The organism is Streptomyces olivochromogenes (assembly GCF_021538895.1).
Classification (GTDB): Bacteria; Actinomycetota; Actinomycetes; order Streptomycetales; family Streptomycetaceae; genus Streptomyces; species Streptomyces olivochromogenes_A.
Genome location: NZ_JADDRL010000016.1, coordinates 1 through 56,918 on the forward strand (window position 1 = coordinate 1; position 56,918 = coordinate 56,918).

The following is a 56,918-nucleotide window of genomic DNA, read 5'->3' on the forward strand; positions in this document are numbered from 1 at the left end:
GAGCAGTTCCGCGCGGCGGCGCAGTTCCTCCGCGGGCGCGGGGCGGTGTCGGGCGCGGGCGCGGTGGCAGGTCGGTGGGCGGCGGTGGCGGGTGCGGCCGTCGGAGGCGGGATCGCGGCCGGGGCCGCTGGTCGCGGGCGACATGCGTGAGCGTGATCGAAGTGCCATGGAACGAGGATCGGACAACTCGCCCCATCGCGATGATCTTGCTCAATTCCGGGGGACAGTCACCCAGTTGTGGACAACTCCGTCACCCACACGGGCCTCCTCGGCGGCCCGCGCTACCGGGGCGAAACAACCGCCCCCAACAACCCGGGCCCCGTGTGCGCCCCGATCACCGCCCCGACCTCGCTCACATGCAGCTCGGCGAGCCCCGGTACCCGGGCCCGCAACCGGTCGGCGAGGGCGGACGCCCGGTCGGGGGCGGCGAGATGGTGGACGGCGATGTCGACCTCGGCGGTGCCCGCCCGGTCGGCCGCGATCTCCTCGAGGCGGGCGATCGCCTTGGACGCCGTACGGACCTTCTCCAGGAGTTCGATGCGGCCGCCGTCCAGCTGCAGCAGCGGTTTCACGGCGAGCGCGGAGCCCAGCAGGGCCTGTGCGGCACCGATGCGGCCACCCCGGCGGAGGTAGTCGAGGGTGTCGACGTAGAAGTAGGCGGAGGTGCCCGCGGCCCGCTTCTCCGCCGCGGTCACGGCCTCGTCCACCGTGCCGCCCGACTCCGCAGCCTCGGCCGCGGCGAGTGCGCAGAAGCCGAGCGCCATGGCGACCATCCCGGTGTCCACCACCCGTACCGGCACCGGCGCCTCGCGCGACGCGACGACGGCGGCGTCGTAGGTGCCCGACAACTCGGCGGACAGGTGCAGTGAGACGATGCCGGTGGCCCCGGACTCGGCGACCCTGCGGTAGGTCTCCGCGAACTCCTGCGGGCTGGGCCGGGACGTCGTGACCGGGCGGCGCTTCTGCAGGGCCTGGGCGAGCGAACGGGTCGAGATCTCCGTGCCCTCTTCGAGCGCCTGGTCGCCGAGGACCACCGTCAGGGGCACCGCTGTGATGCCGTGGCGCTCCATCGTCCGCGGCGGCAGGTAGGCCGTTGAATCGGTGACGATCGCGACATGGCGGGACATGAGCTGGAGGTTACCTGCCGTAGCGCCCGGACGGCAGCCCGGCCCCTCTCACCAGGGCCGGGAGCGGCCGGATCAAGTCGTGCTCTCGGGGCGGGTCTTCTTCTGCCACGGGTAGGCGGGACGCGGGCCGGGCGGGGTGATGGCGGTCCGGGTCGGTTCGTCGGCGGTGCGCGAGCCCGGGGTCTCCGACCAGGTCTGCTGTCCGGCCGGCTCCTCGGTCTCGGCGGCCTCGGGCCACTGCGGGAACGCGTCCGGGGTGTCCGCGCGGGTCCAGTGCCGCAGCGCGCCGGTCTCCACGTCGATCTGTGCGCTCAGGGCGTCCAGGTCGTCCTCGGCGAAGCGGTGGGCCCGGTCGCGGGCGGCCCAGCGCAGGGAGTCCGCGGACTCGGTGATGCGCTCGGTGCGTCGACGCAGGTCCGGCAGGCGGGCGGCGAGGGTGGCGCGGTCCGGTTCGGACTCCAGGCGCTTGAGCTCGCCGTCCAGTTCGTGTCCGTGCGCGCTGAGGCGCTGGAAGAGGCCGAGGGACTCGCGCAGCGACTCGTCCTCGGTGACGCCGGCCCGCAGCGCTTCCTGGGTGGCGCGCATCGAGGTGCGCAGGGCGAGCCGGAGCTGGACGATCTCGGCCGCCGGTCCGGTCTGGGCGAAGGACTTGGCGCGCAGCGTGTGGTCCTCCACGGTGCGGCGGGCCTGCGTGATCGTGCGGTCCACGCCGCGCTTGGCGGCGCCGATCACCTTGACCGCGGCGACGGTGCCGAGGACCACGAACAGCAGGAAGAGCAGGGCGAACACGGTGATCACTGCTTCCACGACGCTCCTCCTCGGGACTGCCACGTCACGCCTCGCACGGCGTTTCGTGCTCCTCCACGGTAAACGCAACGGGCAGGCCCGGAGTTCCGGAAGAACCCCGAACCTGCCCGTAGGGGACTACCCCGAGGCAGTCGGCCGCGGGTGGCCCGGACACCTGCGCCGGGCCGCGTGACGCTTACGCCGGGACGATGTTCACCAGCTTCGGCGCCCGCACGATCACCTTGCGGATGCCCGCGCCGCCCAGCGCCCGTACGACGGCCTCGTCGGCCAGCGCCACCTTCTCCAGCTCCTCGTCGGAGATGGCCGGCGGGACCTCCAGGCGGGCCTTGACCTTGCCCTTGATCTGCACGACGCAGGTCACGGTCTCGTCGACGACGTAGGCCGGGTCGGCGACCGGGAAGTCCTGGTGGACGACCGTGTCGGTGTGGCCCAGCCTGCGCCACAGCTCCTCGGCGATGTGCGGGGCCAGCGGCGCGACCATCAGGACCAGCGGCTCGGCGACCGAGCGCGGCAGGGCTCCGCCCGCCTTGGTCAGGTGGTTGTTCAGCTCGGTGACCTTGGCGATGGCCGTGTTGAAGCGCAGGCCCTCCAGGTCCTGGCGCACGCCGTCGATCGCCTTGTGCAGGGCGCGCAGCGCGTCCTCGTCGGGCTCGGCGTCAAAGACGGTGACCTCGCCGGTCGCCTCGTCGACGATGTTGCGCCACAGCCGCTGCAGCAGCCGGAACTGGCCGACCACCGCGCGGGTGTCCCAGGGGCGGGAGACGTCCAGCGGGCCCATCGCCATCTCGTACAGGCGCAGCGTGTCGGCGCCGTACTCGGCGGCGATCTCGTCCGGAGTCACCGCGTTCTTCAGGGACTTGCCCATCTTGCCCAGCAGACGGGAGACCTTCTCGCCCTCGTAGTAGTAGGCGCCGTCGCGCTCCTCCACCTCGGCGGCGGGCACCGCGATGCCACGGCTGTCGCGGTAGACGTAGGCCTGGATCATGCCCTGGTTGAACAGCTTGTGGAACGGCTCCGCGGAGGAGACGTGCCCCAGGTCGTACAGGACCTTGGACCAGAAGCGGGCGTACAGCAGGTGCAGCACGGCGTGCTCGGCGCCGCCGACGTACAGGTCGACACCGCCGTGCGGCTGACCCGCGCGCGGGCCCATCCAGTACCGCTCGATCTCGGGGTCGACCAGCTTCTCGCCGTTGTGCGGGTCCAGGTAGCGCAGCTCGTACCAGCAGGAACCGGCCCAGTTGGGCATGGTGTTGGTCTCGCGGCGGTACTTCTTCGGTCCGTCGCCCAGGTCCAGGGTGACGTTGACCCACTCCTCGTTGCGCGACAGCGGGGTCTCGGGCCGGGTGTCGGCGTCGTCCGCGTCGAAGGTGCGCGGCGAGTAGTCCTCGACCTCGGGCAGCTCCAGGGGCAGCATCGACTCGGGCAGCGAGTGGGCGATGCCGTCCTCGTCGTAGACGATCGGGAAGGGCTCGCCCCAGTAGCGCTGGCGGCTGAACAGCCAGTCGCGCAGGCGGAAGTTGACCGTGCCCTGGCCGATGCCCTTGCGTTCCAGCCACTCGGTGATGCGCGCCTTGGCGTCGGCGACGCCCAGGCCGTCCAGCTTGATGTCGTCGTTGGAGGAGTTGATGATCTTCGCGTCGTACGACGAGAAGGCGTCCTCCCACGTGGAGGTGTCGGTGCCGCGGCCGTCGGTCGGCTCGACGATGCAGTGGATCGGCAGCTCGAAGGCGCGCGCGAACTCGAAGTCGCGCTGGTCGCCCGCCGGGACGGCCATGATCGCGCCGGTGCCGTAGCCCATCAGCACGTAGTCGGCGATGAAGACGGGGACCCGCTCGCCGTTGACCGGGTTGGTGGCGTACGCGCCGGTGAAGACGCCGGTCTTGTCCTTGGCCTCGGCCTGCCGCTCCACGTCGGACTTGGCGCCGGCCTGCGCGCGGTACGCGGCGACGGCCTCGGCCGGGGTCGCGTGGCCGCCGGTCCACACCGCGTGGGTGCCCTCGGGCCAGGCCTGCGGGGTGAACTTCTCGACCAGCGGGTGCTCGGGGGCCAGCACCATGTAGGTCGCGCCGAACAGGGTGTCCGGGCGGGTGGTGAAGACCGTGATGTGCTCGCCGTCGATCGGGAAGTCGACGCGGGCACCCTCGGAGCGGCCGATCCAGTTGCGCTGCTGCAGCTTGATGGCCTCGGGCCAGTCCAGCTCCGCCAGGTCCTCCAGCAGCCGGTCGGCGTAGGCCGTGATGCGCATGTTCCACTGGCGCAGCTTGGCCTTGAAGACGGGGAAGTTGCCGCGCTCGGAGCGGCCGTCGGCGGTGACCTCCTCGTTGGCCAGCACGGTGCCCAGGCCGGGGCACCAGTTGACGGGCGCGTCGGAGGCGTACGCCAGGCGGAACTCGCTCAGCACGTCGGCGCGCTCGGCGGCGCTCAGTTCGTTCCACGCGCGCGCGTGGCCCGGGACGCCACGCTCACCGGACTCGAACTGGGCGATCAGCTCGGCGATCGGCCGGGCCTTGTTCGCCTCGTCGTCGTACCAGGAGTTGAAGATCTGCAGGAAGATCCACTGGGTCCACTTGTAGTAGTCCGGGTCGATCGTGGCGAACGACCGGCGCTTGTCGTGGCCCAGGCCCAGCCGGCGCAGCTGGGACTTCATGTTGTTGATGGCCGCCTCGGTGGTGACGCGGGGGTGCTCGCCGGTCTGCACGGCGTGCTGCTCGGCCGGCAGGCCGAAGGCGTCGAAGCCCAGGGTGTGCAGGACGTTGTGGCCGGTCATCCGCTGGAAGCGGGCGAAGACGTCGGTGGCGATGTAGCCCAGGGGGTGACCGACGTGCAGACCCGCACCGGAGGGGTACGGGAACATGTCCATGATGAACTTCTTGGGCCTGGCGACCACCTCGGGGTCGCCGGCCAGGTCACCGCTGGGGTTCGGCGCCGCGTACGTGCCCTCGGCGTCCCAGAAGTCCTGCCAGCGTGCCTCGATCTCGGCCGCCATGGCGGCCGTGTAGCGGTGCGGCGCCGCCACCTCGGCGGTGGCGGCGGGGTTCGTCTCGCTCATGATCCTCAAAGCTCCATCGATCGTCTCTGCCGGCGGCTGCGATTCCCTGGAAACGAAAAATCCCCTCGCACAGGAGGGGACGCCGCGCCGATGCCGACCATCCGATTCACCCGGTGGTCGGGATTGATCAGCGCGGCTCGCTAAGCAGAAGGCGTACGGCACACATGGCGTCAGGGTACCGCAGCCCTTGAGCAAGCCGCGACGCGCTTCCGTATGTCTGGTTGACACAACCAGTACTGAACGAAAGTCAAAGGTTACTTCGCGTAACACCCAGTAAGGGACGCCACGGCGGCCACATTGTCCGTTGATAACAACGCAATAACTCAAAGCTCGTACTGATCGGTATGGCGCCACTTAGAGTTCGGCACCGGGACCGCCTTCCCGAACTGCTCGGAGTTGCCCCCATGAACCCTCGTAGTAACAGCTCGCTCCCCAAGCCCGGCCGCTCGGCCTATGGGGTGGCCTCGGCTGTCGTCCTGCTGCTCATACCCGTGGTGGTGCTGAACGGCGGCGGCTGGCTCCAGGACTTCCTGAACTTCGGTGCGGGAGTCCTGTGCCTGGTCAGCCTCACCTGCTCGGTGATCTGGGGCCTCGTCGCCCAGGACCGGCTCATCCTCAACACCCGCCAGCGGATCGTCGCCCAGGGCATCCACCGGGTGACCGCCGTCGCCTCGATCGCCTTCCTCCTGGTGCACATCACGATCAAGCTGGCACTCGACCACACGGTCCTGATCGCCGCGCTGATCCCCTTCAGCCTCGGCGTCAAGGGCAGCGCGGGGCTGATCGGCCTCGGCTCCCTGGCCGGCCTGCTCATGATCTTCGTGGGCGTCACGGGCGCGCTGCGCAACCAGTTCGCCTCCCCGGCGCCGGTGGCGGCGCGCTGGCGCGCGATGCACATGCTGGCCTACCCGGCCCTGTGCGCGGCCCTGATCCACGGCCTGTTCGCGGGCCGCCCCGCGAAGGCGTTCTTCATGGTGTCGTACGAGCTGTGCCTGGTCGGAGTCATGGCGGCGCTCGCGCTGCGGGCCGCGCCGCGCCCGTTCAAGCGCAAGGTCGCCGACCGGATCGTCGCGCTCATCGGCTCCGAGGAGCGGGTGGGCCGCGAGGACCTGGACGCCAGCCGGGCCAGGGTCGCGGAGGCCGGGTCCGCCTCGGCAGCTTCATCTGCGTTGCCGGGCTACGAGAACCAGCGCTCCGCGAGGTCCTCGTACACGGACACGGCGGCCTCCCCCGCGGCGGCCGGCTACGGAGCCGCCGCGGCCGCCGAGCCGGCGTCCGGCTTCGCGGCCGCCTACCGGGCGGTCCAGTCGCCGTCGCGGCCCCGCCAGCCCTACGCGGCCGACCAGACGGCGCGCATGGACCTGCCGATGGACATGCGGCCCACCGAGGCGATGCCGCGCATGGACGGCCCCTCCAGCACCTCCGGCAGCTGGCCGATCCCGTCCCCGCCGCCGGTCGGCGAGGCGCCCCCGTCGGCCTACGACCCCCTCCAGGACACCGGATACAACATCCCCGTCTACGGCAATCCGGGCAGTGGCGGGTACGGCGGAAGTGACATGTACGACACCGGTGAGACGAACAACCTCTACGGCACGTACAACACGAACGACACGTACAACAGCGGTCCCGCCAATGAACCATCCCCCGGTGCGCCCTACGACGCGCCGGGTTCGGGCGAACCTTGGAACACGCCTTCCGGAGGCTATAGGTGAACGAGGCCCTGCCCGACGTACCAGAAGTCCGCGTGGTCGGCCTTCCGCAGCTCACGTCGGGCTTCGACCTTGTCGAACGGCTCGATCTGCCCATGCACCTGAAGGTGCACGGGCCGCTCGAACCGATGGGTGGCGAGCAGCTCGCGCAGCTCGCCGAACGCATCAACCTGAAGGGCCGCGGCGGCGCGGGCTTCCCCTTCCACAAGAAGCTGCGCTCGGTCGCCGAAGCGGCGATCAAGCGCGGCGTCCGGCCGGTCGTCGTCGTCAACGGAAGCGAGGACGAGCCGGCCTGCCGCAAGGACACGGTGCTCATCAACCGTGCCCCGCATCTCATCCTGGACGGCGCGCTGCTGTGCGCGGAGGCCCTGGGTGCGCGCACGCTCGTGGTGGGCGTCACCCGTGAGTCGACCCAGCGCTCCATGGAGGCCGCGCTCTCCGAGCGCGGCCTGAGCAACAGCCGCCGGTCGGCGCTGCGCGCGAGCGTGCAGCGCAACCCGGTGCGGATGGTCACCGGCGCCGCCGCGTCGCTGGTCCGTTCCATCGACGGCGGCCCGGCGATCCCGCCCGGCCGCAAGATCAGCGCCTCGCAGAGCGGTGTGGGCGGGGCCCCCACGCTGCTGTCGAACGCCGAGACCTTCGCCCAGCTGGCGATCGCCGCCCGCATCGGCCCCGAGCGCTACGGCAACACCGGTCTGTACGACGAGCCGGGCACCGTCATGCTGACGGTCTCCGGCGCGGTCGCCCGCCCGATGGTGATCGAGGTCCCCACGGGCGTGCCGCTGCGCTACGTCCTGCAGCTGGCCGGCGCCCCGCCGGTCCCCCAGGGCGTCCTGACCGGCGGCTACCACGGCAAGTGGATCGACGCCGCGACCGTCAACGAGGCGATCGTCTCCCGCAACTCGCTGGACGCGGTGGGCGGCGCGCTCGGCGCCGGCGCCATTCTGCCGATCACTCAGGAGACCTGTCCGCTGGGCGAGTCGCTGCGGGTGGCCCAGTGGCTGGCCGAGGAGAGCGCGGGCCAGTGCGGCCCGTGCTACCTCGGGCTGCCCGCCGCCGCGCGCGGCATGGAGGACATCCTCAACGGCGGCGGACCGGCCGCCCTTGAGGCGCTCAAGCAGGTCGCGAAGAACGTGAAGCGGCGCGGCGCGTGCTCGCACCCGGACGGCTCGGCGATGTTCCTGGAGTCGACCATCAAGGCGTTCACCGACGACCTCGCCGCGCATGTCCTCGGAAACGGCTGCGGACGGCCCGTGGAGGGCGTTCTGCCGCTCTTCGAGGGCGGCAAGGGCCCGGCGGGCATCCCGGGCGGCGCGGAGCAGGAAGAGAGCGGCGGCAGCCGCCAGAAGATCTACGTCGACTGGACCCTGTGCCGGGGCCACGGCCTGTGCGCGGACATCCTCCCGGAGGTCTTCCAGCTCGGCGCCGACGGCTTCCCGACCGTCGCCCAGGCGAGGGTGCCGCAGTACGCGGAGGCGAAGGCGCTGCGCGCGGTGCGCCGCTGCCCGGCGCTGGCGCTGCGCATCGAGGAGGACACCCGCGCGCAGGCGCCGTCGCGCAACCTGCCGGTCCTCTCCCAGGGACGCGGCCGCCGCGCGCTCGGCCGCTGAGCACACACGTACGGCGGGTCACCCGGTTCGGGTGGCCCGCCGTCGTCGTACCGGGCGGCCGCCCCGTACACCGAAGCGGTCATCACACGCCGAAGGCGGACCATCCTTTCGGATGGTCCGCCTTCGATTTCTGTGGAGCTAAGGAGAATTGAACTCCTGACCTCCTGCATGCCATGCAGGCGCTCTACCAACTGAGCTATAGCCCCTTGTTTTGTTCCGCCCGGCTTGCTCGGCGGCGACGCCAACATTACACGGTCGAAGGGGTGCTGCACCAAACCGTTTCCGTTCTGTACGGATTCGGGCGCTAGTGTCGGCCTTCGTGACCGCGATCCCGTTCTCCGGAGCCCATCGTCGTGCCCCGGTCGCCCTGGGGGCGTGCCTCATCTCGTTCACGGCGTTCTGGATCGCGCAGCGGGCCGCGCACGTGTCGATGATCGACCTGATGGTGTACCGGGCCGAGGGGGCGACCGTCCGCGCGGGAGGCGACCTGTACGCGCTGCGGACGACCACGGCCCATCTGTCCACCACCTACCCGCCGTTCGCGGCCCTGCTGTTCACGCCGCTGACGCTGCTGGACACCACGCACCTGCGCACGCTGGCGGCGGCCGGCAACCTCGCCCTGCTGGTGGCCTTCGTGCGGCTGTCGCTGAAACTCGTGGGGCACGCGCGCGTGGAGAGCGTCTGGTGGGTCGCGGCGGCCGTCGTGTGGTGCGAACCGGTGTGGACGACGCTGCGCTACGGACAGGTCAATCTGCTGCTCGCCGTCCTGGTGCTGTGGGATCTGTCACGCCGTCCGCCGCACGGCCGGGCCGGCTGGGCCGGAGTCGGCGTCGGGCTCGCCGCGGCGGTCAAGCTGACGCCCGCGCTGTTCGCGGTGTTCCTGTTCGCCACGGGCGCGGTGGCGTGGCTCAGGGGGCGCGACGGAGGGCCGTGGCTGCGCCACGCGCGCGGGGCGGCCGTCGCCTTCGCCGGGGCGACGCTGTTCGCGGCCGTCGTCCTGCCGTACGACTCGTGGCGGTTCTGGACCGCGATGGTGTTCCGCGCGGACCGGGTCGGGCACACCGAGGAGACCGCGAATCAGGCCCTGCGCGGCGTTCTGGCGCGCTTACTCCACACACCCGAGCCGGGAGCCGTCTGGACCGCCGTGGCGGCCGTGGTGGCCGTCTCGGGGCTGTCGGTGGCGGTCGCGGCGGAACTGCGGGGCCGGCGGGCCCTGGCGGTGCTCGGCTGCGCGGTGACCGCGCTGCTGATCAGTCCGGTGTCCTGGTCGCACCACTGGCTGTGGTGCGTGCCCCTGGTCCTGCTCCTGTGGACGCGCGGCCGCCGGGCGGCGGCCCTGGGCACGCTGCTGGTGTTCTGCTCGTACGCCCTGTGGTGGGTGCCGCATCGGCCGGGCCGATGCGAACTGCACCAGAACGGCGTCGAGTTCACGCTGTCGGCCCTCTACGCGCTGACCGGCTGCCTCTTCCTGGCGTGCGCCGGGGCATCGTTGCCGGGGCCCGGCCGGCTTCGGACGATGAGGCGTCGGACCGTGACGCGCCAGGCCGCGACGCCTCAGGCCGTGACGAAGGAATAGAACCGCTTGAGGGTGCAGTGCTCCTCAAGGAGCCTGCCGTAGATCGGCTCACCCTCCAGTTCGCGGTACGTCTCGATCGGGTCGCCTTTTATGATCAGCGCCCGTGCGCATTCCTCGCACCAGTACTGGTAGTCGGGATTGATCGGTTCCATGTCACGGACGATCGGCGTTCCACTGCCGCACCAGTCGCACTTTCGCCTGTGTGCACCCATCGATCAGCTCCAGCTGTGGCCGCAGGCCGTGCACACGTAGGAGATTCCGCCGTTGTCGCCGAGAACCTGGGCGACATGGGCCGAACCGCAGGAAGGGCAGCTGAGGCGGGTGGCCGTGTCCCGTATCAACGCCGCATCGAGGAGGTGAACGCCCTCCTCCAGGATGCTCGCAGGCATCGCTAATCCCTCCTGTCGGGCCGCGCCCCCTTCCGGCCGTTTGATTCTGCCACGGCCGGACCAATACGGTCAGCGACGCCTCAGTACCAGTCCGGACACGGCAGCCACCGTGGCCGTCCCGACCGGCGCCGACCTGCGCGCCGAGAGCGCCTCCGAAGAGGTATACGCCAGGGAGGCCCGACTGACTCAAGCCCGATCGGCACCAGTGTGCCGAAGAGCACGCTCCCCGCGTGGGGAGATCCTCGGACGTTCCGTCACAAGACCGACGGAATACAGAAGATCCCGCCCCCTTGCCGGGGACGGGATCTTCGTCACGATCTTTGACAACTCCTGAGAGTGTCGATCCGTGGAGCTAAGGAGAATTGAACTCCTGACCTCCTGCATGCCATGCAGGCGCTCTACCAACTGAGCTATAGCCCCTTGCGTTCTTCCCGCTCGGCGGGGCGAACAAGAAGAACTTTAGCCTGCGACCTGCCGGAAAGTGAAATCCGGGGTGCGGGGGCCCGCCGACGCTCAGTCGTCGTCGCCGAGGACGGGCTCCGGGAGGGTGCCCGCGTTGTGCTCCAGCAGCCGCCAGCCGCGCGCGCCTTCGCCCAGGACGGACCAGCAGCAGTTGGAGAGCCCGCCGAGGCTCTCCCAATGGCCGGCCTCCAGACCGAGCAGGCGCCCGATGGTGGTGCGGATGGTGCCGCCGTGGCTGACCACCACGAGGGTGCCGTCCTCGGGCAGCTTCTCGGCGTGCCGCAGCACGACGGGAGCGGCCCGGTCGGCCACCTCGGTCTCCAGTTCGCCACCGCCGCGGCGGACCGGCTCGCCGCGCTTCCACGCGGCGTACTCGGTGCCGTACCGGCCGATGATCTCCTCGTGCGTCAGGCCCTGCCAGACGCCCGCGTAGGTCTCGCGCAGGCCCTCGTCGCGGGTGATGTGCAGGCCGGTGAGGGTGGCGAGCTCGGCGGCCGTGTGCGCGGCCCGCCGCAGGTCCGAGGAGACGATCGCGTCGGGCTTCAGGGAGGCGAGCAGCCGGGCGGCCCGGCGGGCCTGGCCGACGCCGGTCTCGGTGAGCTCGACGTCGGTGGAGCCCTGGAAGCGGCGCTCCACGTTCCAGGAGGTCTGGCCGTGCCGCCACAGGATGATGCGGCGGCCCCGTCCCTTCCGGTCGGTCACCTCACCGGTGGGGCTCATCGCCATTCACCGTCCAGCTCGGCGGCGTCCTCCGCGGCCTGCAGCCGGGAGTGCTCCTCGGCCTTGCCGCGCGTGGCCTTGGCGTCGGCGGGCAGCTCGATCTCGGGGCAGTCCTTCCACAGCCGCTCCAGGGCGTAGAAGACGCGCTCCTCGCTGTGCTGGACGTGGACGACGATGTCGACGTAGTCGAGCAGGATCCAGCGGGACTCACGGTCGCCCTCGCGGCGCACCGGCTTGACGCCGAGCTCCTTGAGGAGCCGCTCCTCGATCTCGTCGACGATCGACTTGACCTGGCGGTCGTTGGGTGCGGAGGCCAGCAGGAAGGCATCCGTGATCGACAGGACGTCGCTGACGTCGTAGGCGATGACGTCGTGGGCGAGCTTGTCGGCGGCCGCCTGGGCGGCGGTGTTGATGAGCTCGATGGAACGGTCGGTGGCGGTCACTACATGGCTTTCCGTCGGCGGTCACTTGACCTCAAGGGTCTCACGGACCGCCGAGGGCACCTCATATGATTAACCGGGCACCCCGCGTGCCACGAGGGTCACGCGGGGTGCGCCTGCCGTCGTCAGGACGAGGACGGGTCGTAGTTCTGGCCGAGGATCACCGAGACGTCGGCGTTGGAGCCGACCGAGCCCTTCGTCACGGCGCCGGCGGGCAGCCCCAGGGTCTTGGCGACCTCGGTGGCGTTCTCCTTGTCGGCGGCGTCCCGGTAGATCACCTTGGACTGCGCCTGGGCGCTGGACGCCGTGCCGGCCTCCAGGAAGGTGAAGCCGCCGTTGAGGAGCACCACGCGGGCCTTGTCGGTGCGGTCCTTGATGCCGGTGGCGTTCTGGACGGAGACCCTGACGGCCGAGCCCGCCTCGGGGCTCTTGGCGGTGCCGCCGAGGATGTCCTTGACGACGCTGGCGCTGGTCTGGGCGCTCAGGGTGCCGTCGTTCTGGACGGGCAGCAGGGCCGTCTTGTAGTCGCCGCCCTTGGCGAGGTCGGCGAGCTTGGCGAGGAAGACACCGAGGTTCTTGTCGGACAGGGGCGGCTCGATGATCTGCCCCAGCGTCTGCACGGTGACGGTGGCGCCCTGCGCGTCGGACGACAGCTTGCGCAGCACCCCCTGCATGACCTGGCCGAACCGCTCAAGCTGGGCGTTGTCGGCCTCGCCGGAGGCCCGGTAGGTGGCGTAGGCGACGGCCATCTTGCCGCTCAGGGTCTGGTCCTTGCCCTTGTGGACGAGGGGCCCGGTGCCCTTCTTCTTCGCGCTCGGGTCGGGGACGTCGGCGTTGGTGTCGATGTCGATGTTGCCGACGAGCTCGACGAGGTTCTGCAGGTAGGGGGTGTCCAGCCGCCAGGTGCCCTCGATGTTGGTGCCGAGGACGGTGTCGAGCTGGTCGCGGGTCCCGGAGGAGCCGTCGTCGTCGACCGACTTGGCCAGGGTCGTGGTGGAGCCGTCGTCGCCGGACAGGGCGAGGGAGTTCGGCAGCAGGACGGTGCTGCCCTGCTTGGTCGTGGTGTTGTCCACGAGCAGCGCCGTGGAGGTGCCGCCCTTGCCGGTGTTGTGCAGGTGGACGACGATCACGTCGCGGTTCTGGGCACCCACGGCCGTCGCCGCGCCCTGCTTGGAGCCGGGCGAGGACAGGCCGGGGATCTTTCCGGCGTACCAGAGGTAGCCGACGCCGCCGGCCGCGACCAGGGCGAGGACCACGACCAGCGTGACGAGCCGGCTGCGGGCGCGGCGGCGGGCCTCCTCGCGGCGCTCGGTGCGGTTCTCGGTGAACTTCAGCCAGTCGATGACGTCTTCGGAGCTGTCCTCCGGCTCCTCGACGAAGGCGAACTGCCCGGTGTGGTAGTCCCGTTCGCGGGCGCCCAGATCCTCCGGGTCCTCGGCGGGAGCGACCTGCTGCGGGATGTGCGCGGTCTGCTCGGTCACCCGGGGCTGCTGCCCACTGACCGCCGCCTGCCCGTAGGGGTCGTAGGCCGGTGCGGGGCCGCGCCCGCCGTACGGGTCGTAGGGGTCGTGGGTGGGCACCGTCGGCTGCTGTCCGGTGTCGTAGCCGTCGTACGGCTGCACGGGCTGCTGCCGGCCCGTCGCGTACGGGTCGTAGCCGTAGCCCTGCCCGCCGGCGTACGGGTCGTACGTCTGCCGTGGACCCTGCTGCGCCGGGACCTGGCGGTACACGGGCTGTCCGTACTCGTCGTAGCCGACGAGCTCGTACTGGTCGCCTGTGTACCCCGACCCCGGGTCGTATCGGTCGTTCACCGGTGCCCCTCTCGGCTCACTCGCCGCGGTACAGCTCGCGCTTGTCGATGTAGCGCACGACTCCGTCCGGCACCATGTACCAGATGGGATCGCCCTTGGCGACTCTCGCACGGCAGTCTGTGGAGGAGATGGCGAGCGCGGGAACCTCCACGAGCGAGACGCCACCCTCCGGGAGTCCGGCGTCGGTCAGATGGTGACCGGGCCGGGTGACGCCGATGAAGTGCGCCAGGGAGAACAGTTCCTCCGTGTCGCGCCAGGTCAGCAGCTGGGCGAGGGCGTCGGCGCCGGTGATGAAGAAGAGATCGGTGTCGGGATTGAGCGCGCGCAGGTCACGCAGGGTGTCCACGGTGTAGGTGGGCCCGCCGCGGTCGATGTCGATGCGGCTCACGGAGAACTGCGGGTTCTCGGCGGTCGCGATGACCGTCATCAGGTAGCGGTCCTCGGCCGGGGAGACGCTGCGGTGGGACTTCTGCCACGGCTGGCCGGTGGGGACGAAGACCACCTCGTCCAGCTGGAACTGCGCCGCGACCTCGCTGGCCGCCACCAGGTGGCCGTGGTGGATCGGGTCGAACGTTCCGCCCATCACGCCGAGGCGGCGCTTGCCCGTGTGCGCGGGGCCGCTGCCGGGCCTGTTCTCCGGGGCCTTCACCATGTTGCCGGGGCCTTCACCATGTCGTTCGCCGTGTCATTCGCCGGACCGGTAGGCATGTCCTGCTCTCCCATGCGTGCAGACCCTACCGGCCCGGCCTGTGGTCCCCGGCCGTGAGACCCCTCGGGAACGGGCCGCCCGGCTCAGCGGTCGCGGTTGAAGCGGGTGGTGATCCACAGCAGGAGCAGCAGGATGATGAATGCGCCGCCGCCGGTGACGAGCGGGTTCAGGCTCTCGTGGTTGCCGCCGTGCTCCTCGCCCTCGGCAGCAAGGGTGACCAACTGGGCAGCGGTGCTGTGGAAGCTCATCTTCGGCAGGACCTATCCGGTGTGGGCGGGATAAAGATGTCGGCTCATCGTAAGCGGGTGCCCCGGCGCCGATCACGCCGACTCCGCCGTTGGGGACGAGCGGGGGAACCTTCCTGGTGGCTCAGTCGTCCTTACGCTTGTACCCGCGGAGCAGGAACCACGCGGTCAGCACGCAGCCCAGGAACATCACGATCAGTACGACACGGAGCAGATTCCCCGTCCCGTGCTGCTGGACGGCGCTCGCGGCCTCGGGCAGCCAGGCGGCTGCGGGGTGGTGCTCCATGGCGTGGACTCCTTCGGCTGTACTGCCCGTCCACGGTATCTCCGCCTAGGCTGGGCGCTGCTTCGGGGGCACTTGGACACACTGACGCACACGTGGGGGAAGACATGTCCGACGACGGCCACGAGCACGAGGGGCACGAGCACGTCCCGAGCAGGCAGCGCAGGCGCTTTTCGGGGATCTCCTCGCGTGCGTACGAGCACCCGGCGGACCGCTCGGCGCTGGTGGCACTGCGCAAGCTGAGCGGCTTCGACACGGTGTTCAAGGCGCTCAGCGGCCTGCTGCCGGAGCGCAGCCTGCGGCTGCTGTTCCTGTCCGACTCGGTCCGGGTCTCGGACCAGCAGTTCTCGCACCTGAACGACATGCTGCGGGACGCCTGTTACATCCTGGACCTGGAGAAGGTCCCGCCGATGTACGTCACGCAGGACCCGCAGCCGAACGCGATGTGCATCGGCCTGGACGAGCCGATCATCGTGGTCACCACAGGGCTCGTCGAGCTGCTCGACGAGGAGGAGATGCGGGCGGTCGTGGGCCACGAGGTGGGCCACGCGCTGTCCGGGCACGCGGTGTACCGCACGATCCTGCTGTTCCTGACGAACCTGGCGCTGAAGGTGGCCTGGATCCCGCTGGGCAACCTCGCGATCCTGGCGATCGTCACGGCGCTGCGGGAGTGGTTCCGCAAGTCGGAGCTGTCCGCCGACCGGGCGGGGCTGCTCGTGGGTCAGGACCTGCGGGCCTCGATGCGCGGCCTGATGAAGATCGCGGGCGGCAACCACCTGCACGAGATGAACGTGGACGCGTTCCTGCAGCAGGCCGAGGAGTACGAGGCCGGGGGCGACCTGCGCGACTCCGTGCTGAAGATCCTGAACGTGCTGCCGCGTTCCCACCCCTTCACCACGGTCCGCGCGGCCGAGCTGAAGAAGTGGGCCGAGTCGCGCGACTACCAGCGGATCATGGACGGGCACTACCCGCGGCGCAGCGAGGACAAGGACACCTCGGTCAGCGACTCGTTCCGCGAGTCGGCTCAGCACTACGCCGACCACGTCAAGACGTCCAAGGACCCGCTGATGAAGCTGGTCACCGACATAGCGGGCGGGGCCGGGAACCTGGGCGGCCGGGTCCGCCGGGGCTTCGACGGCTTCGCCAGCGCGCCCCCGCCGAAGGACCAGGAGCCGACGGACACCCCGCCGCGCGACGAGGACTGACCTCCGCCCGGCGAGGGCCGATCGGGAGCGTCACGCCGTCGGCCGGGCCGGGCCGGAGGGTCATGCCTTGGGCTCGGCCCCGGTGGCCAGCGTCCCGCACAGGGCCGTGGCGCTCCCCGTCGCGTAGGGGTTCGTGCCGGCCGGGCCGCCCGTCCTGGCGGTCTGGCCGGCCAGCAGCGGGTGCAGGTGGTTGGTGGAGTCCTCGGCGCAGGACAGGGGGCCCGCCTGGACGTAGGCGACGATCAGCTGCGCCTGGTGGGTGCGCAGGTCCTCGCGGTCGAAGCGGAACGTCAGCTCGCGGCGGACGGTGAACAGGGAGACCGGGGCGCCGGCGGCGGCACGGGCCGGGTGGAGCGCGTAGACGAGCGTGTGGTCCGCGGTCACCTCAAGGGTGGCGGAGTCGGTCTCGGCGGCCTGCAGCGAGCCCTGGACCCGGATCTTGCGGTCCGCCAGCCGTGCCTGCGCGGGGTCGAAGCGCACCAGCCATCCGGTCGGCGCGTGCCGCCCGTCCGCGGTGGGGTGCGCGAAGCTCTGGTCGAACTGGTCGAGTTGGTCGGGGTCGACGAGGACGCGCGCGGGGTGGACGTCGCTGCCGCCGATCACCTCGGGGTAGAGCGCGGAGCGGACGATGTAGTCCTTCGCGGTGGACAGGGCGGACACGACGTCGCTGTCCGAGAAGTGCGCGGTGCGCCGGGAGGCGGGCAGCGGGATGCCTTCGGCCCCGACGCTGAACTGGGCGGCGGGGCTGTGCGCGTACAGGTACTCGGCGTCGGGCGCCCCGGGCACCTTGCCCTGCGGGGAGAGCGGGATGACGGTCATCCGCAGGGGTTCGACGGGCTGCCGTGCCTCCGGTGAGTCGTACGGGTGGCGTACGCCCATGTAGACCGCCGTGCTGAAGGCGAGGGCGATCAGCAGGAGGAGGATCAGCGCCTGCCGGGTCAGCCCGCGGTGCAGGGTCGGGCGGCGGCGTACGGCGGGCGCGTGGTCGGCCATGCGCTCCTGCGCGGAGAACTCCTGGAGGCGGGCAGCACGGACGAACGATTCGTCGAAGACGACGGATCGGTATTCGTCCTCACCACCAGCGGGAGCGCCTTCGGGTGTCCCCTCAGGTGGTTCTCCTGGCCCGCCCATACTTTCAGAGTAGGTCTCAGGGGGCTCAGGTAAACGCCCTGCTACACGACAAGTTCTGACAGGTTCTCACCAGGAAATGCACAGGGCGCTCAGGGGGAGCGCGGGAACGCCGAGACCGCCGGCGGGGTGGATTCGGCGGACGCCGAGGGAGCCGACTCGCGGCCCTGTTCCAGGCCGGTCGAGGCGGGCGTGGGCACCTGCTCGCGGCTGCCCGAGGAGGCCCCGCGGTAGACGGCGGCGAAGGCCAGCGCGACCATGCCGACGCCCATCACGAGGGCGAGCACCCAGGCGACCGGGCGGTGCCAGCGGACCTGTTTGCCGTACGTTCCCGAGGTGCCGTGGGGGTCGTCGAAGAGGTCCGGATCGTCCAGTTCGTCGAAGTCCCGGTCATGGCCGAAATCGGGGCCGTCGGGGCCGTACCCGTCGTCGTAGCGCTCGCCGCTGCCGCGTGCCCGGCGGCGCGCCTCGGCCTCCGAGGCCTCGGCTCTCGCCTGGGCGGCGGCCAGGAGGCGCTCGACGGCGGTGGGCTCGTGCACCACGGCCGCCCGTACGAAGGCCTCGTCGAAGACCACGGAGGCGAACTCGTCGTCCGACACCCCGTGGTCGTGGTCGTCGTCGGGCTCCCAGCCGTCCGGGAACGGCGTGCCCCCCACGTCCTCCGGCACGGATTCAGAGTAGACCTGGGGGGTCAATTTGGGCAGACGGTATGGAAATTCATCCGCCTGCTGAGACGGGTTTCGGTCCGTCCCGTGCGGTCGTTCCAGGTCGGGGTCTAGCGCCGTACGTGCCCGTCGCCGGTGACGATGTACTTCGTGCTGGTCAGCTCCGGCAGGCCCATCGGGCCGCGGGCGTGCAGCTTCTGCGTGGAGATGCCGATCTCCGCGCCGAAGCCGAACTGGCCGCCGTCGGTGAAGCGGGTGGAGGTGTTCACGGCGACGGTGGTGGAGTCGACCAGTTGGGTGAAGCGGCGGGCGGCCTGCTGGGAAGTGGTGACGATCGCCTCGGTGTGGCCGGAGGTCCACAGCCGGATGTGCTCGACGGCCTTGTCCAGCGAGTCCACCACCGCGGCGGCGATGTCGTAGGACAGGTACTCGGTCTCCCAGTCCTCCGGCGTCGCCTCGACCACGGTCGCCCGGGAGTCCTTGGCGTACGCCATGACCCGTTCGTCGGCGTGCACGGTCACCCCGGCCTCGGCCAGGGCGTCCAGGGCGCGCGGCAGGAACTCGGCGGCGATGTCCTGGTGGACCAGCAGGGTCTCGGCGGCGTTGCAGACGCTGACCCGCTGGGCCTTGGAGTTGATCAGGATCTCGACGGCCATGTCGAGGTCGGCCCGGGCGTCGACGTAGACGTGGCAGTTGCCGGTGCCGGTCTCGATCACCGGGACGATGGACTCGGAGACGACCGTCTGGATCAGCGAGGCGCCGCCGCGCGGGATGAGCACGTCGACCAGGCCGCGGGCGCGCATCAGCTCGCGGACGCTCTCGCGGCTCTCCCCCGGCACCAGCTGCACGGCGTCGGCGGGCAGCCCCGCCCCGCCCACGGCGTCCCGGATCACCCGGACGAGGGCGGTGTTCGACTCGTACGCGGAGGCCGAGCCGCGCAGCAGGACCGCGTTGCCGGACTTCAGGCACAGGGCGGCGGCGTCGACGGTCACGTTCGGGCGGGCCTCGTAGATGATGCCGACGACACCCAGCGGGACGCGGACCTGGCGCAGGTCGATGCCGTTGGGGAGGGTGGAGCCGCGGACGACCTCGCCGACCGGGTCGGGCAGCCCCGCGACGTCGCGGACGTCGGAGGCGATGGCGCGCACCCGCTCGGGCGTGAGCGTGAGCCGGTCGACGATCGCCTCGCTGGTGCCGGCCTCCCGGGCCTTGGCGATGTCCTTGGCGTTGGCCTCGACGATCTCGCTCGTACGGACCTCCAGGGCGTCCGCGATGGCCAGCAGGGCGTCGTCCTTGACGGCACGCGGCAGCGGCGCGAGGTCGGCGGCGGCGGCCTTGGCACGGTAGGCGGCCTGGGTGACCGGGGACATGGCGTCGTACGGCGAGAGCGTGGTCATGAGGGAAGGGTAGTGCGCCGACCGGGGCCGTTCGCCGGTCATCCCACACCCCGAGACGGGACCAACGGGGACGAAAGGGCCCTCCGGTGCGGGCGGGGCCGTACGGAGTCGGACGTGCGCAGTCAGAAGGGGTGCACGCCCACCGGGGTCGCGGGCGGCGGGCCGTAGCCCTCGGCGACGCGCTGGTGGTAGGTCTCGCGGTCGATGACCTCCAGGCCGACGATCTCCCAGGCGGGGAGCCCCGCGGTCTGGCGGTGCTCGCCCCACAGGCGCAGGGCCACGGCGGCGGCGTCGTGCAGGTCGCGGGCCTCTTCCCAGTAGCGGATCTCCGCGTGGTCGTTGGCGTAGCGGCTGGTCAGCAGGAAGGGGTGGTCGTGCGCGAGCTGCTCCAGGGCGCGCCGCAGGTCCGTGAGCGGGACCGCCTGCCCGGAGACGCTGAGGGTGACGTGCCACAGGCGGGGCAGGTCCTTCGGCTCCTCGAAGGTGTCCCCGGCCGCGACGCTCGTCAGAGCACCGCGGGACGCCGCCGCCCCAGGGCGCACTCGTCTCACAACGGCCTCCTTCACGCAGCGCTCGGGAACGTGTTCCTGAAGGAAAGTTGAGCAGGCCGCACCGCTCCGCGGGGCGGTTTTACGGAACGTCCCCCACCGGGGGCCGTGGCCACCTCCCGTTTACGGATGCAAGACCACCAGGTCGTCCCTGTGTACGACCTCGCGCTCGTACGCCGCGCCCAGCTCCCGCGCGAGCTCCCGCGTGGAGCGCCCGAGCAGCTGGGGGATCTCCTTGGCGTCGAAGTTGACGAGTCCGCGGGCCACGGCCCGGCCCTCCCCGTCGCGCAGTTCGACCGGGTCCCCGGCGCTGAACTCGCCCTCGACGGCGGCGATCCCGGCCGGCAGCAGCGACTTGCGGCCCTTGACCACCGCGCGCACCGCGCCGTCGTCCAGGGTCAGCGACCCCAGCGGGGTGGAGGCGTGCTGGAGCCACAGCAGCCGGCCGCCGGAGCGCTTGCCGGTGGCGTGGAAGTAGGTGCCGGTATCGCCGCCGGAGAGGGCGTCGGCCGCGTGGACCGCGCTGGTGAGCACCACGGGGATGCCCGCGGCGGCGGCGATCCGGGCGGCCTCGACCTTGGTGACCATGCCTCCGGTGCCCACCCCGGCCTTGCCCGCGCTGCCGATCTCGACGTGCGCGAGGTCCTCGGGTCCGCGCACCTGCGCTATCCGCGAGGTGCCGGGCTTGGTGGGGTCGCCGTCGTAGACGCCGTCCACGTCGGACAGCAGGACCAGCAGGTCGGCGTGGACGAGGTGGGCGACGAGGGCGGCGAGGCGGTCGTTGTCGCCGAAGCGGATCTCGTCGGTGGCGACGGTGTCGTTCTCGTTGACGACGGGGAAGGCGCCCATCGCGAGGAGCTTGTCGAGGGTGCGGGAGGCGTTGCGGTGGTGGGCACGCCGGCTCATGTCGTCGGAGGTGAGCAGGACTTGGCCGACCCGGACGCCGTAGCGCGCGAAGGAGGCGGTGTAGCGGGCCACGAGCAGGCCCTGGCCGACGCTGGCGGCGGCCTGCTGGCGGGCGAGGTCCTTGGGGCGGCGGCGCAGGCCCAGCGGGGCCAGGCCCGCGGCGATGGCGCCGGAGGAGACCAGGACGATCTCCCGCTCCCCGCCGCTGCGGCTCTTGGCGAGGACGTCGACGAGCGCGTCGACCCGGTCGGCGTCCAGACCGCCGGAGGCGGTGGTCAGCGACGAGGAGCCCACCTTGACGACGATCCTGCGGGCCTCTTCCACGGCCTGCCTTGCCCTTGCCACGTGTGGTCCGTCCCCTCGCGTCACGATATGGCTGCCCGCCCGGCAATCTACGCGAACGGGAGCGTGTGCCGCGCATCGGTCCACGCTCCGGACCACCGTCGACGAACAGCGGCGAGCACCGACGAACACCGACCGGACTTCGCGTGATCGCGCGATCACGCTTCGCGTACGGCAAAAAGGTTGCACTGGTTGCCTGTAGAAATTAAAGACTGTTCAAACTTAATTTGAACTTTGTGTCACCTACTGTTCATCGTGCGAAGCGCCTTCTCCTCAGATCGGGGAAGAGCCCCTACGACGTCGTCTCCGTGGAAGAGGCCCTCCACCGAGACGTCTTCGCCACCAACTCCGGCAACCTGATCTTCAGCGACGCCGCACACAAGATCCTTGAGACCCCGGGCACCGAGGTGGTCTCGAACGGCATCGCCACCGACGCGGCCGCCGCGGCCCGCATCAACGAGGAGTACGACGCCTTCGTCGTGCCGCTGGCCAACGCGTTCCGGCCCTCCTTCGAGAGCGGACTGAAGCGGCTGACCCGGCTGATCACCCGGCTCAGGATCCCGGTGGTGGTGCTGGGGGTCGGCGCGCAGACCGGAGTGAGCTACAACCCGGCCCGGCTGCAGCGGATCGAGCCGACCGTGCGGGAGTTCGTCTCGGCGGTGCTGGACCGCAGCGCGTCCATCGGTGTGCGGGGCGAGTTCACCGAGCAGTACCTGTTGGACATGGGCTTCCGGGACGTCGAGGTCATCGGCTGCCCGTCGCTGTTCATGCACGGCGGCCGACTGGACGTGCACAAGCGGGCGGTGGCGCTTACGCCCGAGTCCCGGATCGCGATCAACGGCTCGCACAGCGCGGTGCGCTCCCAGGGCCTGGACCGGGTCATCGCGGACGCCCACGCGCGCTATCCGCACCTGCGGTTCGTCGGCCAGAACCTCAGCGACGCGCGGCAGTTGCACTGGCGGGACCTGTCGGACGCGAACGCCGAGGTGACGGCGATGCCGACGCACCCGGACCACCCGATGTACCGGGAGGACAAGGTCCGCGTCTACATCGACCCGGTCACCTGGATCGAGGACCTGCGCTCCTTCGACTTCTCCTTCGGCTCCCGCATCCACGGCAACATCGCGGCGCTGCTCGCCGGTACGCCGGCGACGGTGCTGTGCGGGGACTCGCGGACGCTGGAGCTGTGCCGGTACTTCGAGATCCCGCACCAGCGGCTCGACAAGGTGACCAAGGACCCCGCGGCCGCGGACCCGGCGCGGCTGTACGAGCAGGCCGATTTCGGCGGGCTGGTCGGCGGTCACCGGGAGCGGTTCGAGCGGTTCACCGCGTTCCTGGACAAGAACGGGCTGGAGAACACCTTCAGCCACGGCGACGGCGGCGCGGCCTACGAGGAGCGGATGCGGTCGCTGACGTTCCCGGCGGGGATCCGCCCCTGGAACGAGACCGACCTCGCCTCGCTCACCTCGCGGTTCGGCTGGCTGCACAGCCGTATCACCGAACTGTCCGTGGACAACGCCCAGTTGAAGCGGGAGCTGGCGCGCACCCGGGCCGGGGCCAAGGCCACCGCGAAGGCGGCCACCGTCGTGCCCGCGACCTCGGTCTACCGCCGGGCCCGGCGGGCGGTCGGCCGGCCGATCCGACGGGCGCTGCGGTCGGCACAGCAGTAGGACACGGCGCCGAGGGGCACCGGTACGACGCAAGAACCCGGCCGTGACGGCGGAGCCCGGTCCCCGAAGGGGCCGGGCTCTCGCGGTGTCAGGCCGCTGCCGCTCCGACGCCCCTCGTCGGCAGCGAGCGCCGCACCTTGCGCAGGGCGCGGCGGACGAAGGAGTTGGCGGCGGCCTCGCGGTAGCCCTCGAACGCGCGGGCCTCGCGGGGTTCGGCCAGGTAGATCCAGTCCGGGATACCGGCCTTGCGCGAGCGGAAGTGCGGGTAGATGAGGTAGACGCGGGTGGCGCGCTTCTCCATGACGGCCGCCGCCTGCTTCTTGGCCCGGACGAACTCCACGACGTCCCGCAGCAGATCGGGGCGCTGCTGGGCCACCAGGAACAGGCGCAGGCGCTCGTGGACCTTGAGGCGGCGGGCCACCTCGGGGTTCCAGTGGGCGTCCATCAGCGGCTTGGCCAGCTCGAACTTGTGCCGTCTGACCTCTTCGGAGTCCTTGAGGAACTGGGGCCCGAACTGCGGCAGCAGCGTGATGAGGAAGGGGCGGATCATGAGGTCGTCGCGCTTGTCCCCGGCCGGCACCAGTTCCGCGATCAGCTTCATCAGGGCGCGCGCGGAGTCGAAGCGCAGGGAGTAGCCGCCGCTCTTCGTCACGTGCTTGCCGTCGTCGCGGCCCACCAGGTAGTAGCAGACGTGGTCGGCGATCACGGAGACGCCGTCGGCCCGCAGATAGGCCTCCATCGTGAACAGCGCGTCCTCGCCGGTCCACAGCGACTCGTCGAAGCGCATGCCGTGCCGTTCCAGCAGCTCGCGGCGGAAGAGCTTCTGGGCGCTCAGCGTGAACTTGATGTTGGACGAGAACACGTCGGTACGGTCGAGGGTCTTGCCCCACATGGACTTCGGCGGGGTGCGGTTGATCCCCTCGACCTTGCCCAGGACCACGTCGGTGCCGTTCTTGTCGGCCATGGCCACCATGCGCTCCAGCGCCTCGGGGCCGAGCCGGTCGTCGGCGTCGAGGAAGAACACGTACCGTCCGTTGGCCTTACCAAGTCCGACGTTGCGCGGGCCGCTGGGGCCGCCGGAGTTCTTCTGCCGGATCACGGTGACCGTCATGGGAGCGCGCCGCGCGAACTCCTCCAGGCACTCCCCCGTGCCGTCGGTCGAGCCGTCGTCGACCGCGATGACCTCCACCCGGGCCGGGTCCAGGGTCTGCGCCTCGACGGACGCCAGGCACTCGACCAGGTAAGGCATCGCTTCGTACGCCCCGATGATCACAGTCACATCAGGCTGCGTCACGACGGTCACGTTTCCCCCTTGTCACGGAACATTTCCCCCGTATCTGCTCAATCGCAAACAGTTAGACGGGCTTCGGCAGGAAGCGGTTGCCTTGCCGCAGGCAATGAGTGGCGTACATCACACAAGTTGTGCCCGGCACGGGTTCCCGGCGGGCCGCACCGGACAGTACGCAGCCGCAGTAAGAATTGCTCAGGAACCGGTAAGAGACGGACAAGCGAACGGCCCCCGAGGAGTGCTCCTCGGGGGCCGTTCCTGGTGCGGGGTGGGTCAGACCGCCGTCACGCCGTCCGTGTCGCCGGTCGTCGACGTCCGCTGGCCGGGCAACGCGGTCGTCAGCTCGGCCGCCTCCGCGGGGTCGGCGGCGACGCCGGCGGCGCGGGACTCCTGGCCGGCGTTGCGGATCTCGGCCTTGCGGGCGAGATCCGCCACCGCGGTGTTGAACTGGTCGATGGACTTCGGCTCGTCCGGGCCCAGCAGATAGCGCTTGAGCTCGCCCCGCTCCCCGGCCAGCGGGTCGGCCGACGGGTCGCGCACGGCGTCCAGCAGGCCGCCCAGCTCGGCGGCGCCGTTGGAGAGGATCACGGCCGCGCGCACCGCCGTGTTCTGCCGCTTGAACTCCTCCACGCCGAGCTCCCCGGAGTCGGTGACCGCGTACGGCTTGCCGCTCGCGATGAAGTCGGAGACGACGCTGGAGATGTCGGAGACCATCGCGTCCGAGACGTTGAAGCAGTCGTACAGGCGCGGCTCGGCGCCCGTGATGACCCGGTGCTCGTGGCTCGGGAACGAGCGCCAGTAGGCGTCGTCCCACTCGGCGCGCAGCCGGGCGATCTCCTCGTGCCGGGCCACGTCGACCACGCCGTCGCGGGTGGCCTCGGCCTCGTCGCCCTTGTCACCGGCCGAGCCGGACAGCTCGGCGAGGCGGGCCTCGATGCGGGTCAGCTCGGCCTGGGCCCGCGCCTGGGCGGCGGCGTCGACGGTGAAGCGGGCGTCGGCCGCGCGCTCGGCGCCGGCCTTCTCGACCAGCGCGGTGATCCGCTGGTGGGCGGCCTTGGCGTCGGCGCTGCGGGTGCCGGTGAAGGGGTGCGGCTTGTACAGGACGCGGACCGGCGGGTCGGCCTTGACCAGCTTGCGCACGATGTTCTCGCCCGCGAGCAGGATCGAGGTGTTGCCCGGGTTGTCGTCCCAGCCCTCCCAGGTGGGGGCATACAGCACGGTCGGGATACGGCCCTCGGGCACGCCCTGCCAGGTCCGGATCGGCGCCAGCTGCGGGCGGCCGACCTCGGCGATGTCGTCGTCGCGGACACCGACGTCGGCGATGGCGTAGCGGTCGCGGCCCGCGCGGCCGGCGGTCCACACCTCGTCGTACACCTTGCTGAACGGGTTGACGCTGGCCAGCTTGTCGCTGTCGCCGTGGCCGATGAAGACGTGCTTCATGGTCGGGACGCGCAGCAGGTGGATGTTCTTGCCGACGTTCGCCGCGTACAGCGCCACACGCACCGTCGACAGGTCCATGTTCATCAGGTGCACACCGCCGGGCACGCAGATGACCGGGACCGTGGTCGGGGCCAGGTTGGTGAGGATGACCCGCTCGCGCAGGACGATCAGCGGCCGGGTGTCCAGCTGCTCCATCGTCTCCAGCCACATGTTGACCTGGTACGCGGAGTCCTTGGAGCCGGAGAAGTACAGCACCGTCTCCGGCTTGTAGGCGGCCAGCCAGTCGTCGACCGCGGCCAGGACCGAGTCCGCGTTCGGCGGGATCTTCCGGCCGCGCACGTACGGCATGAGCGCGAGGACGTAGAGGCAGCCGAGGCCGATGGTGATGCCGATGCCGACGAAGCCGGGGACGGCCGAGTCGACGGCGGCGGCGACCAGGAGGCCGATGACGGCGGCGAGGTCGAGGTGGAGCATCTTCTCGGCGGAGCGCTGCAGCAGGCCCTGCCGCGGCGCGTCCGGGATGCGGATGCGGGACTTCAGGTCGACGTTGCGGGTGGCGACCGGCATCCGGCGGCGGTTGCGGATCAGGGTGACCAGCGCGCCGTGCGGGGCCTGGAGGCCGTAGAACGCGATGAAGCAGGCGATGGCGCCGTAGAAGATCAGGTTGCCCGAGAGGGACATCCGGGCCAGCAGCAGGATCAGCAGCAGCTGCCGGATCAGGAAGCGGATCGACAGACCGGCCCGCACCTTGCTGAGGCGGTTGATCAGGTAGCTGCCCTTGCGGTGCAGATAGTGGTCCGCCAGGTACGTCACGGCGGCCGTGGCCGCGAAGGCGTAGACGCTCGGTATGAGCGCGGCCAGCATGAGGCAGGGGAAGCCCAGCATCACGAGGGCCGCCGCGGCCAGCTCGGCCGCGCTGCCCACCCGGGCGACGCGAATAGCGGTGGATATCACGGAGAACCTTTTGCTGACAAAAAGGCCGGAATGAGACCTTGCGGACGATTTGTAGAGGAACTGGGGCTTTACAGATTCAGGCCTCTGTGAACGCTCCGCATACGCGCAGCCACAGAGGCCTGAATTACAGATGCCTATTTACTGTTAATTATGCCACGCCGTCCTGACGGTCCAGGACGCTGGCGAGCGCCTGCTCGAAGCCGGAGGCCTGGCCGGCCGCCGCCGTCGGGTCCTGCTGGCGGACGTCGATGACATGACCGGTCAGCTCGCTCAGCAGCACGTCGAGCGAGGTGCGGGCCACGGCCTCGGAGGAGAGCAGGCTGCCCGCGGGCTCCTGACCGAAGGCCTTGGTGCGCATCGGGGTGGCGGTGCGCTCCGGGTTGATGCAGTTGACGCGGATGCCGTCGCCGGCCCACTCGTCGGACAGCGCCTGGGTGAGGTTCACCATGGCGGCCTTGGTCGAGGAGTAGAGGCTGTACTCGGCGCGGCCGCGGGTGTAGCTGCTGGAGGTGTAGAGCAGCAGCTGTCCGTTGGTCTCGGCCAGGTACTTGTAGGAGGAGCGCGCGATCTGCACCGGGGCCAGGTAGTTGACCTTCAGCGCCTCCTCGATGGTGGCGTTGTCGGTCTCGGCGAGCTTGCCGATGCGCAGCACGCCCGCGGTGTTGACCACGTAGTCGATCCGGCCGGTCTCGGCGTACGCCTTGGACAGCGCGTCGTCGACCTCCTCCGGGTTCTCCACGTGGGTGCCGGTGGTGGAGCGGCCCAGCGCGTACACGGAGGCGCCGTAGGACTCGGCGAGTTCGGCGATGTCCTTGCCGATGCCGTACGAACCGCCGAAGATCACCACGGTCTTGCCGGTGAGGAGCTCGCGGTAGGCCTCCTCGCCGTTCTGCTCCGGCGCGGCCGTGGAGGCGAGCTGGAAGAGCTTGTCGGCGATGAAGACGTCGACCGGCTGCGTCACCTTCATGTTGTACTCGTCACCCGCGACGACGTGGATCGGCACGTCCGGCAGGTACTTGAGCACGACGGAGCAGTCGTCCGTGGCCTGGAAGTTGGGGTCGCCCTCGGCGACCTCGTAGGCCCGCTTGATCGTGGACAGCTTGAAGGCCTGCGGGGTCTGGCCGCGGCGCAGCCGGGAGCGGTCCGGGATCTCGGTGATGAACTCGCCGTCCTCGCCGTGCGTGCGCGTCACGATGATCGTGTCGGCGGAGGGGATGGCGACGTCGACGGCCTGGTAGCGCTCCAGGGCGGTCACGCAGTCGTCGATGACGCGCCGCGAGAGCAGGGGGCGAACGGCGTCGTGGAAGAGGACGTTGAGGTCCTCGCCCTCGGCCAGGCCCTCGCGGAGGGCCTCGATGGCGCGCTCGGTGGTCTCGTTCCGCGTCGAGCCGCCCTCGATGATCTTCTTGACCTTGCGGAACCCGGCCTTGGCGACGATCTTCTCGACGTCCGGAACGTAGCCCGGCGCCATCAGCACGATGATGTCGTCGATCGAATCGGTCTGCTCGAAGGTGGTCAGTGTGTGCTCGATGACAGCCTTGCCGGCGATCTTCAGCAACTGCTTGGGGATCGACAGACCCACGCGCTGACCGGTACCACCGGCCAGGATCACTGCGGTGGTACGGGGCTTGGCTATGTGCTGGGACACAGGTGACCTACCTTGGGGCGTCAGGGAACCTCGAAATGGTCCCACTTCGGGTTACCGCAGTGCAAGGTGAGCGTCCACCGCCGCATATGTGCCCGCAACCTGCCATTCACCTTGCACTCCTGGTGATGCGCTTCGTCCGTAGGGGAGTTCCGGAACGCCGCGTGAATTTGCTGTGAGTAAGTCCACTCCCGACGGCGGCCCGGCCGCGCCGGGCAGCGGCGGCCGAGTACCCGGACCGGTTCCCGCGACGACGCCCGGTGCACGGAGCACGTCGGAACCGCGGCAACGAGTGCGGAAGCAACCACGGCGAGGGCCCGCACCAGGCCCGGGCGGCGGCCTCCTCGACGACCCACCCGGGCGTGTCGATCTTCACGCCCTGTGAAGCGGGCTGCACGCGTTCTCCATATGCGTCACCGCACCGTCGCGGACGGGCCGGGAATGCGGCTCGTCCGGCAACCCATTGCCGCGGAATTCCACATCAAGATTCCGCAGCATTTCGGTCTCGGCAAGAGTAAGCGAGCGATTCACGGTGTCCGGAACTCGCCGCACACGGTCGCCGCCGAGCTGATCGATGATCCGCGCGATCGTCGCGTCGTCCGGGGCGTCGGCGAAGGCCTCGCTGCTCACCACGGAGGTGTCCGGGCCGGTGGCGTGTACCCGGGCCGGCAGCCGCGACCGGTGCCGGTCGGTGGGCTCGGTGTCGCCCGTCGTCGCGAGCCCACGGTCGGCGGACGGTAAGAGACCTGGCCGAGTCCTACCTGCGAGGGCCCTGGGACTGCTGTGAGTCCCAAGGCCCCCTGTGAGCGTCAGGCCAGGTTCACGCCCGGTTCGTCGGACTCCACTCGCAGTGTGGCCAGCGTGCTTGCCGTGGCCTGCTGTTTCAGCACCGTGTCCACGACTCGGACCTGGGCGTCGATGCCGTCGCGGCGGATGTCGAAGAGGTGGTAGCCGCGGTGGGCGTCGATCACCTTCCAGTGCGGGTTGTCCGCCATCAGCGGGTCCCACTGGGCGTGGAAGGCGGCCTGGTCCTGGTCGCCGTTGCTGGAGATCGAGGTGCCGACGAACTCCGCGCCGACGACGTCGGAGTCCGGGTCGGCGAAGTCCAGCTTCAGGTCGCTGATCATCGTCAGGTGCCGGTCGCCGCTGAGCACGACCGGGTTGCGGACGTCCTGGAACGACTCCAGGAGGGCGTTGCGCTCGGTCTGGTAGCCGTCCCAGGCGTCGTAGAACCAGAGCTTGCCCTCGCCGAGCAGCAGATCGGTCTCGGCCATCATGATCTGCGAGGCGATCAGGTTCCAGCGGGCCGGGGAGTCGTGCAGCCCGTCCAGCAGCCACTCCTTCTGACCGGCGCCGAGCATGGTCATCGACGGGTCCTGGGCCCCGGCCTGGGTGGTGGCCTGGTCGCTGCGGAACTGCCGGGTGTCCAGGACGTTGAACCGGGCCAGGCGGCCGAAGTCCAGGCGGCGGTACATCTGGATGTGCGGGCCGTTCGGGACCGCGGTGGCGCGCACGGGCATGTGCTCGAAGTACGCCTGGAAGGCCGCCGTCAGCCGGGCCACGAACGCGTCGTGCGACTGCTTGTCGGGGTCCTGCGGGATCTCACCGGCCCAGTCGTTGTCGACCTCGTGATCGTCGAAGGTGACCACCCACGGCGCGTTCGCGTGCATCGCGGCGAGGTCCGGGTCGGTGCGGTACTGCGCGTAGCGGTTGCGGTACTGGACCAGGGTGTACGGCTCCCCCTTGCCCTCGTGCCGGCGCACCGCCGTCGCCGAGGGCGACGACTCGTAGATGTAGTCGCCGACGAAGAGGACGACGTCGGGGTCCTGGGCGAGCATGTCGGCGTACGGGGTGAAGTAGCCGTGCTGCCAGTTCTGGCAGGAGGCGAGCGCCACGCGCAGCGAGCCGCCCCTGCTGTGCGGGTGGGGCGCGGTGCGGGTGCGGCCGGTGGGCGAGAGCTGCCCGCCGGCGCGGAAGCGGTACCAGTAGGTGCGGCCCGGGCGCAGGCCCCGTACGTCCACGTGGACGCTGTGCCCGTACTCGGGTCTGGCCTCGGCGACGCCCCGGCGCACGGGCTTGTGGCAGCGCTCGTCCTCGGCGAGCTCCCATTCGACCGGGACCACGGCGTCGGGCATGCCGCCGCCGTTGAGGGGGTCTGGGGCGAGCCGGGTCCACAGCACGATGCCGTCCGGCAGCGGGTCACCGGAGGCGACACCGAGGCTGAACACCCCGTCCGGTAACGGGGTTTCGGCCGCGTGCGCGGCGGTGGACGGCAGCCAGAGCTGGGCGGACGCGGCGGCGCCCAGGACGGCGGCACCGGCGGTCAGAAAGCGGCGTCGGTCGGGCGAAACGGGTCCGGTCACTCGTGTCATCGGTGAACTCCCTTGCCTCGCAGGCCTCTGGGACAGTCGGAAGCTCCCACGCCGGGACGGTCCGCCCGCCGAACGGGAGCCTTCACGCGCATGACAAACAGAAAGACAACGGAAGACCCGTTGCGGACCGGAACATCCGGGCGCCGCAACGGGTCTGACGACACGTCGGATCGTGACGCCTGGTCAGTAGGTGAATCCAGAGCCGATCCGGCCGTTCGCCGCACGAAGCGCGGAGCCCGGATCAGCCCGGGAACGCGGCACCCAGCTGGGCCTTGCTCGCGACCGTGCCGAGGGTGCGGGCGCCGAAGGAGAAGGAACGAGTGGCCGTGGCACCGGCGGATCCGGCGCCGAAGACCCAGACCGCGCCCGCCCGCGCGTCCTCGCCGAGCGCGGCCACGACCGGCTCCGCCCAGCCGTCTCCGTCGCCGTCCACGAGATGGGTGGTGGCACCGAACAGGTCACCGCTCTCGGCGGTGCCGGGCACACCCGCGCCGACTGCCACCGCGACGGTACGGCGCACGGGCGAGGAGGAGGTCTTAGGCACGTCGACTCCCGGAATCGGCAGGGAAGTTGATCCGCGATGAGCGCAAGATCCTCATCCGCGATGCCCTGTACGACCCACCGACCGACGACGGGGTGGCCCCGGAGTGCGTCCCGAGTTCTCCCGGCGTTGACCGACGAGGGGCGCCCCCGGTCGGGGGCGCCCCTCGTCTCGTCCGGCTCCGGCTGTTTCTAGAACGGCTCGAAGTCGTCGTACTCGCGCTGCACGTCGTCGCGCTCGGCCTGCCGGTCCCGGCGGCGCTGCGCCGCGGGGCGCTGCTCCTCCAGTCGGTGGTCCTCGCCGCGTCGGCCGAGCATCTCCGCGCCGGCCATGACCGAGGGCTCCCAGTCGAAGACGACCGCGTTGTCCTCGGGGCCGATGGCGACGCCGTCGCCGGAGCGGGCGCCCGCCTTCATCAGCCGCTCCTCGACACCGAGGCGGTTGAGGCGGTCGGCGAGGTAGCCGACGGCCTCGTCGTTGTTGAAGTCGGTCTGGCGCACCCAGCGTTCGGGCTTCTCGCCGCGCACCCGGAACAGCGGCTCGCCGTCGGCCTCCTCGCGGGTGACCGTGAAGCCCGCGTCGTCCACGGCCTTGGGCCGGATGACGATCCGCGTCGCCTCCTCCTTCGGCTTGGCGGCACGGGCCTTGCCGACCAGCTCACCGAGCCCGAACGACAGCTCCTTCAGACCGATGTGTGCCACCGCCGACACCTCGAACACGCGGTAACCGCGCGCCTCCAGGTCGGGGCGGACCATCTCGGCGAGGTCCTTGCCGTCCGGTACGTCGACCTTGTTCAGGACGACGATCCGGGGACGGTTGTCGAGACCGCCGTACTGCTTGAGCTCCTCCTCGATGATGTCGAGGTCGGAGACCGGGTCGCGGTCGGACTCCAGGGTCGCCGTGTCCAGGACGTGCACCAGCACGCTGCACCGCTCGACGTGGCGCAGGAACTCCAGGCCGAGGCCCTTGCCCTGGCTGGCGCCCGGGATCAGACCGGGCACGTCGGCGATGGTGTAGACGGTCGAACCCGCCGTCACCACGCCCAGGTTGGGCACGAGCGTCGTGAACGGGTAGTCGGCGATCTTCGGCTTGGCCGCGCTGAGCACGGAGATCAGCGAGGACTTGCCGGCGCTCGGGTAGCCCACCAGGGCCACGTCGGCGACGGTCTTCAGCTCCAGGACGATGTCCTGGAGGTCACCGGGCACGCCCAGCAGCGCGAAGCCGGGCGCCTTGCGGCGGGCGCTCGCCAGCGCCGCGTTGCCGAGGCCGCCCCGGCCGCCCTGCGCGGCGATGTACGAGGTGCCGTGGCCGACCAGGTCGGCGAGCACGTTGCCCGCCTTGTCCAGGACGACCGTGCCGTCCGGCACCGGCAGGACCAGGTCCTCGCCGTCCTTGCCGGAGCGGTTGCCGCCCTCACCGGGCTTGCCGTTGGTGGCCTTGCGGTGCGGGGAGTGGTGGTAGTCGAGAAGCGTGGTGATCGACTGGTCGACGGTCAGGATCACGTCGCCGCCGCGGCCGCCGTTGCCGCCGTCGGGTCCGCCGAGCGGCTTGAACTTCTCGCGGTGGACGGAGGCACAGCCGTGGCCTCCGTTACCCGCGGCGACATGCAGTTCGACGCGGTCCACGAAGGTGGTCATGGTTCAGTGCCTCCAGAAACTAACGGGTATTACCAATGTCAACACGCGAAAGGCGGACCCGCCTTCCCGACCGGGAAGTGAGGTCCGCCTCGCGAAACGAACGAGTCGTTCGGTCGACGCCGTGAATCAGACGATTCAGGCGACCGGAACGATGTTCACGACCTTGCGGCCACGGTGGGTACCGAACTCCACCGCACCGGCCTGCAGCGCGAACAGGGTGTCGTCGCCGCCACGGCCGACGCCGGCGCCCGGGTGGAAGTGGGTGCCGCGCTGACGAACCAGGATCTCACCGGCGTTCACGACCTGACCGCCGAAGCGCTTCACGCCGAGCCGCTGGGCATTGGAGTCGCGACCGTTCCGGGTGGACGATGCGCCCTTCTTGTGTGCCATGTCTCCTCAGTCCTTACTTCGCAGCCGCGGGGATCGCGGTGACCTTGATCGCCGTGTACTGCTGGCGGTGGCCCTGGCGACGGCGGTAGCCGGTCTTGTTCTTGTAGCGCAGAATGTCGATCTTCTGGCCCTTGTGGTGGTCCACGACCTCGGCCTGGACCTTGATGCCGGCCAGCACCCACGGGTCGCTGGTGACAGCGTCGCCGTCGACAACGAGCAGGGTCGAGAGCTCGACCGTGTCGCCAACATTGGCGGTGGAAATCTTGTCAACCTCAACGATGTCGCCGACAGCAACCTTGTGCTGGCGACCACCGCTGCGCACGATGGCGTACACGCGGATCTCTCTTTCGCTCGGGAAACGGCACCCCCGCAGGCCAGCCGACCGCGAACAACACGGACGACCTCTCCCGGCCAACCCAGTGCCCGGGAGGAAGAGGTTTACGGGGATGTGGCGTGTCATCTGTGGACACGCCGACGGTCTAGGTTACGGGGCGGTGGCCGAGGGGGTCAAACCGGGCCCCGAGGGGTGCGGCCGGTCACTCGGACCGGCCGCACCTCGGATCAGGATCAGGCCTCGTCGGCGGCGGCGGAGACCGTGGTCTTCTTCGCCGTCGACTTCGCGGCGGCCGTCTTGGCGGTCTTGGCCGCCTTCTTGGCCGTCGTCTTCTTCGCCGCGACCGTCTTCTTGGCCGCGGTCTTCTTCGTGGCGGCCTTCTTCGCCGTGGCCTTCTTGGCGGTCTTGCGGGCCGCCTTCTTGGCCGGCGCCGCCTCCTCGGCCTCCGCGGAGACCTCGGCCTCGGCCGGGGCCTCGTCCGTCGCGGCCGACGGGACGACCGTGACGGCCGTCTCCTCGGACGCGGTCGGCGCGGTGGCCTTGCGCACGGCACGGCGGCGCGGGCGGGCCGGAGCGGCGGCCTCGGCGGGCGCCTCCTCGGCCGGGGCCTGGGCCTCGGGCTGCTCGACCGGGGCCGCCACGGCGGGCGCGGTCTCGGGGACCGTCACCACGGCCGCCTCGGCACCCGCCGGGGAACCGGCCGGTGCGGAGACCTTACGGGTCGCACGGCGACGCGTACGGCCCGTCGGCGCGGCCTCCTCGACCGGCGTGACCACCGGGTCCTCGACGGCCACGGGCTCGGCGTGCGCCTCGGCGGCGGGCTCCGCCAGCACCGGACGCCCGGCCTCCTCGGCGGCCGTGACCGTCTGCGCGGTCGGCACCTCGGCGGCCTGCGCCACCGGGCCGTCCGCCTTCGGGCCCTTCACCGACTCCGCCCTGGGCGCACCGGCCGGAGCCGAGGCCCGGCGGCTCGCCCGGCGGCGCGAACGGCCACGCGTGGCCGCCGCCTCCGCCTCGGCGATGCTGCTGTACAGCTCCTCGTCCGGCGCGAAGTCGGGCGCGGGCAGCGCCACCGGCTCGGCGGCCTCGGCCGCGACCTCGGCGGCGGTCTCCGGCTCCGGCTCGACGGCCTCGCCGGTCTCCACGGCCGTCGCGGCGGTCTCGTGCTCGTGCGGCTGCCCGTCGCCACCGCGACCGCGCTTCTTGCGTTTGCCGCCACCGCCCGCGGCGGTCGGCTGCTCCATGTGCACGATGACGCCACGGCCGTTGCAGTGGACGCAGGTCTCGGAGAAGGACTCCAGCAGGCCCTGGCCGACCCGCTTGCGGGTCATCTGCACGAGACCCAGCGAGGTCACCTCGGCGACCTGGTGCTTCGTACGGTCCCGGCCCAGGCACTCGAGGAGGCGCCGCAGGACCAGGTCGCGGTTCGACTCCAGGACCATGTCGATGAAGTCGATGACGATGATGCCGCCGAGGTCGCGCAGCCGCAGCTGACGCACGATCTCCTCGGCCGCCTCCAGGTTGTTGCGGGTGACGGTCTCTTCGAGGTTGCCGCCCTGGCCGGTGAACTTGCCGGTGTTGACGTCGACGACGACCATCGCCTCGGTCCGGTCGATCACCAGCGAACCGCCGCTGGGCAGCCAGACCTTGCGGTCCAGCGCCTTGGCGAGCTGCTCGTCGATCCGGTAGGTGGCGAAGACGTCGACCTCGGAGGTCCACTTCGACAGCCGGTCGGCGAGGTCCGGGGCGACGTGCGAGACGTACCCGTGGACGGTCGACCAGGCGTCGTCGCCGCTGACGACGACCTTGGAGAAGTCCTCGTTGAAGATGTCGCGCACGACCCGGACGGTCATGTCCGGCTCGCCGTACAGCAGCGAAGGCGCGCTCGAACTGCCGCCGTTCTTCGACTTCTTCTGGATTTCCTCCCACTGCGACTGCAGCCGCTCGACGTCCCGGCGCAGCTCGTCCTCGCTCGCGCCCTCGGCGGCGGTGCGCACGATGACGCCCGCGTCCTCGGGAACGATCTTCTTGAGGATGGTCTTCAGCCGGGCGCGCTCGGTGTCGGGCAGCTTGCGGCTGATGCCGGTCATCGAGCCCTCGGGGACGTACACGAGGTAGCGGCCCGGGAGGGAGACCTGGCTGGTCAGGCGGGCGCCCTTGTGGCCGATCGGGTCCTTCGTCACCTGGACGAGCACCGACTGACCGGACTTCAGGGCGGACTCGATGCGGCGCGGGCCGTTGGCCATGCCCAGCGCCTCGAAGTTGACCTCACCGGCGTACAGGACCGCGTTGCGGCCCTTGCCGATGTCGATGAAGGCGGCCTCCATCGACGGCAGTACGTTCTGGACCTTGCCCAGGTAGACGTTGCCGACGTACGAGGTCGACTGCTCCTTGTTGACGTAGTGCTCGACGAGCACGCCGTCCTCCAGGACGCCGATCTGCGTACGGTCGCCGTTCTGGCGGACGACCATCACGCGCTCGACGGCCTCGCGGCGGGCCAGGAACTCGGCCTCGGTGATGATCGGAACGCGACGGCGTCCCTGCTCACGGCCTTCCCGGCGGCGCTGCTTCTTGGCCTCCAGACGGGTCGAGCCCTTGATGGACTGCACCTCGTCGGACGGCTCGGACGGCTTGCGGGGCTCGCGGACCTTGACGACCGTGCGCTCCGGGTCGCCCTCGTCGGGCTCGGTGTCGGCGGCGCTGTCACCGGCACGGCGACGACGGCGCCGGCGGCGACGGCTGCTGGCGGAGGAACCGGAGGCCTCGTCGCCGTGGTCCTCGTCGGCGTCCTCTTCCTCCTGCTCGGCGGTGTCCTCGGCGTCCTGCGCGGCCTGCGCGGCGGCGAGTTCGTCGGACTCGGCGTCCGGGCCCTCGCCGGCCTCGCCGTCCGCGGCCTCACCCCGGCGACGGCGACGGCCGCCGCGGCGACGACGGCGACGCGAGCCGGTCTCCTCGGCCTCCTCGCCCTCGGCGAGGTCCTCGACGGACTCCTCGGGCTCCTCGGCCTCCTCGGCGTCTTCAGGCTCCTCGGCCTCCGCCTCCTGGGCGACGGGGGTCTCGACGGTCTGGGTCTGAGCCTCTGCCTCGTCGCCGTACCCGGCACCCCGGCGGCGACGGCGGCGGCGCGCCCCGGCCTGCTCCTCGGGGAACTCCTCGGTCTCCTCGACCACGGCCGACTCGGCGGCGGCCTCGGCCGCGGCCCGCTCCGGGGTCTGGAACCTCGGCTCGGCGAACACGGGCGCCTGGAACACGGCCACGGCGGGACGTGCGGGACGGCGCGGGCCCTCGGCCTCGGCGGCGGGCTCGGCGGCGGCCGGCTGCTCGGGCTGCCCGGGCTGCGGCGCGGGCTCGGAGAACCCGCCGGCGGCCCGGCGCACGGCCCGGCGCCGGCCACGACGCGGGGCGGCACCCTCGGTGTCCTCGGCGGCGGCCTCGACGGCGACCGGGGCGGGCTCGGGCTGCTCGGCGGCCACGGGGGCCTCCTCGGCGGCGGGGGCACCGACGGGCGCGGACACGCGGCGCGTGGCACGGCGCCGGACGCGACGCGAAGCGGCCTCCTCGCCGGCCTCGGGGGTCTCGGCGACCTCGGGGGTCTCGACGGCTTCGGCGACCGGCGCGGCTTGGACCGGCTCGGTGACCTCGGCGACCTCAGCGGTCTCGGTGGTTTCGGCGGCCTTCGGCGCACCGGCGGGCGCGGAGGCACGGCGGGTGGCACGACGGCGCGTGCGCGGCGCGGCCTCCTCGACAGCGGCGGGCGCCTCGACGACCTCGGCCTCGGCAGCCGGGGCAGCGGTCTCAGCGGTCTCGGCAGCCGTGACGACGGTCTCGGCGACCTCCGCGGCCGCGGGCGCACCGGCCGGCGCGGACGCACGGCGGGCGGCACGACGACGCGTACGCGGCGCTGCCTCCTCCACAGGCGCGGGCGCCTCGACGACCTCAGCCGTCTCTTCGGCGGCAGCGGTCTCAGCGGTCTCCGCCGTCTCAGCGGCCTCGACCGGCTCGGGCGCGTCGGCGGGAGCCGACACGCGGCGGGTGGCACGGCGGCGCGTACGCGGCGCGGGCGCGGCTTCCTCCACGGCGGGCTTCTCCTCGGCGGCCGGGGCGGTCTCGACGACCTCGGCGGCCGGAGTCGTGGCGGCGGCCGACACGACGGTCTCGGCGGCCTCCGCGGCCGCGGGCCTTCCGGCGGGCGCGGACGCGCGGCGGGTGGCACGACGACGCGTGCGCGGCGCGGCCTCCTCGACAGCGGCGGGCACCTCGACGACCTCGGCCTCGGCGGCCTCGACCGGCTCGGTGATCTCCTCGGTCTCCGGCGCCTGGGCGGCGGCCGGCTCCTGCGTGAGGTCGGCGGCCGGTATGGCCGGCGTGGTGACCTCGGCCGCGTTCTCGGCGGCGGCGGGGGGACCCGCCGGGCGCGACGCGGCACGGCGACGCCTGCGCGGGGGCAGGGTGTCGCTGGGGGTGTTCAGTTCGGAGCCCTCGGTGGGCTCGGTCGGTTCGAGCATGCGGGCGTTTCTCCCGTCAGGCTCCCGGGCGCCGCGCCTGGTCCGGCGTCGATCACAAGGATCGACCACCGTTGACGTCCGCGGCCCGCGCGATGCGCGATGGCCGCCGTCCGGGGCGCGGGCGCCACACGGGAGCTCTCTGTGTCCTGTCTCGCCGGTTCCGTACGCCTTGTCGCTTACGGCCTGGCGAAAGTCTTCTGGTCGGTGGCGCTGCCCGACCCAGGTGGCTCCCGAGTACAAGGGCGACGCTTTCGACGTCCGTCCTTACGCGGAACCTTCCGGCACCGGCGCCGTCGCGGCGGCAGTCAGGGCGGCCGGGTGGGGCTCGGTCGCTGCTGCCTCGCGGTCGGGCGCGAGCGGGTCGGTCACCGTGCCGGTCTCTTCATCGAACAGCCCCTGCGCCAGCCTGGTCACCGCTGCGGGGACCGGCGGCGCCAGGTCGGCCACGGCGCGGAGACCGGACAGGACGTCGTCGGGTCGTACGGCAGGCGTCACGTGCCGAACAACCAGCCGCAGTATCGCACAGGGCGGGTCGCTCGGCCTATCAGCCTGCGAACCTTGCGTTTCCGTGCTGGCCCGGCTCTCCAGGGTCACCACGGCGGAACGGGCGTCGAAGGTGCGGACGCCGTTCTTGGTCATGCGCTGCACTTCGACGGTCTCGGCCCGGGTGAAGGCCTCGACCGCGCGCTCGGCGCCGGCCGGGTCGACGCCGTCCAGCCGCAGCTCCCAGACGGAAGCGGTCAGCCGGTCGGCGAGGCCCGAGGTGTGTGCCTCGACCGCGTCGACGATGTCGAGCCCGGCGGGCAGTGACTCGTCGAGGAGGCTCCGCAGGGCTTGCGGATCGCGGGCCTCGGCGAGTGCGATCTCCAGGTATTCCGCCTCACTGCCCGTGCCGGTGGGTGCGGCATTGGCGTACGACACCTTCGGATGCGGCGTGAAACCTGCCGAGTACGCCATCGGCACCTCGGCACGGCGCAACGCACGCTCGAAGGCGCGCTGGAAGTCACGGTGGCTGGTGAACCGGAGGCGGCCGCGCTTGGTGTAGCGCAGTCGGATGCGCTGCACCGCCGGTGCGGGCGGCGGGCCTTCGGGCTGTCGCTTGCCCAGTGTCGTTCAGTCCTTCGTGAGAGCGGTCGTACTGCTACCAAGAGTACGTGTGTCACGGCCCGGCGGTTCCCGTCGGCCCACGGCCTGCGGCTGCCGCTGCTCGCCGAACAGCATCCGGCGGAAGTCAGCGCGCGCCTGTCGGACCGTCTCCCGGGCGGTGGTCAGGGCCTGCCGGGCGGTTCGGCCCACGGCGCGCGCGGCCTCGGCGGCCGGGCGCAGCACGACGTCCCGTACGACGTGGCCGACCGGGGTGAGGACCGTCCGGTACACCCAGCGCACCGGGTCCACGAAAATCCATCGGAAGAGAGTGCCGAGGAACCGGCCGACGGCGAGCGAGATCCGCCCGGCGATGCGCCACGCGTGCCCGAGCGCGTCGGCGATCTCGCGTCCGACTACGGCGAGGACCCGGCCGACAGGCACCAAAACCCAGCGCCACAGGGCGAGGGCGGGCAGCACCACCAGGATCCGGGTGGTCCAGTACAGGCCCATGCCGATGCCGGTGACGAGCAGGCCCAGCAGCCACACGAGGCCCTGGGCGCACCAGGCGATCGCCCGTCCGACCGGCGCGAGGAACCACTCGTACAGCCACAGGGCGGGGACGACGAGCAGGTACCGCACCAGCCAGGCGGCGGCGGTGTAGACCCCCAGGCCGATGGCCGCGCACACGGCCCCGATGCCCGTGAGGAGCCACATCAGGGCGCGCCCGACCGGGGTCAGCAGGCGCGCGTTGATCCAGGCGAACCCGGCCCCGACACCGCGCGCCACCCAGGCGATTGCGGCCCCGATCCCACGCGCCGCCCGGGCGAGGGCCTGCCCCACCGGAGTCAGTACGTACCGGTGGAACCACAGCGCCGGGACGACGAGGAGGACGCGGCCGAGCCAGGCGAGGGCCCGGCCGACGGGCACGAGGACGTACCGCCACAGGGCGACGAACGGCCAGACGAACAGGGCCTTGGCCACCCACCGCAGCGCCCGGCCGAGCGGCCTGAGCACGGTGTCCCGCAGCAGCCGCCCGCCGGCGACGAGCGCGTCCCACAGCATCCGTACCGGCACCACCAGCACGAGCACGACGATGCGTACGGGGATGCGCACCGCGACGACCAGGCACCCCTCGGGTTCCGGTCGCCGCGGTTCGGGCGCCTTTTCGAAATCCATACCCGCGTAGACGCCGCAGCCCCTCGTACGGATGCCCTGTCTCCGTGGAAAGGACGGATCCGTGCGGTCGGTCAGGTGGCGAGGGCCCGTTGCTTGTAGGCCTCCGGATAGCGCTCCGTGAACTTCACGACGGCGACCAACAGCACCACGGGGACGACCCAGTTGAACCAGTCGTCCAGGGAGGGGACGCGGACGGCCAGCCAGGTCGAGACGGCCATGAGCGCGAAGACCGCTCCCCAGGCGGCGGTCAGCACCTGGTTGATGTGCTTGAAGACGGGCGAGTCCCACACGCTCGGGTCGGTCGTCCGCCGGGCGTACTGCGCGGTGAAGGGATCGACGGCCAGCGATCCCAGCGCGACGAGGGCCACGATTCCGTTGGAGATGACCTGCGCATACGTTTCGAGCCAGACGAGTTGCGACCGGTCCAGCGCGAGCGCGAGGACCGAGATCACGGCGAAGAACACGATGCCGACCATGTCGAGCACGTAGAACCGGCCCCGGAGCATGTCCCTCCCGGACAGGCCGATCACGGCGACCAGCGCGGCCAGCGCCGCGTACTTCCAGGTGCTGGGGCTCGCGACGACGCCGAAGATGATCCACGGCGCGAAGGACAGGAACACGCCGCCGCCCGCGGCGGGTTTCTCGGCCGCCACGTTCGTCGCCGCCCGCGTCGACTGCTGCCCCATGAGGGTTCTCCCTCGCTCGTCGGGCCCGCCCCCTCCCTTCCCAGCCTGCCGTGGGTGCGTGTCCTTCGCATGCCGTCTACGCGGGTGTGACCCCCAGGTGCCCGAGCACCGTGCGCATCGCACGGGTCACGGCCTCGCGGGACTCGTCCGTCCGGTTGTGGATCTCGAAGCCGTGGACGCCGTGCGGTACGTCGATGACCTCGACCGGGGCCTTCGTCCGCGCCGCCCTGTCCAGGAACGACTCGACCGTGGCGGCGATCTGCGGCGTCTCCCGGCCCGCCCGGGTCAGCACCAGGGGCGGCAGCGCCCCGCCGTCGGCCGGCAGCGCGTCGACCGGGTGGAAACGGGCGCCGACCGCGCCCCAGCCCGGCAGCGGAGCCAGGATCGGATAGGTGAGGGCCAGGCAGCGCAGCCACCGGGGCGGGGCGGTGATCCAGTCGGCGGCGAGCAGGCCCCCGCCGGAGAAGACCCACACGGCGATGCGCCCGGGGTCGACGCGGGGGTCGGCGCGCAGCAGTTCCACGGCCGCGGCCACGTCCCCCGCGGCCCGCGCGTAGTCGGCGATGCCGTGCAGGCGGTGGTCCACGACGGCGCCCACCGCGCCCAGGCTCGCCGCGTAGCGGGCGTAGCCGACGTAGAACGGCCACTCGCGCGGCGTGGCGTCGAGGTCGCGCGACACCGGGCCGCCGTGCACGAACAGCACCGCGGGCCGTGGCCCGCGCGCCGGGTCCGGCTCCGGCAGGTGCAGGTCCAGGCGGCCGTCGCGCACCCGCGGCAGCTCCGGGACGTCGAGCAGGAAGGGCTCGCGGAACGGGTCCCACTCGCCCTCGGGTGCCGTCAGCCGGCGGCCCACGCCCGCGGCCGCGCGGAGCAGCACCTCGGCCAGCTCCCGCGGGCGGGAGAGCATCGGCCAGTGGCCGGTGGCCAGTTCGAAGAAGCCCACCCGTGGGTCGGCCAGCCTGCGGAACTGCGGCGGGCCGGTGCGCACCAGGGCCTGCACCGTCTCGAAGGTGACCCCGCCCGCCGTGCACAGGATTCCGGTGGTGGGCACGTCCGCCGCGGCGCCCGTCAGCCGCAGCGGTCGCGTCAGCGTGCGCGCGGGCTGCGGGGCGGCGAGAGCGGTCAGCTGCCGCAGCCGCTCCGCCGACAGTCCCTCCGTGCTGCCCCAGCGCCGCCACTCCTCCGGAGCCGGGACGGGTACCGGGGCCGGTGCCGGTGCCGTCGCCGATGCCGGTTCCCGCCCGGAGTCGGCGTCCGCGCGCAGGAGTTCGCCCACCGCCGGGTCGGGCACCAGGGCCAGCGCCGGGTCGCCGTCCTGCGGCAGTCCGGCGTCCAGGTACACGATGCGGGCGATCCGCTCCGGCCTGCGGTCGGCCGCGCCCAGCACCGGGTGGACGGCGTAGTCGTGGCCGACCAGCACCACCTTTGCGTCCGGCCCGGGCTCCAGGGAGTCGATCAGCCGGACCACGTCGTCGACATGCGTCTGAAGGTCGGCCCCGGGCCACCGGCTCAGGGTCACCGGGTGCGCCTCGGCGCCGGACTCCCGCAGCGGCCCGGTCACCTCGCTCCAGACGCGCTCGTCGGTGAACGGACCGGAGACCAGCACGAATACAGTCATCAGCACCTCCAGGGGCGGGGTCGTCGCGGGTAACCTAGGAACTCCCCCTGAGGGAGGTTCAACCCTTGCCCACGGACCCGGACGGCATGAGCATCGGCGAGCTCGCCGCGCACGCGAGGACCACGGTCAAGACGGTCCGCTTCTACTCCGACCAGGGGCTGCTGCCCGCAGCCTCGCGCAGCTCCGGTGGCCACCGCCGTTACGGCCCCGAGGCGTCGGCCCGGCTGCGCACGATCCGCGCGCTGCGCTCGCTCGGTGTGCCCGTGCCCGAGATCGGCCGGGTTCTGGACTCCGGGGACGACTCCCTGGAGGCCGTGGTGACACGGCAGTTGGACGACGTCGGCACTCAACTCGCCGCGCTGCGCTGGCGCGAGGCCGCGCTGCGGGCCGTACAGGAAGGCGGTCCCGAGCAGGTGGCGGAACGCCTGGAGCTGATCGGGGCGGTGAGCGTCCCGCCCAGCACGGCCGCGCTCGCGCACTACTGGCGCCGGCTGCTTCCGGTGCGCCTGTCCGCCCGCCTGCGCTCCGCGGTCGCCGAGGCGGCCATACCCCAGCCTCCCGCGGACCCGACGCCGGACCAGGTCGTCGCCTTCGCCCGGCTGCACGCCCTGGCGACGGCCGCCACGGACGGCTGCCTGGCGACCCACCGACCCGCCACGGCCGCGCACCCCGACCTGCTCTACGACGGCCTGTACGAGGCCTACGACCTGGTGGAACGCGCTCTACGGGCCAACCGCTCCCCCGGCCCCGGCGAGGCCCTGGACTGCTATGTGGCCGCCCACGCCCGCGCCAGTGCCGCCCGGGACACCCCCGCCTTCCGCCGCACCCTCACCGCCGGACTCGCCGCGACGGACCACCCGGTGATGTCGCGGTACTGGCAGCTGGCGGGCGAGCTGGTCCCCGGCCCGACCCTGGGCGCCGCGGACTCCTGGCTCCGCGAGGCGCTGACCGCGAGCACGGCGACGGTCTGAGCGCGGCGACGGGCTGAGCGCGGAACTCCGGACCGCGGAACGCCCGTTCCGCTCAGCCGACCGCCTGCCCGATGCCCAGCAGATTCCCCTCGATCGCGGCGATCCCGTCCCTGGTCCGCAGTCCGGGCACGTCGACGTCCTCGAACACCACGCCGCAGGATGTCCCTGTCGTCGTCCATGGTCACGCCTTCACGCTCCCGGAGGTCGGTGAGGCCCCGGCGGCCAGTGGTGTCGAGGCCGTGGGCCGTCAGTGGGACAGGAGCTGCTGTCCGCCGTCGATGTCGTACGTCGCCCCGGTCAGCGCGTCGTTCGTCATGATGTGTACGGCCAGGGAGGCGACGTCGGCCGGGCCGACGACCCGCCGGATCGGCAGTGTGGCGCGCAGTTCCTCGCGCCGGGCCTCGATCCGATCGCCCAGGAGGGACGCCGACAGCGGGGTGTCGACGAACCCGGCGGCGATGACGTTCACCCGGACCGGCGCCAGTTCGAGCGCCAGGTTGGCGGCGAGGGCGGGCAGGGCCGCGGTGAGGGCGGAGATGACGGACATGCCGACACCGGGGCGCCGACCGCCCGTACCGCCGATGAACAGCAGCGTCCCTCCGGCTCGGACCTTGTCGCGGCCGTGCAGGGCGACCGCGAGCGTCGCGGTGAGGCGGTCGGCGATCTCGTCGCGGGCGGCGGTGAGGTCCATGTCCGCCAGCGGCACGTAGGACGGGCGGCCGGCCGTGACCAGCACATGGTCGACCTGGCCCGGCAACTCCTGGAAGAACCGCTGGAGGCGGTCGACGTCGGTGACGTCGAAGGCCGCCGTACTCAACGGCTCCAGCTCGCGGGCGGCCCGCTCCAGCCGTTCGGGGTTGCGTCCCACCAGGACCAGCTGCCCGCCGCTCGCGCGTACCAGGCGGGCGGTCTCCAGCCCGATGCCCGAACTGCCGCCGATCACGACGACGGTCTGATCGGCGAGGTCGGGCCGACGCGCGTGGCCGGCAGCACCCTCACCCGACATCCGCACCTCCAGAGATCGGCTCCCCGGCCCCGGCCTTCCGGCTCCCGGCCCGGTCTCCCATCGTCGCGCTCCGGGCCGCTGATCGCCTCCCAGAGGCCCACGGGCATCGCGCCGGTGCGATCAGCCCTCCAGTTCGGCCACCAGAGTGCGGACGCGCCGTTCGATGTCGTCGCGGATCGGGCGTACCGCGTCGACGCCCTGCCCGGCGGGGTCGTCGAGCTGCCAGTCCAGGTACCTCTTGCCGGGGAAGACGGGACAGGTGTCGCCGCAGCCCATGGTGATCACCACGTCCGACGCCCGTACGGCCTCGACGGTCAGCACCTTCGGGGTCTCTGCGGAGAGGTCGACGCCGGCTTCCCGCATCGCCTCCACCACCGCCGGATTGACGGTGTCGGCCGGAGCGGAGCCGGCGGAGCGGACCTCGACCCTGTCTCCGGCGATCTGGGTGAGGAACGCGGCGGCCATCTGGGAGCGCCCGGCGTTGTGGACGCAGACGAACAGCACCGAGGGGCGGGGCGTGGGGACGGTCATGGGCCAGGTCTTTCCGGGAGGAGTGGGTCAGCGGGTGGAGGGGGAGGTCAGCGCGGTGTCGGGGTGGGAAGCGGTGACGCGCGGTCCGGCCGGAGCCGTGGGGCCGAAGATCGCGAGCAGCAGGCCGAGGCCGACGGCGGCGCCGACCAGTTGGGCGGCGACGAACGGTGCTACGGAGGCCGGGGCGATGCCGGCGAACGAGTCGGTGAAGGCGCGGCCGACGGTCACCGCCGGGTTCGCGAACGAGGTCGACGAGGTGAACCAGTAGGCGGCCCCGATGAAGGAGGCCACCGCCACCGGGGCCAGGTGGTCCCGTCGGGTCCGGGTCAGTCCGAGGACCAGCAGGATCAACCCGGCGGTCGCCACGACCTCGCCCAGCCACAGATGACCGGCGAAGCGGTCGTGCGTGGACCACTTCACCCACCGCCGCGCGAACATCGCGTCGGCCAGGATCGCGCCCGTGACGGCCCCGGCGATCTGCGCGGGTATGTACGCCGCCACCTCCCGCGCGGTCAGGCCGTCCCCGTTCCTGCGGCCGGTCAGCCACGCGGCCAGCGTGACGGCCGGGTTGAAGTGGGCGCCGGAGACCGGGCCCAGCAGGGCGATCAGCACGCCGAGGCCGAAGACGGTGGCGAGGGAGTTGGCCAGCAGTTGCACACCGACGTCCCGTGACAGCTCGGTCGCCTGGATGCCGGAGCCGACCACCACGGCGACCAGCGCGGCCGTACCCACCGCCTCGGCCGCCACGCGCCGCCCGAGCGAGGCGGTCACGCGGTCGCCCCGGCGCTCCGGGGGACGGTCAGGAACGAGGCCAGCCGGGCCAGGGCGTCGGGCAGGGCCCAGTAGTACACCCACGTCCCGCGCCGTTCGCAGTCGATGAGGCCGGCCTGGCGCAGCAGCTTGAGGTGGTGGGAGATCGTCGGCTGGGACAGATCGAAGGCGGGCGTCAGCTCGCACACGCACACCTCGCCGTCGTCCTGCGAAGCGATCATCGACAGCAGCCGCAGCCGCACCGGGTCGCCGAGGGCCTTGAACACCTTGGCCAGCTCCGCCGCCCGGTCGTCGTCCAGCGGAGCGGCGGCGAGCCGCCGGCAGCAGGCGTCGGCGCCTGCGTCCGCATCCACGTCCACGTCCACGTCCTGGCCGATGATTTCGAGCCTTTGTTTCGACACACGTCTATGTTGACGTTCTTCTATCCAGGGCGCAAGGTTGCATCAACGAACGTCAATACAAGCCGTTCCGGGGCATCGCCGTGCCTCGTCATCCAGGAGTGACTCATGCCCGAGCAGTCCACAGACCTGCGCGAGACCGTCCGCCGGCGCTACGCGGCCGCGGCCACCAAGGTCACCGAAGGCGGCACCGCCTGTTGCGGGCCCCGGCCCGTCGAGATCGACGAGAACTTCGGCTCCACCCTCTACACCCCGGACGAACGCGACACGCTCCCCGCCGAGGCCGTGGCCGCCTCCCTCGGGTGCGGCAACCCCACCGCCGTGGCCGATCTCCGCGAGGGCGAACACGTCCTCGACCTCGGCTCCGGCGGCGGCATCGACGTCCTGCTCTCGGCGCGCCGCGTCGGCCCCGCGGGCAAGGCGTACGGGCTCGACATGACCGAGGAGATGCTCACCCTCGCCCTGGCCAACGCCGCGAGGGCGGGCGCGACGAACGTGGAGTTCCTGAAGGGCACGATCGAGGCCGTCCCGCTGCCCGCGCACACCATCGACGTGGTGATCTCGAACTGCGTGATCAACCTGTCCACGGACAAGCCCGCGGTGTTCGCCGAGATGTTCCGGGTCCTGAAGCCGGGTGGCCGGATCGGCGTGTCCGACGTGGTCGCGGACGACTCCCTCACCCCCGGGCAACGAGCCGAGCGCGGCGACCACGCCGGCTGCATCGCGGGTGCCCTCTCCTTCGCCGAGTACCGCGAGGGCCTCGAAGCGGCGGGCTTCACGAACGTCGAGATCACCCCGACCCACGGCGTGGCCGACGGCATGCACTCGGCGATCGTGCACGCCGACAAGCCCGCCGCGTCCTGAGCGACGGTGAACCCGAGGTGGTGCTCCGTCACGTCTGCTCGGCGACGAAGAGGACATCCACTCGAAGTCACGGGTCGCGCCGCCCGCCGAGCCGCTGAGGCTCCACGGCGTCGCGATTGCTACCAGAGGTCTCTCTCGCGGGGCACGCACGACTCCCAGCGCCACCGGAAGAAGGCGACGAAGAGCACGAGGGCGGCGACCGGAATCCACAGGAGCTGCAGGCGTACGGACGGACCCTGGCCGGTGGCGAGCAGCACGAGCCACAGGGCGAGCATCAGCAGCCAGGTCACCAGGGCCGCGACGATCGCGCGGCTCACGGAGCGCATCCGCCCCGCGCGTCGCCGCAGGGCCTGCTCGGCCATGGGCGTGCGCAGCCCGTCCACCTGCCACTCGTTCAGCTGCGGCAGCGAACGACGACGGCCGTCCAGGGTGCCGACGAACGCCCCGGCCCTGTTCGCCTGGGGAGCCTGCCGTACGTCGAGTTCGTAGATCTCGCTCCAGGGGAGGCGACGGGCACGGAAGGCGCCGTGGATGACGACGCCGCCCGTGTCGACCCGGGTGAAACCCCGGCGGAGAAACAGCAGCACCCAGGCCACCGTGACGGCCGTCGACGAGGGATGTTCGCACGACCCCCGCCCCGTGACCAGCGTGTTTCTGACGGATCCGGTCCGCGGTGGCGGTCAGTCGGCCTCCGGCGGCTTTTCGTCGCCGGCCGTGGGCGGCAGCGGCTGCTCCGTCCAGACGGTCTTGCCGTCGTGGGTGTAGCGGGTGCCCCACCGCTCGGTGAGCTGCGCGACCAGGAAGAGCCCGCGTCCACCCTCGTCCGTGCTCTGCGCCCGCCTGAGGTGCGGGGAGGTGTGGCTGGTGTCGGACACTTCGCAGATCAGGGTCTGCGTACGGATCAGGCGCAGCGTGACGGGGCCCTCCGCGTACCGGTAGGTGTTGGTGACGAGTTCGCTGGCGACCAGCTCGGTGGTGAAGGCCAGCTCCTCCAGCCCCCATTCGGTCAGTTGCGCCGTGGTCAGCTCCCTCGCCCGGGCGGCGGAGGTCGCCTCCAGGGGCAGCTCCCACGAGGCGACGTTCTCCGGCGGCAGCACCCGGGTCCGGGCGATGAGCAGCGCGATGTCGTCGGCGGGGACGTGGCCGACCGGCAGCAGCGCTTCGATCACGGCGTGGCAGGTGTGGTCCAGCGGATCGCCGACGGCGGAGAGACATGTGCGCAGGCTCTCCAGCGCGGCGTCGATGTCGCCGCTGCGCGCCTCCAGGAGGCCGTTGGTGTAGAGCGCGAGCAGGCTGCCCTCGGGGAGATCGAGGTCGTACGTCTCGAACGGCAGTCCGCCCAGGCCGAGCGGCGGCCCCGCGGGCGGGTCGAGCACGGTCACCTCGCCGTCCGGCGTGGACAGCAGGGGTGCCGGGTGGCCGGCGCGGGCCAGGGAGCAGTGCCGGGACACCGGGTCGTAGACGGCGTAGAGGCAGGTGGCCCCGAGCACCTGCTCGTCCGCCGACCCGTTGCCGTGGGCGTTCGCCTCCACCTCGGCGGCCAGCAGGCTGACCAGATCGTCCAGCCGGGCCATCACCTCGTCGGGTTCGAGGTCGAGGCTGGCCAGGGTGCGCACGGCGGCCCGCAGGCGGCCCATCGAGGCCGCGGCGTGGATCCCGTGGCCGACCACGTCCCCCACGACGAGGGCGACCCGGGCTCCCGACAGCGGGATCACGTCGAACCAGTCGCCGCCGATGCCCGGTTCGCCGCTGGCCGGGAGGTACCGGCAGGCCACCTCGACGGCCGGCAGGTCGGTCGCCGCGCTCGGCAGCAGACTGCGCTGGAGGGTCAGCGCGGCGTTCTGCTGCTGGGTGAAGCGGCGCGCGTTGTCGATGCAGACGGCCGCGCGCGAGGAGATCTCCTGGGCCACCGCGGCGTCGTCGTCCTCGAAGGGCTCCGAATGGCGTGATCGCCACAGGCTCACCACGCCCAGGATCAGGCCGCGCGCCACCAGGGGCACCGCGATCAGCGAATGAACGCCGAGACCCGAGGCGACCTCGATCCGTCGCCGGTCCATGACGTACCACTCGGGGCGGAGGGTCAGCTGCCGGTCGAGAATGGTGCGCCGCTCGTCCAGGCACCGCGCCTGCGCGGATTCCGGCAGGATCGGGACCACCTCGCCCTCGTGGTACGGCACGCGGCGCTCCGGGGGCGAGAGGGCCACGCGCAGCAGCGGACCCGTCACACCGGGGGGCGGTTCGTCGCCCAGTGTCACCGGCTTCATGAGGTCCACGGAGCAGAGGTCGGCCAGGCCGTCGACGGCCACCTCGGCCAGTTCCCGGGCGGTCCGGATCACGTCCAGTGAGTTTCCGACCCGGGCGCTCGCCTCGTTCAGCAGGGCGAGCCTGCGCTGCGCCCGGTGGCGGTCGGTCACGTCCTCGATCGTCTCGGCGACGCCGAGCACCCGGCCCGAGGGGTCCTCCATCCGGAACGCGGAGACGGACACGATCCGTTCGCGACCGGGTTCGTGGGCGGCCCGCGCGGACTGCTCCGTGAAGATCAACGGCTCGCCGGTCTCCAGGACGTGCCGTACTCGCTCGTCGGCCCGCGCCGCGTCGTCCTGCACCATGAAGTCGCGAGGGTGATGGCCCACCGGCGCATCGACCGGGACGCCGCTCGCCTTGGCGATGGCACGGTTGACCCGAAGCACCTTCCGGTCCGGGCCGTAGGTGACCAGACCGACCGGGGACCGGCGGTACAGGCCGTCGAGCAGCGCACGGTCCCGCTGCCAGGCGATGACCTCCGCGGCGGGGGCTCCGACCAGCACCCACTCCTGGCCGTCCCCGTCCCGAGTGATCGCACGGGCCCGGAAGCCCATCTCCACCCGCCGCCCGTCGCGGTGCCGCACGGGCAGGACCCCGAACCAGCCCCCCGACCTCATGGCGTTCACGACGACGGAGCGCGCGACCGGCAGGTCACGGGTGTCGACCAGGAGCTCCCGCCACGCCCGTCCGATCACTTCCTTGGCCGAATAGCCCAGCAGTTCCTGGGCCCGTACGCTCCAGCCGACCACGGTGCCCTGATCATCGAGTACGGCCGTGGCTCCGTGCCCGAGGGCGAACGGATCCTCCGGACTCTCGCTGAACAGCATCGACGGCGTCCCCATAGCCACTACAGCCACCACCTCGCCTCCGTCACTCCGATGTTCCTCTTCTCGGTCTCCGTCCGCGACAGAGAAGGGGCTCGAAACGTCACATCCGCCGCACTACGGCCCGTGGCGGGTTCCGGCCCGCGCCACCGTCGAGCGGACGTCCGCAAAACGGTGAACGATGAGTGGGGCGCCCCGACCGAGCAGGAGACCGACATGAACGCGCTGCTCTCAGCGGTCCTCGACGCCCATGGCGGCCTCGACCGCTGGAACGCGCTCACCATGGTCCGCGCCACCATCGTCAGCGGTGGTGACCTGTTCACGATCAAGGGCATGCCGCAGGACCCCACCCCTCGGGAGATGACCGTCTGGCTGCACGAGGAGCACGCCTCGGTGCTGCCGTTCGGTGCGCCCGACCAGCGGTCCGACTTCAGGCCCGACCGCGTCGCCGTCGAAAAGCTCGACGGGCACGTGGTGGCCGAACGCGACGCACCGCGCGATTCGTTCACCGGCCATGAGCTCAGCACCCCCTGGGACCCGCTGGACCGCGCCTACTTCAACGGGTACGCGCTGTGGACGTACCTCACGACGCCCTTCCTGCTCGCGATGCCCGGCTTCGACGTCACCGAGATCGCCCCCTGGCGGGAGGGCGACGAACTCTGGCGTGGCCTGCGCGCCACCTTCCCGCCCGGTATCGCCAGCCACAGCACCCACCAGGACTTCTACTTCGGGTTCGACCATCTGCTGCGGCGGCACGACTACCACGTCGACGTCGCGGGCGGGTTCGCCGCCGCGCAGTACGTCCACGACATCGTCGAGGCGGACGGGATCCGGCTCCCCACCAGGCGCCGGGCCTACCGGAGCGACGCGGACAACCGCCCGATCCTGGAGCAGACGATGGTCTCCATCGACGTCAGTGACGCACGGTTCACCTGAGGTCGACGGGGTGTTGCCCGCAGCACAGGAGTTGAACGCGTTCAGAAATGATGCCAGCATGACGGGACCTTGATCGGCGAGCGGTTGCGTCCGCTCGCCTTCGGCGCTGCTGTGGGGGAAGGGGGGAAGGCCGTGCTGCCCCAGTTGTCCGGCCTCGCCAGAGGACGGCACGCGGTGTTCGTCGCCTGTCTGCTCGCACTCACGGGATGCAATCCCCATATGTACGACGACGTGCCCGCGCTGCATGACGCGAAGCCGCCGGAAGTAGCGGGCTCATGGCTCGGCTACGACCGGACGCACGTCGTCCTCCGGCCCGACGGGAAGGCCGACATCCGTCTCCTGGACGGGCTGGAATGGGACTTCGACGACCGGTGGCGTCTGTCGGGCACGGGGACCTGGGAGCTGACCGACAAGCGGACCGGGTGGAACGACGGCCAGCACGTCCGGCTGAAGCTCACCTCACGCACCGCGGTGGCCACGCGCGCGCCGGAGCCGGACGATCCGCCCGCCCCGACGGGGGACAGCCCCCGGATTCCCAAGACCTACACCTGGACGTTCGAGCTGCGGCGCGACGACAAGAAGGACCTCGAACTCTATTTCTTCTTCCACGACCCGGACTCGCGCAGCACGTACATCCTGCAGAGAGAAGGGCCCGGGCGCCGGAACTCGTCGGCCGGCGGCCGATGAGTTCCGGAGCCCGGAGCGGTCCACCTCCGTGCAAGCGAAGACCGCGACGAGCTCTGTGAGGGGATCATGACCGCTTCCGCACTACCACCCGTCGTCGACGCCGCGACCTGGGAGCGCCGACTTGAGGCACTGCGGGCCAGGGAGAAGGCCGCGACACGGGAGCTGGACGCCATCGCCGCCGAGCGCCGTCGCCTGCCGATGGTCGAGATGCCCGACTACACCCTTGAGGGCGAGGACGGCCCCGTACGGCTGGCGGACATCTTCGAGGGCAAGAGCCAGCTGATCGTCTACAACCACATGTGGTTCGCCGGCAAGGAATGGCAGTGCCCGGGCTGCACGGGGTTCACCTCGCAGTACACGCGCCTGGAGTTCCTGGACAACTACGACGCGCGCTTCGTCGTCGTCACCCAGGGCCCCATCAAGGAGGCGCTCGCCTACAAGCAGCGGGTCGGCAACCGGATGACGTGGTACTCGACCGCCGACAGCCCGTTCGGGGCCGATGTCGGCGCACCGCCCGACGGGGGATTCGCGGTCAACGTGTTCCTCCGCGACGGGGACACGGTCTACCGGACCTGGCACACCAACGGCCGCGGCACCGAACAGCTCAGTCATTCCTTCGCGTTGATCGACCTGCTGCCGTACGGCCGCCAGGAGCAGTGGCAGGACTCGCCCGAGGGCTGGCCCCAGTCCCCCACGTACAGCCGGTGGGCGACGTCCGAGACCATCGCCGCGCTCTACGGCCCGCACGCCGACGAGGGCTGAACCGAGCACGGCCGGGCCGGTGTCGCCGGGCACCGGCCGGCTGGGCGACTTCCTCACGCGTCCACGAGTCGCCGCGAGCCCGCCTCGACGTGTGCGCGTGCGCTTTCGAGGTTCTCGGTCACGCGCCGGCGCTGATCGGCGGGCAGGTTGCCGCCGTCGAGCAGGCGCTCGCAGCAGTTCTTCGCCTCCTCGAACTCTCCGACCCAGGCGGCCGAGACCGCGAGTTCGTCGAGTGCGCGCCGGTCGTACCAGTCCGGCTCGACGGACAGATGGTCACCGCCCGGGGAGGGGATCCGCGACGCCTGCCGCGCGAAGTTGTGGGCGAGCGGCCACCGCCCGCCGGCCCGGCACCAGCGCGCGAGCTCGCCGAGCGGCTCGGCGCGCGCGGGCCGGACCTCGTACGCGGGGAGGTATCGGTCCATCACCTCGTCCGCCGGGCGCTCCAGTTGCTCCGCGAGCCGTGCGGCGGTCAGGTGGGCGCAGAAGACCTCCTCGTCCCAGCCCTTCATAGCCGCCCTGCGGTCATGGGCCTCCAGAGCCTTCTCCGGCTCGTGGGCGTTGAGCCAGCTCTGGGCGAGGTAGAAGGCGTAACGGCCTTGTCGGGCTCCTCGTTCAGGCCCTGCTGGAGGATCTCGGCGTCTGCCAGGTACTTCTCCCGCGCGCTCCTGCCCCGGCTGCGTGCACCGCCGCCCACGATGCGGATGCGGGCGCCTTCGACCATCCCGAGGGTGCACCGCATGCCGCAGTCGAGGTACTCGTGCGGGACGCCGACGTACCGCCAGGGCAGCCGCGTCGAGACCAGGGCCGAGCGGTGGTGGGTGCGCGAGTCGTGCCGCAGGGTGAGGTTGTAGGCATCGAGGGAGAGCTCCGGCATGCGGAAGCCGGGCTCGACCTCCATCACGTCGTCCGCGTCCATGAAGAGCAGGTAGTCCGCGCTGCTCCCGGCGAGTTCGATGGCCTCGGTGCGGCTGCCGTCGAAGCCCTTCCAGGGGCGTTCGTACAGCGTGCCGGGCAGATCGCCGTAGACCTCGCGGATGACGTCCTGCGTGCCGTCGGTCGAGCCCGTGTCCACGATGACCCATGTGTTCGATCAGAGGCCGTACGGATTCGAGACAGCGCCGGATGACGTGGGCCTCATCCTTGACGATCATGTTGAGGCAGACCTAAGCCACACAATGAGGCTGGCCCAAGGCCACTTCCCCGCTCGCGCACCGGCGCCGGACGAAGGGGGCGCCGGAACCGTCTCAGCACGCGTGTTCGTCCTCCCGTGCACCATGTTGAGCTTCAGCGCATACCTCGCCGGCCCCCTGGCCTCATCGGTTCGCCAACTGCTCGTGTTCGCCTGGACGCAGACCAGGGCCTGCGCTTTCGCCATCGCGCTGCTGTCCGGCGTGGCGGTGTCCACCCTGCTGCCCGGACTCCCGGTGGCCCGCTACGACCTGCTCGTCGTCTACGGCGTGCTGCTCACCCTCCTGTTCTGGGTGCGTGGCTGGGAGAGCGGGCGGGACATCGCCGTCATCACCGTCTGCCACGTCATTGGCCTGGCCTTCGAGCTGGTGAAGGTGGCCCTCGGCTCATGGAGCTACCCGGAGCCGGCCGTGCTGAAGTTCGCCGGTGTCCCGCTGTACGGAGGGTTCCTCTACGCGGCCGTGGGCAGTTACATCTGCCGGGCCTGGCATCTCTTCGACCTCGAACTGATCCGCTACCGGCCCAGGGCGACCGCGGCAGTGGCCGCCGCGGTCTACCTCAACTTCTTCAGTCATCACTGGCTGCCCGATGCGCGCTGGCCCTTTGCCGGACTGCTGGTGGCCGTCACCGCGGGCACCTCCGCGCGGTTCACGGTGCGCGGGGTACGCCGACAGATGCCGCTGGCGTTGTCGTTCGTCCTGATCGGCTTCTTCCTGTGGGTGGCGGAGAACCTCGCCACCTACGTGGGCGCCTGGCGCTACCCGTACCAGCTCCACGGCTGGCAGCCCGTCGGCGTGGAGAAATTCGGCGCCTGGTCCCTGCTGATCAGCATCACCGTCGTCCTGGTGGCCGCCAGCCGACCGGAACGGAGGTCGTACGGTGCTGGTCGCCCAGTGGATGCCACGTGACGGGGAGCATGTGGGGCTCCTGTCGACCGGGCCCGCCGTGGCCCTGCTCGGGGTCGGCGGGGTGGTCGTCGTCACGGCCGCCGTGGCGGCCGCACTGGGGCGGCGGGAGCGCGATGCCGGGCACCGCCCGACGGGCTGGCTGTGCGGTCTCGGGCTGACGCTGTGCCTGGTGGGTGGGCTCGGGCTGCTGGTCCGCCAGTCCGAGGATCGGCAAACGAGCGGTGGGCTGCACGCGGCCGGCCGCGAGGTCATCGGCGAGGCTCTGGACGCCGCCCGGAACTGCGCCACCGCCGCCCCGGAACCCACTTTCACGTACCCGGACGAACAGGCGTCCGGCGGCGTGGCCACCTACGCTCCGGCCCCATGCGGTACCTCGCCGCGCGACACGCCACTGGACTCGATGGTGGTGACCTCCCAGGGCGTGTACCGGGTGAGTGAGGCGGCCTCCTTCGGCACGAGCGGACAGGTGACCGTGACCGACTCGGCCACCGGCAGGCAGGCCTGCGCCACCGTCCCGGACACCACGGACGACACCGGCACGGTCACGGACGGCCCCTGCAGGGGTTAGTCGCCGTCCTGGCGGCTGGGACGGACCTGGTGACGCCGCCTCAGCAGATGCCGGCCCACGAGTGCGGCGGTCAGGACGCCGAGGGCGATGAGTGCGTAGAGCTGGTAGCGGGTGATCTCGTCGTAGAGGGCGGTGATGTGGGTGCCGGCCGCGTAGGCCAGGGTCGCCCACAGGCCGACCCACAGCGCGGCGCCCAGCGCGTTGAAGGCGAGGAAGCGGCGCCAGGCCATGCCGCTGGTGCCGGCGATGATGCCGTTGGCCTGGCGCAGGCCCTCGACGAAGCGGGCGACGGTGACGACCTTGCCGCCGTGGCCGGTGAAGAACTCCTCGGCCTTCTGGAAGCGCTCCGGGGTGAGGAACACGTACCGACCCCAGCGGTGCACGAAGGTGCGTCCGCCCGACCGTCCGATCAGGTAGCCGATGTTGTCCCCCACGACGGCCGCGGCGAACGCGAGCGTCGCGACGGCGACGATGTTCAGCCGCCCGGCCCCGGCGTAGATCCCCGCGGCGATCAGGATCGTCTCGCCGGGCGCGGGAACGCCGAAGTCCTCGACGAGGACCACGGCGCCGACGGCCCAGTAGCCGTAGTGGCCGAGCAGCGGGGCCAGGTGGGCCAGAGGGCCCGGGAGGGGCGGGACCATGTGTCCACCGTACGTCGCCGGTGCCGGGCGAAGAGGCCCGTGCACCCGGTCTGCGGCGCAGGCGCTCAGCAGGGCAGATCGAGCGTGACGGCGGTCCCGTGCCGCGCGTTCTCGGCGTGCGCGGTGCCGCCGTGCGCGGTCGCCACCGCCTGTACGAAGGCGAGCCCCAGCCCGGACCCCTCGCTCGTGCGGCTCGCCTCGGCGCGGGCGAAACGGTCGAACGCCCGGGGCAGGAACTCCGGCGGGAAGCCCGGCCCCTCGTCCGTGACGCACAGCCGCAGCCTGGCCTCGTGGACGGCGGCCGTGAGGCGGACGGTCCCGTGGCCGTGGCGCAGGGCGTTGTCGACGAGATTGCCGAGGGCGGGCACGAGCCATCGGGCGTCGACGTCGACGGTGGTGTCCGCCGCGTCGACGGTCAGGGCGCGCCCGGCCCGTTCGGCGGTGCGCACCTGCGCGGCGACGGCGGTGTCGACGAGGTCGGTGAGGCGTACGGGGGCCCGGGTGATGTGGTCGGCGCTGCCGAGTTCCTCCAGGTCCAGCAGGGCGTTGGAGAGATCGATCAGGCGCTGGACCTCTGCGTCCACGGAGCGCAGCGTCTCGGTGAGCTCCTCGGCCGGGCGGGGGCGGTGCAGCGCGACGTCGACCTCGGCCCGCAGCAGGGACAGCGGGGTGCGCAGCTCATGGCTGGCGTCCGCGACGAACCGGCGCTCGCGGACGGCGGACGCCTCCAGGCGGTCGAGCATGCGGTTGAGGGTGTGGCCGAGGCGGGTGATCTCGTCGTCGCGGTCGGCGGGCACGTCCAGGCGCAGGTTCTGGCCGCCGTCGGCGAGGGTGGCCGCCGCGGTGCGGTAGCGCTCGACGGGGCGCAGGGCGGCGCGTGCGGTGCGGTAGCCGACGTACGAGGCGGCGATCAGGGTCAGTCCGGAGGCGAGGGCGAGCTGCGCGAGCAGTTCGCGCAGGGCCTCGTCGCGATGCCCCCGGCGGACGGCGGCGACGACGATCCGTGGTGCTCCGCCGGCCGTGACGCGCTCGGCCTGCAGCCGCAACGTGTCCGGAGTGATCGGCAGCAGGGAGCCGACGTCCCGCCGT

The 56,918-nt window shown here is 71.5% G+C and carries 52 protein-coding genes and 2 tRNA genes (1 of these 54 running past the window's edge); 12 read left to right on the forward strand and 42 right to left on the reverse strand.

Annotated elements, in window-relative coordinates:
• Positions 1-281: 281 nt before the first annotated feature.
• The 3 genes from IPZ69_RS10310 to leuS form a co-directional block, all read right to left on the reverse strand.
• Positions 282-1,127 (reverse strand): DegV family protein, encoded by an 846-nt coding sequence (locus IPZ69_RS10310; RefSeq protein WP_235453741.1) that lies wholly within the window; start codon positions 1,125-1,127, stop codon positions 282-284.
• 72 nt (positions 1,128-1,199) lie between these two features.
• Positions 1,200-1,934: a hypothetical protein gene (locus tag IPZ69_RS10315; protein ID WP_235453742.1), complete on the reverse strand. Its 735-nt coding sequence runs from the start codon at positions 1,932-1,934 to the stop codon at positions 1,200-1,202.
• Between the two features lie 175 nt (positions 1,935-2,109).
• Positions 2,110-4,983 carry a leucine--tRNA ligase gene (gene leuS, locus IPZ69_RS10320; RefSeq protein ID WP_235453743.1) on the reverse strand — a complete coding sequence of 958 codons (2,874 nt, stop codon included), beginning with the start codon at positions 4,981-4,983 and terminating at the stop codon, positions 2,110-2,112.
• A gap of 404 nt (positions 4,984-5,387) precedes the next feature.
• Between leuS and IPZ69_RS10325 the strand changes: the two genes are divergently transcribed.
• Together IPZ69_RS10325 and IPZ69_RS10330 are read left to right on the forward strand one after the other, a co-directional pair.
• Positions 5,388-6,695, forward strand: coding sequence for a cytochrome b/b6 domain-containing protein (locus IPZ69_RS10325; RefSeq protein WP_235453744.1), 1,308 nt, complete (start codon positions 5,388-5,390; stop codon positions 6,693-6,695).
• Positions 6,692-8,302, forward strand: a complete 1,611-nt coding sequence (locus IPZ69_RS10330; RefSeq protein ID WP_235453745.1) for an NADH-quinone oxidoreductase subunit NuoF family protein — start codon at positions 6,692-6,694, stop codon at positions 8,300-8,302. The genes IPZ69_RS10325 and IPZ69_RS10330 overlap by 4 nt, the downstream gene beginning before the upstream one ends.
• A gap of 133 nt (positions 8,303-8,435) precedes the next feature.
• Here IPZ69_RS10330 and IPZ69_RS10335 read toward each other — a convergent pair.
• Positions 8,436-8,508: transfer RNA gene (locus tag IPZ69_RS10335), tRNA-Ala, on the reverse strand.
• A gap of 113 nt (positions 8,509-8,621) precedes the next feature.
• On the opposite strand from IPZ69_RS10335, the gene IPZ69_RS10340 reads away from it, so the two are divergent.
• Positions 8,622-9,878, forward strand: coding sequence for a glycosyltransferase 87 family protein (locus IPZ69_RS10340; RefSeq protein WP_235453746.1), 1,257 nt, complete (start codon positions 8,622-8,624; stop codon positions 9,876-9,878).
• Here the strand turns inward: IPZ69_RS10340 and IPZ69_RS10345 are convergent.
• The 9 genes from IPZ69_RS10345 to IPZ69_RS10385 all read right to left on the reverse strand — a co-directional run bounded on the left by IPZ69_RS10345 (position 9,857) and on the right by IPZ69_RS10385 (position 14,940).
• On the reverse strand, positions 9,857-10,090 hold the full coding sequence (locus tag IPZ69_RS10345) for a hypothetical protein (RefSeq protein WP_006136074.1): 234 nt from the start codon (positions 10,088-10,090) through the stop codon (positions 9,857-9,859). The two genes, IPZ69_RS10340 and IPZ69_RS10345, sit on opposite strands and share 22 nt — an antisense overlap.
• A 3-nt stretch (positions 10,091-10,093) precedes the next feature.
• Positions 10,094-10,267 (reverse strand): hypothetical protein, encoded by a 174-nt coding sequence (locus IPZ69_RS10350; RefSeq protein ID WP_235453747.1) that lies wholly within the window; start codon positions 10,265-10,267, stop codon positions 10,094-10,096.
• 347 nt (positions 10,268-10,614) lie between these two features.
• A tRNA-Ala gene (locus IPZ69_RS10355) sits at positions 10,615-10,687 on the reverse strand.
• A 93-nt stretch (positions 10,688-10,780) separates the two neighbouring features.
• A complete protein-coding gene (locus IPZ69_RS10360; RefSeq protein WP_235453748.1) occupies positions 10,781-11,455 on the reverse strand; it encodes a histidine phosphatase family protein in 675 nt (224 codons plus the stop codon).
• Positions 11,446-11,892, reverse strand: coding sequence for a ribosome silencing factor (gene rsfS / locus IPZ69_RS10365; protein ID WP_235453749.1), 447 nt, complete (start codon positions 11,890-11,892; stop codon positions 11,446-11,448). The genes IPZ69_RS10360 and rsfS overlap by 10 nt, the downstream gene beginning before the upstream one ends.
• Before the next feature lie 122 nt (positions 11,893-12,014).
• Positions 12,015-13,700, reverse strand: coding sequence for an LCP family protein (locus IPZ69_RS10370; RefSeq protein WP_235453750.1), 1,686 nt, complete (start codon positions 13,698-13,700; stop codon positions 12,015-12,017).
• Positions 13,701-13,716: 16 nt separating this feature from the next.
• Positions 13,717-14,352: a nicotinate-nucleotide adenylyltransferase gene (nadD, locus tag IPZ69_RS10375; RefSeq protein WP_235453751.1), complete on the reverse strand. Its 636-nt coding sequence runs from the start codon at positions 14,350-14,352 to the stop codon at positions 13,717-13,719.
• A 140-nt stretch (positions 14,353-14,492) separates the two neighbouring features.
• Positions 14,493-14,657, reverse strand: a complete 165-nt coding sequence (locus IPZ69_RS10380; RefSeq protein WP_037716950.1) for a hypothetical protein — start codon at positions 14,655-14,657, stop codon at positions 14,493-14,495.
• A gap of 121 nt (positions 14,658-14,778) precedes the next feature.
• Positions 14,779-14,940, reverse strand: a complete 162-nt coding sequence (locus IPZ69_RS10385; RefSeq protein ID WP_235453752.1) for a hypothetical protein — start codon at positions 14,938-14,940, stop codon at positions 14,779-14,781.
• Positions 14,941-15,044: 104 nt separating this feature from the next.
• Between IPZ69_RS10385 and IPZ69_RS10390 the strand changes: the two genes are divergently transcribed.
• Positions 15,045-16,142, forward strand: coding sequence for a M48 family metallopeptidase (locus IPZ69_RS10390; protein ID WP_235453753.1), 1,098 nt, complete (start codon positions 15,045-15,047; stop codon positions 16,140-16,142).
• 60 nt (positions 16,143-16,202) lie between these two features.
• Here the strand turns inward: IPZ69_RS10390 and IPZ69_RS10395 are convergent, their stop codons facing one another.
• From IPZ69_RS10395 to proB, 5 genes are all read right to left on the reverse strand, one after another.
• On the reverse strand, positions 16,203-17,273 hold the full coding sequence (locus IPZ69_RS10395) for an SCO2583 family membrane protein (protein ID WP_235453754.1): 1,071 nt from the start codon (positions 17,271-17,273) through the stop codon (positions 16,203-16,205).
• Between the two features lie 89 nt (positions 17,274-17,362).
• Complete coding sequence (locus tag IPZ69_RS10400) at positions 17,363-17,938, reverse strand: SCO2584 family spore wall biosynthesis protein (protein WP_235453755.1); 576 nt, start codon at positions 17,936-17,938, stop codon at positions 17,363-17,365.
• A 107-nt stretch (positions 17,939-18,045) separates the two neighbouring features.
• Positions 18,046-19,332 carry a glutamate-5-semialdehyde dehydrogenase gene (locus IPZ69_RS10405; RefSeq protein ID WP_235453756.1) on the reverse strand — a complete coding sequence of 429 codons (1,287 nt, stop codon included), beginning with the start codon at positions 19,330-19,332 and terminating at the stop codon, positions 18,046-18,048.
• Between the two features lie 122 nt (positions 19,333-19,454).
• Positions 19,455-19,883, reverse strand: coding sequence for a hypothetical protein (locus tag IPZ69_RS10410; RefSeq protein ID WP_235453757.1), 429 nt, complete (start codon positions 19,881-19,883; stop codon positions 19,455-19,457).
• 120 nt (positions 19,884-20,003) lie between these two features.
• Positions 20,004-21,131, reverse strand: coding sequence for a glutamate 5-kinase (gene proB, locus IPZ69_RS10415; protein ID WP_235453758.1), 1,128 nt, complete (start codon positions 21,129-21,131; stop codon positions 20,004-20,006).
• Positions 21,132-21,364: 233 nt separating this feature from the next.
• Here proB and IPZ69_RS10420 point away from each other — a divergent pair, with 233 nt between their 5' ends.
• Positions 21,365-22,798, forward strand: coding sequence for a polysaccharide pyruvyl transferase family protein (locus tag IPZ69_RS10420; protein WP_374293139.1), 1,434 nt, complete (start codon positions 21,365-21,367; stop codon positions 22,796-22,798).
• A gap of 88 nt (positions 22,799-22,886) precedes the next feature.
• On the opposite strand, the gene IPZ69_RS10425 is transcribed toward IPZ69_RS10420, so the two are convergent.
• From IPZ69_RS10425 to IPZ69_RS10490, 14 genes are all read right to left on the reverse strand, one after another.
• On the reverse strand, positions 22,887-24,047 hold the full coding sequence (locus tag IPZ69_RS10425) for a glycosyltransferase family 2 protein (RefSeq protein WP_235453834.1): 1,161 nt from the start codon (positions 24,045-24,047) through the stop codon (positions 22,887-22,889).
• Between the two features lie 312 nt (positions 24,048-24,359).
• Entirely contained in the window at positions 24,360-26,450 is a 2,091-nt protein-coding gene (locus IPZ69_RS10430) for a CDP-glycerol glycerophosphotransferase family protein (RefSeq protein WP_235453835.1), read from the reverse strand.
• Between the two features lie 178 nt (positions 26,451-26,628).
• Positions 26,629-28,128, reverse strand: coding sequence for a bifunctional cytidylyltransferase/SDR family oxidoreductase (locus IPZ69_RS10435; protein ID WP_235453760.1), 1,500 nt, complete (start codon positions 28,126-28,128; stop codon positions 26,629-26,631).
• 369 nt (positions 28,129-28,497) lie between these two features.
• Positions 28,498-28,755 (reverse strand): hypothetical protein, encoded by a 258-nt coding sequence (locus IPZ69_RS10440; protein WP_235453761.1) that lies wholly within the window; start codon positions 28,753-28,755, stop codon positions 28,498-28,500.
• A 179-nt stretch (positions 28,756-28,934) separates the two neighbouring features.
• Positions 28,935-30,497 (reverse strand): alkaline phosphatase D family protein, encoded by a 1,563-nt coding sequence (locus IPZ69_RS10445; protein ID WP_235453762.1) that lies wholly within the window; start codon positions 30,495-30,497, stop codon positions 28,935-28,937.
• A gap of 241 nt (positions 30,498-30,738) precedes the next feature.
• Positions 30,739-31,041, reverse strand: coding sequence for a hypothetical protein (locus tag IPZ69_RS10450; RefSeq protein WP_235453763.1), 303 nt, complete (start codon positions 31,039-31,041; stop codon positions 30,739-30,741).
• 188 nt (positions 31,042-31,229) lie between these two features.
• Positions 31,230-32,675, reverse strand: a complete 1,446-nt coding sequence (obgE, locus tag IPZ69_RS10455; protein ID WP_235453764.1) for a GTPase ObgE — start codon at positions 32,673-32,675, stop codon at positions 31,230-31,232.
• A gap of 135 nt (positions 32,676-32,810) precedes the next feature.
• Positions 32,811-33,065 carry a 50S ribosomal protein L27 gene (rpmA, locus tag IPZ69_RS10460; RefSeq protein ID WP_023550764.1) on the reverse strand — a complete coding sequence of 85 codons (255 nt, stop codon included), beginning with the start codon at positions 33,063-33,065 and terminating at the stop codon, positions 32,811-32,813.
• Positions 33,066-33,078: 13 nt separating this feature from the next.
• Positions 33,079-33,399 (reverse strand): 50S ribosomal protein L21, encoded by a 321-nt coding sequence (rplU, locus tag IPZ69_RS10465; protein WP_235453765.1) that lies wholly within the window; start codon positions 33,397-33,399, stop codon positions 33,079-33,081.
• A 233-nt stretch (positions 33,400-33,632) separates the two neighbouring features.
• Complete coding sequence (locus IPZ69_RS10470; RefSeq protein ID WP_235453766.1) at positions 33,633-37,904, reverse strand: Rne/Rng family ribonuclease; 4,272 nt, start codon at positions 37,902-37,904, stop codon at positions 33,633-33,635.
• A gap of 264 nt (positions 37,905-38,168) precedes the next feature.
• On the reverse strand, positions 38,169-38,969 hold the full coding sequence (locus IPZ69_RS10475) for a TIGR03936 family radical SAM-associated protein (RefSeq protein WP_235453767.1): 801 nt from the start codon (positions 38,967-38,969) through the stop codon (positions 38,169-38,171).
• 48 nt (positions 38,970-39,017) lie between these two features.
• Complete coding sequence (locus tag IPZ69_RS10480; RefSeq protein WP_235453768.1) at positions 39,018-40,166, reverse strand: hypothetical protein; 1,149 nt, start codon at positions 40,164-40,166, stop codon at positions 39,018-39,020.
• Between the two features lie 71 nt (positions 40,167-40,237).
• On the reverse strand, positions 40,238-40,852 hold the full coding sequence (locus tag IPZ69_RS10485; RefSeq protein WP_235453769.1) for a hypothetical protein: 615 nt from the start codon (positions 40,850-40,852) through the stop codon (positions 40,238-40,240).
• Positions 40,853-40,928: 76 nt separating this feature from the next.
• A complete protein-coding gene (locus tag IPZ69_RS10490; protein WP_235453770.1) occupies positions 40,929-42,470 on the reverse strand; it encodes an alpha/beta hydrolase in 1,542 nt (513 codons plus the stop codon).
• Positions 42,471-42,535: 65 nt separating this feature from the next.
• On the opposite strand from IPZ69_RS10490, the gene IPZ69_RS10495 reads away from it, so the two are divergent.
• A complete protein-coding gene (locus tag IPZ69_RS10495; RefSeq protein ID WP_235453771.1) occupies positions 42,536-43,441 on the forward strand; it encodes a helix-turn-helix domain-containing protein in 906 nt (301 codons plus the stop codon).
• A gap of 247 nt (positions 43,442-43,688) precedes the next feature.
• Here the strand turns inward: IPZ69_RS10495 and IPZ69_RS10500 are convergent, their stop codons facing one another.
• The 4 genes from IPZ69_RS10500 to IPZ69_RS10515 all read right to left on the reverse strand — a co-directional run bounded on the left by IPZ69_RS10500 (position 43,689) and on the right by IPZ69_RS10515 (position 46,150).
• Positions 43,689-44,447 (reverse strand): SDR family oxidoreductase, encoded by a 759-nt coding sequence (locus tag IPZ69_RS10500; protein ID WP_235453772.1) that lies wholly within the window; start codon positions 44,445-44,447, stop codon positions 43,689-43,691.
• Between the two features lie 120 nt (positions 44,448-44,567).
• Entirely contained in the window at positions 44,568-44,978 is a 411-nt protein-coding gene (locus tag IPZ69_RS10505; RefSeq protein ID WP_235453773.1) for an arsenate reductase ArsC, read from the reverse strand.
• 27 nt (positions 44,979-45,005) lie between these two features.
• Positions 45,006-45,749 carry an aquaporin gene (locus IPZ69_RS10510; protein ID WP_235453774.1) on the reverse strand — a complete coding sequence of 248 codons (744 nt, stop codon included), beginning with the start codon at positions 45,747-45,749 and terminating at the stop codon, positions 45,006-45,008.
• The gene (locus IPZ69_RS10515; RefSeq protein WP_374293146.1) at positions 45,746-46,150 is read right to left on the reverse strand and encodes an ArsR/SmtB family transcription factor; all 405 of its coding nucleotides are present in this window, start codon (positions 46,148-46,150) and stop codon (positions 45,746-45,748) included. Before IPZ69_RS10515 ends, IPZ69_RS10510 begins: the two co-directional genes overlap by 4 nt.
• Positions 46,151-46,255: 105 nt before the next feature.
• Here IPZ69_RS10515 and arsM point away from each other — a divergent pair, with 105 nt between their 5' ends.
• Complete coding sequence (gene arsM, locus IPZ69_RS10520) at positions 46,256-47,011, forward strand: arsenite methyltransferase (RefSeq protein WP_235453775.1); 756 nt, start codon at positions 46,256-46,258, stop codon at positions 47,009-47,011.
• 119 nt (positions 47,012-47,130) lie between these two features.
• Here arsM and IPZ69_RS10525 read toward each other — a convergent pair whose 3' ends face one another.
• Positions 47,131-47,598 (reverse strand): PH domain-containing protein, encoded by a 468-nt coding sequence (locus IPZ69_RS10525; protein ID WP_235453776.1) that lies wholly within the window; start codon positions 47,596-47,598, stop codon positions 47,131-47,133.
• 93 nt (positions 47,599-47,691) lie between these two features.
• The gene (locus IPZ69_RS10530) at positions 47,692-50,157 is read right to left on the reverse strand and encodes a SpoIIE family protein phosphatase (protein ID WP_235453837.1); all 2,466 of its coding nucleotides are present in this window, start codon (positions 50,155-50,157) and stop codon (positions 47,692-47,694) included.
• A gap of 198 nt (positions 50,158-50,355) precedes the next feature.
• On the opposite strand from IPZ69_RS10530, the gene IPZ69_RS10535 reads away from it, so the two are divergent.
• From IPZ69_RS10535 to IPZ69_RS10545, 3 genes are all read left to right on the forward strand, one after another.
• Positions 50,356-51,075 (forward strand): hypothetical protein, encoded by a 720-nt coding sequence (locus IPZ69_RS10535; protein WP_235453777.1) that lies wholly within the window; start codon positions 50,356-50,358, stop codon positions 51,073-51,075.
• Positions 51,076-51,207: 132 nt separating this feature from the next.
• Positions 51,208-51,762, forward strand: coding sequence for a hypothetical protein (locus IPZ69_RS10540; RefSeq protein WP_235453778.1), 555 nt, complete (start codon positions 51,208-51,210; stop codon positions 51,760-51,762).
• Positions 51,763-51,828: 66 nt separating this feature from the next.
• A complete protein-coding gene (locus tag IPZ69_RS10545) occupies positions 51,829-52,524 on the forward strand; it encodes a DUF899 domain-containing protein (protein ID WP_235453779.1) in 696 nt (231 codons plus the stop codon).
• Positions 52,525-52,577: 53 nt separating this feature from the next.
• Here the strand turns inward: IPZ69_RS10545 and IPZ69_RS10550 are convergent, their stop codons facing one another.
• Positions 52,578-53,033, reverse strand: coding sequence for a hypothetical protein (locus IPZ69_RS10550; protein WP_235453780.1), 456 nt, complete (start codon positions 53,031-53,033; stop codon positions 52,578-52,580).
• Positions 53,030-53,596, reverse strand: coding sequence for a glycosyltransferase (locus IPZ69_RS10555; protein WP_235453781.1), 567 nt, complete (start codon positions 53,594-53,596; stop codon positions 53,030-53,032). The genes IPZ69_RS10550 and IPZ69_RS10555 overlap by 4 nt, the downstream gene beginning before the upstream one ends.
• A 202-nt stretch (positions 53,597-53,798) precedes the next feature.
• Here IPZ69_RS10555 and IPZ69_RS10560 point away from each other — a divergent pair, with 202 nt between their 5' ends.
• Positions 53,799-54,620 (forward strand): DUF817 domain-containing protein, encoded by an 822-nt coding sequence (locus IPZ69_RS10560; protein WP_235453782.1) that lies wholly within the window; start codon positions 53,799-53,801, stop codon positions 54,618-54,620.
• Positions 54,592-55,188, forward strand: a complete 597-nt coding sequence (locus IPZ69_RS10565; protein WP_235453783.1) for a hypothetical protein — start codon at positions 54,592-54,594, stop codon at positions 55,186-55,188. The genes IPZ69_RS10560 and IPZ69_RS10565 overlap by 29 nt, the downstream gene beginning before the upstream one ends.
• On the opposite strand, the gene IPZ69_RS10570 is transcribed toward IPZ69_RS10565, so the two are convergent.
• Both IPZ69_RS10570 and IPZ69_RS10575 read right to left on the reverse strand, forming a co-directional pair.
• A complete protein-coding gene (locus IPZ69_RS10570; protein ID WP_235453784.1) occupies positions 55,185-55,829 on the reverse strand; it encodes a DedA family protein in 645 nt (214 codons plus the stop codon). The two genes, IPZ69_RS10565 and IPZ69_RS10570, sit on opposite strands and share 4 nt — an antisense overlap.
• Before the next feature lie 65 nt (positions 55,830-55,894).
• Positions 55,895-56,918, reverse strand: partial view of a sensor histidine kinase gene (locus IPZ69_RS10575; RefSeq protein WP_235453785.1) — the 3' portion only. Its footprint extends 356 nt past the window's final position; the window shows 1,024 of its 1,380 coding nt (coding positions 357-1,380); its start codon lies off the right edge, out of view; the stop codon is at positions 55,895-55,897.

Bases quoted from the DNA above. Each gene is read 5' to 3' on its own strand.
- IPZ69_RS10310 (WP_235453741.1), bottom strand. From the start codon at position 1,127: ATGTCCCGCCATGTCGCGATCGTCACCGATTCAACGGCCTACCTGCCG.
- leuS (WP_235453743.1), bottom strand. From the start codon at position 4,983: ATGAGCGAGACGAACCCCGCCGCCACCGCCGAGGTGGCGGCGCCGCAC.
- IPZ69_RS10325 (WP_235453744.1), top strand. From the start codon at position 5,388: ATGAACCCTCGTAGTAACAGCTCGCTCCCCAAGCCCGGCCGCTCGGCC.
- IPZ69_RS10345 (WP_006136074.1), bottom strand. From the start codon at position 10,090: ATGGGTGCACACAGGCGAAAGTGCGACTGGTGCGGCAGTGGAACGCCG.
- IPZ69_RS10350 (WP_235453747.1), bottom strand. From the start codon at position 10,267: ATGCCTGCGAGCATCCTGGAGGAGGGCGTTCACCTCCTCGATGCGGCG.
- IPZ69_RS10360 (WP_235453748.1), bottom strand. From the start codon at position 11,455: ATGGCGATGAGCCCCACCGGTGAGGTGACCGACCGGAAGGGACGGGGC.
- nadD (WP_235453751.1), bottom strand. From the start codon at position 14,352: ATGGTGAAGGCCCCGGAGAACAGGCCCGGCAGCGGCCCCGCGCACACG.
- IPZ69_RS10380 (WP_037716950.1), bottom strand. From the start codon at position 14,657: ATGAGCTTCCACAGCACCGCTGCCCAGTTGGTCACCCTTGCTGCCGAG.
- IPZ69_RS10385 (WP_235453752.1), bottom strand. From the start codon at position 14,940: ATGGAGCACCACCCCGCAGCCGCCTGGCTGCCCGAGGCCGCGAGCGCC.
- IPZ69_RS10390 (WP_235453753.1), top strand. From the start codon at position 15,045: ATGTCCGACGACGGCCACGAGCACGAGGGGCACGAGCACGTCCCGAGC.
- IPZ69_RS10395 (WP_235453754.1), bottom strand. From the start codon at position 17,273: ATGGGCGGGCCAGGAGAACCACCTGAGGGGACACCCGAAGGCGCTCCC.
- IPZ69_RS10405 (WP_235453756.1), bottom strand. From the start codon at position 19,332: ATGACCACGCTCTCGCCGTACGACGCCATGTCCCCGGTCACCCAGGCC.
- IPZ69_RS10425 (WP_235453834.1), bottom strand. From the start codon at position 24,047: ATGCCTTACCTGGTCGAGTGCCTGGCGTCCGTCGAGGCGCAGACCCTG.
- IPZ69_RS10445 (WP_235453762.1), bottom strand. From the start codon at position 30,497: ATGACACGAGTGACCGGACCCGTTTCGCCCGACCGACGCCGCTTTCTG.
- obgE (WP_235453764.1), bottom strand. From the start codon at position 32,675: ATGACCACCTTCGTGGACCGCGTCGAACTGCATGTCGCCGCGGGTAAC.
- rpmA (WP_023550764.1), bottom strand. From the start codon at position 33,065: ATGGCACACAAGAAGGGCGCATCGTCCACCCGGAACGGTCGCGACTCC.
- IPZ69_RS10470 (WP_235453766.1), bottom strand. From the start codon at position 37,904: ATGCTCGAACCGACCGAGCCCACCGAGGGCTCCGAACTGAACACCCCC.
- IPZ69_RS10480 (WP_235453768.1), bottom strand. From the start codon at position 40,166: ATGGATTTCGAAAAGGCGCCCGAACCGCGGCGACCGGAACCCGAGGGG.
- IPZ69_RS10485 (WP_235453769.1), bottom strand. From the start codon at position 40,852: ATGGGGCAGCAGTCGACGCGGGCGGCGACGAACGTGGCGGCCGAGAAA.
- IPZ69_RS10490 (WP_235453770.1), bottom strand. From the start codon at position 42,470: ATGACTGTATTCGTGCTGGTCTCCGGTCCGTTCACCGACGAGCGCGTC.
- IPZ69_RS10500 (WP_235453772.1), bottom strand. From the start codon at position 44,447: ATGTCGGGTGAGGGTGCTGCCGGCCACGCGCGTCGGCCCGACCTCGCC.
- IPZ69_RS10505 (WP_235453773.1), bottom strand. From the start codon at position 44,978: ATGACCGTCCCCACGCCCCGCCCCTCGGTGCTGTTCGTCTGCGTCCAC.
- arsM (WP_235453775.1), top strand. From the start codon at position 46,256: ATGCCCGAGCAGTCCACAGACCTGCGCGAGACCGTCCGCCGGCGCTAC.
- IPZ69_RS10530 (WP_235453837.1), bottom strand. From the start codon at position 50,157: ATGGGGACGCCGTCGATGCTGTTCAGCGAGAGTCCGGAGGATCCGTTC.
- IPZ69_RS10535 (WP_235453777.1), top strand. From the start codon at position 50,356: ATGAACGCGCTGCTCTCAGCGGTCCTCGACGCCCATGGCGGCCTCGAC.
- IPZ69_RS10545 (WP_235453779.1), top strand. From the start codon at position 51,829: ATGACCGCTTCCGCACTACCACCCGTCGTCGACGCCGCGACCTGGGAG.
- IPZ69_RS10550 (WP_235453780.1), bottom strand. From the start codon at position 53,033: ATGAAGGGCTGGGACGAGGAGGTCTTCTGCGCCCACCTGACCGCCGCA.
- IPZ69_RS10560 (WP_235453782.1), top strand. From the start codon at position 53,799: ATGTTGAGCTTCAGCGCATACCTCGCCGGCCCCCTGGCCTCATCGGTT.
- IPZ69_RS10570 (WP_235453784.1), bottom strand. From the start codon at position 55,829: ATGGTCCCGCCCCTCCCGGGCCCTCTGGCCCACCTGGCCCCGCTGCTC.